General features: G+C 48.8%; 54 protein-coding genes and 1 riboswitch (1 of these 55 only partly in view). Of the genes, 43 read left to right on the top strand and 11 right to left on the bottom strand.

Going from position 1 to position 57,671, the window contains the following annotated elements:
• A partial coding sequence (locus tag J7E85_RS28310) for a hypothetical protein (protein WP_215163260.1) occupies positions 1–3,449 on the bottom strand: 3,449 nt, incomplete at its 3' end.
• A gap of 650 nt (positions 3,450–4,099) precedes the next feature.
• Between J7E85_RS28310 and J7E85_RS28315 the strand changes: the two genes are divergently transcribed.
• The 7 genes from J7E85_RS28315 to J7E85_RS28345 all read left to right on the top strand — a co-directional run bounded on the left by J7E85_RS28315 (position 4,100) and on the right by J7E85_RS28345 (position 10,384).
• Positions 4,100–5,605 (top strand): HD-GYP domain-containing protein, encoded by a 1,506-nt coding sequence (locus J7E85_RS28315; protein WP_215163261.1) that lies wholly within the window; start codon positions 4,100–4,102, stop codon positions 5,603–5,605.
• Positions 5,606–5,935: 330 nt separating this feature from the next.
• On the top strand, positions 5,936–6,139 hold the full coding sequence (locus tag J7E85_RS28320; RefSeq protein WP_009593042.1) for a CsbD family protein: 204 nt from the start codon (positions 5,936–5,938) through the stop codon (positions 6,137–6,139).
• A gap of 32 nt (positions 6,140–6,171) precedes the next feature.
• Complete coding sequence (locus J7E85_RS28325) at positions 6,172–6,447, top strand: hypothetical protein (RefSeq protein ID WP_215163262.1); 276 nt, start codon at positions 6,172–6,174, stop codon at positions 6,445–6,447.
• 146 nt (positions 6,448–6,593) lie between these two features.
• Positions 6,594–7,880 carry an MFS transporter gene (locus tag J7E85_RS28330; RefSeq protein ID WP_215163263.1) on the top strand — a complete coding sequence of 429 codons (1,287 nt, stop codon included), beginning with the start codon at positions 6,594–6,596 and terminating at the stop codon, positions 7,878–7,880.
• 74 nt (positions 7,881–7,954) lie between these two features.
• Positions 7,955–8,623: an NAD(P)H-binding protein gene (locus J7E85_RS28335; protein ID WP_215163264.1), complete on the top strand. Its 669-nt coding sequence runs from the start codon at positions 7,955–7,957 to the stop codon at positions 8,621–8,623.
• 68 nt (positions 8,624–8,691) lie between these two features.
• A complete protein-coding gene (locus J7E85_RS28340) occupies positions 8,692–9,072 on the top strand; it encodes a RidA family protein (RefSeq protein ID WP_076326022.1) in 381 nt (126 codons plus the stop codon).
• Positions 9,073–9,358: 286 nt separating this feature from the next.
• Entirely contained in the window at positions 9,359–10,384 is a 1,026-nt protein-coding gene (locus J7E85_RS28345) for a serine hydrolase domain-containing protein (protein ID WP_251036106.1), read from the top strand.
• Positions 10,385–10,492: 108 nt separating this feature from the next.
• Here J7E85_RS28345 and J7E85_RS28350 read toward each other — a convergent pair whose 3' ends face one another.
• The 3 genes from J7E85_RS28350 to J7E85_RS28360 form a co-directional block, all read right to left on the bottom strand.
• Positions 10,493–11,257, bottom strand: coding sequence for a tryptophan-rich sensory protein (locus tag J7E85_RS28350; protein WP_215163265.1), 765 nt, complete (start codon positions 11,255–11,257; stop codon positions 10,493–10,495).
• A gap of 97 nt (positions 11,258–11,354) precedes the next feature.
• The gene (locus tag J7E85_RS28355; protein ID WP_215163266.1) at positions 11,355–12,971 is read right to left on the bottom strand and encodes a response regulator; all 1,617 of its coding nucleotides are present in this window, start codon (positions 12,969–12,971) and stop codon (positions 11,355–11,357) included.
• Position 12,972: 1 nt separating this feature from the next.
• Positions 12,973–14,757 carry a cache domain-containing sensor histidine kinase gene (locus J7E85_RS28360; RefSeq protein WP_215163267.1) on the bottom strand — a complete coding sequence of 595 codons (1,785 nt, stop codon included), beginning with the start codon at positions 14,755–14,757 and terminating at the stop codon, positions 12,973–12,975.
• A 154-nt stretch (positions 14,758–14,911) separates the two neighbouring features.
• Between J7E85_RS28360 and J7E85_RS28365 the strand changes: the two genes are divergently transcribed.
• The 3 genes from J7E85_RS28365 (at position 14,912) to J7E85_RS28375 (ending at position 18,059) form a co-directional block, all read left to right on the top strand.
• Positions 14,912–15,793 carry a carbohydrate ABC transporter permease gene (locus J7E85_RS28365; RefSeq protein WP_071222084.1) on the top strand — a complete coding sequence of 294 codons (882 nt, stop codon included), beginning with the start codon at positions 14,912–14,914 and terminating at the stop codon, positions 15,791–15,793.
• Complete coding sequence (locus tag J7E85_RS28370) at positions 15,793–16,629, top strand: carbohydrate ABC transporter permease (RefSeq protein ID WP_215163268.1); 837 nt, start codon at positions 15,793–15,795, stop codon at positions 16,627–16,629. The genes J7E85_RS28365 and J7E85_RS28370 overlap by 1 nt, the downstream gene beginning before the upstream one ends.
• A 140-nt stretch (positions 16,630–16,769) precedes the next feature.
• On the top strand, positions 16,770–18,059 hold the full coding sequence (locus J7E85_RS28375) for an ABC transporter substrate-binding protein (protein WP_215163269.1): 1,290 nt from the start codon (positions 16,770–16,772) through the stop codon (positions 18,057–18,059).
• 269 nt (positions 18,060–18,328) lie between these two features.
• On the opposite strand, the gene J7E85_RS28380 is transcribed toward J7E85_RS28375, so the two are convergent.
• A complete protein-coding gene (locus tag J7E85_RS28380; RefSeq protein ID WP_215163270.1) occupies positions 18,329–18,541 on the bottom strand; it encodes a PLDc N-terminal domain-containing protein in 213 nt (70 codons plus the stop codon).
• A 312-nt stretch (positions 18,542–18,853) separates the two neighbouring features.
• On the opposite strand from J7E85_RS28380, the gene J7E85_RS28385 reads away from it, so the two are divergent.
• From J7E85_RS28385 to J7E85_RS28395, 3 genes are all read left to right on the top strand, one after another.
• Positions 18,854–21,955, top strand: coding sequence for a DEAD/DEAH box helicase (locus tag J7E85_RS28385; protein WP_215163271.1), 3,102 nt, complete (start codon positions 18,854–18,856; stop codon positions 21,953–21,955).
• 69 nt (positions 21,956–22,024) lie between these two features.
• Complete coding sequence (locus J7E85_RS28390; protein ID WP_215163272.1) at positions 22,025–22,762, top strand: hypothetical protein; 738 nt, start codon at positions 22,025–22,027, stop codon at positions 22,760–22,762.
• Positions 22,763–22,950: 188 nt separating this feature from the next.
• Positions 22,951–23,829, top strand: a complete 879-nt coding sequence (locus tag J7E85_RS28395; protein WP_215163273.1) for a M15 family metallopeptidase — start codon at positions 22,951–22,953, stop codon at positions 23,827–23,829.
• 282 nt (positions 23,830–24,111) lie between these two features.
• Here the strand turns inward: J7E85_RS28395 and J7E85_RS28400 are convergent, their stop codons facing one another.
• Positions 24,112–24,480, bottom strand: coding sequence for a hypothetical protein (locus J7E85_RS28400; RefSeq protein ID WP_215163274.1), 369 nt, complete (start codon positions 24,478–24,480; stop codon positions 24,112–24,114).
• Between the two features lie 379 nt (positions 24,481–24,859).
• On the opposite strand from J7E85_RS28400, the gene J7E85_RS28405 reads away from it, so the two are divergent.
• The 7 genes from J7E85_RS28405 to J7E85_RS28435 all read left to right on the top strand — a co-directional run bounded on the left by J7E85_RS28405 (position 24,860) and on the right by J7E85_RS28435 (position 31,055).
• Positions 24,860–25,684 carry a zinc ribbon domain-containing protein gene (locus J7E85_RS28405; RefSeq protein ID WP_215163275.1) on the top strand — a complete coding sequence of 275 codons (825 nt, stop codon included), beginning with the start codon at positions 24,860–24,862 and terminating at the stop codon, positions 25,682–25,684.
• A gap of 98 nt (positions 25,685–25,782) precedes the next feature.
• A complete protein-coding gene (locus J7E85_RS28410; protein ID WP_215163276.1) occupies positions 25,783–26,682 on the top strand; it encodes a TrmB family transcriptional regulator in 900 nt (299 codons plus the stop codon).
• 238 nt (positions 26,683–26,920) lie between these two features.
• The gene (locus tag J7E85_RS28415) at positions 26,921–27,226 is read left to right on the top strand and encodes a hypothetical protein (protein ID WP_179090732.1); all 306 of its coding nucleotides are present in this window, start codon (positions 26,921–26,923) and stop codon (positions 27,224–27,226) included.
• 128 nt (positions 27,227–27,354) lie between these two features.
• A complete protein-coding gene (locus tag J7E85_RS28420) occupies positions 27,355–28,452 on the top strand; it encodes a metallophosphoesterase (protein ID WP_215163341.1) in 1,098 nt (365 codons plus the stop codon).
• A gap of 29 nt (positions 28,453–28,481) precedes the next feature.
• On the top strand, positions 28,482–28,661 hold the full coding sequence (locus tag J7E85_RS28425; RefSeq protein ID WP_215163277.1) for a hypothetical protein: 180 nt from the start codon (positions 28,482–28,484) through the stop codon (positions 28,659–28,661).
• A gap of 172 nt (positions 28,662–28,833) precedes the next feature.
• A riboswitch (purine riboswitch) is annotated at positions 28,834–28,934 on the top strand.
• A gap of 149 nt (positions 28,935–29,083) precedes the next feature.
• Positions 29,084–29,653, top strand: a complete 570-nt coding sequence (locus J7E85_RS28430) for a xanthine phosphoribosyltransferase (protein ID WP_096777095.1) — start codon at positions 29,084–29,086, stop codon at positions 29,651–29,653.
• 40 nt (positions 29,654–29,693) lie between these two features.
• Complete coding sequence (locus tag J7E85_RS28435) at positions 29,694–31,055, top strand: nucleobase:cation symporter-2 family protein (protein ID WP_215163278.1); 1,362 nt, start codon at positions 29,694–29,696, stop codon at positions 31,053–31,055.
• 130 nt (positions 31,056–31,185) lie between these two features.
• Here J7E85_RS28435 and J7E85_RS28440 read toward each other — a convergent pair whose 3' ends face one another.
• The 4 genes from J7E85_RS28440 to J7E85_RS28455 all read right to left on the bottom strand — a co-directional run bounded on the left by J7E85_RS28440 (position 31,186) and on the right by J7E85_RS28455 (position 35,134).
• On the bottom strand, positions 31,186–31,524 hold the full coding sequence (locus J7E85_RS28440; RefSeq protein WP_076326004.1) for a DUF4870 domain-containing protein: 339 nt from the start codon (positions 31,522–31,524) through the stop codon (positions 31,186–31,188).
• Positions 31,525–31,623: 99 nt separating this feature from the next.
• On the bottom strand, positions 31,624–33,585 hold the full coding sequence (locus J7E85_RS28445) for an electron transport protein (RefSeq protein ID WP_215163279.1): 1,962 nt from the start codon (positions 33,583–33,585) through the stop codon (positions 31,624–31,626).
• 63 nt (positions 33,586–33,648) lie between these two features.
• Complete coding sequence (locus tag J7E85_RS28450) at positions 33,649–33,927, bottom strand: transposase (RefSeq protein WP_076326002.1); 279 nt, start codon at positions 33,925–33,927, stop codon at positions 33,649–33,651.
• Positions 33,928–34,087: 160 nt separating this feature from the next.
• The gene (locus tag J7E85_RS28455) at positions 34,088–35,134 is read right to left on the bottom strand and encodes a serine hydrolase domain-containing protein (protein WP_215163342.1); all 1,047 of its coding nucleotides are present in this window, start codon (positions 35,132–35,134) and stop codon (positions 34,088–34,090) included.
• Between the two features lie 387 nt (positions 35,135–35,521).
• Between J7E85_RS28455 and J7E85_RS28460 the strand changes: the two genes are divergently transcribed.
• The 8 genes from J7E85_RS28460 (at position 35,522) to J7E85_RS28495 (ending at position 42,591) form a co-directional block, all read left to right on the top strand.
• Positions 35,522–35,710, top strand: a complete 189-nt coding sequence (locus tag J7E85_RS28460; protein ID WP_006208082.1) for a hypothetical protein — start codon at positions 35,522–35,524, stop codon at positions 35,708–35,710.
• Positions 35,711–35,980: 270 nt separating this feature from the next.
• Positions 35,981–36,730, top strand: a complete 750-nt coding sequence (gene map / locus J7E85_RS28465) for a type I methionyl aminopeptidase (protein ID WP_215163280.1) — start codon at positions 35,981–35,983, stop codon at positions 36,728–36,730.
• Positions 36,731–37,164: 434 nt separating this feature from the next.
• Complete coding sequence (coxB, locus tag J7E85_RS28470; RefSeq protein WP_215163281.1) at positions 37,165–38,214, top strand: cytochrome c oxidase subunit II; 1,050 nt, start codon at positions 37,165–37,167, stop codon at positions 38,212–38,214.
• Positions 38,215–38,300: 86 nt separating this feature from the next.
• The gene (gene ctaD, locus J7E85_RS28475; protein ID WP_379414455.1) at positions 38,301–40,148 is read left to right on the top strand and encodes a cytochrome c oxidase subunit I; all 1,848 of its coding nucleotides are present in this window, start codon (positions 38,301–38,303) and stop codon (positions 40,146–40,148) included.
• Positions 40,145–40,765: a cytochrome (ubi)quinol oxidase subunit III gene (locus J7E85_RS28480; RefSeq protein ID WP_009590523.1), complete on the top strand. Its 621-nt coding sequence runs from the start codon at positions 40,145–40,147 to the stop codon at positions 40,763–40,765. Before ctaD ends, J7E85_RS28480 begins: the two co-directional genes overlap by 4 nt.
• Before the next feature lie 3 nt (positions 40,766–40,768).
• Positions 40,769–41,092, top strand: a complete 324-nt coding sequence (locus tag J7E85_RS28485; RefSeq protein WP_071222061.1) for a cytochrome C oxidase subunit IV family protein — start codon at positions 40,769–40,771, stop codon at positions 41,090–41,092.
• Positions 41,093–41,193: 101 nt separating this feature from the next.
• A complete protein-coding gene (gene ctaG, locus J7E85_RS28490; RefSeq protein WP_076325997.1) occupies positions 41,194–42,102 on the top strand; it encodes a cytochrome c oxidase assembly factor CtaG in 909 nt (302 codons plus the stop codon).
• A 24-nt stretch (positions 42,103–42,126) separates the two neighbouring features.
• A complete protein-coding gene (locus J7E85_RS28495) occupies positions 42,127–42,591 on the top strand; it encodes a DUF420 domain-containing protein (RefSeq protein ID WP_215163283.1) in 465 nt (154 codons plus the stop codon).
• Positions 42,592–42,857: 266 nt separating this feature from the next.
• Here the strand turns inward: J7E85_RS28495 and J7E85_RS28500 are convergent, their stop codons facing one another.
• A complete protein-coding gene (locus tag J7E85_RS28500) occupies positions 42,858–43,205 on the bottom strand; it encodes a hypothetical protein (RefSeq protein ID WP_215163284.1) in 348 nt (115 codons plus the stop codon).
• Positions 43,206–43,424: 219 nt separating this feature from the next.
• Here J7E85_RS28500 and J7E85_RS28505 point away from each other — a divergent pair, with 219 nt between their 5' ends.
• The 15 genes from J7E85_RS28505 to J7E85_RS28575 all read left to right on the top strand — a co-directional run.
• A complete protein-coding gene (locus J7E85_RS28505) occupies positions 43,425–44,150 on the top strand; it encodes a hypothetical protein (protein WP_215163285.1) in 726 nt (241 codons plus the stop codon).
• Positions 44,151–44,223: 73 nt separating this feature from the next.
• Positions 44,224–44,625, top strand: a complete 402-nt coding sequence (locus tag J7E85_RS28510) for a GntR family transcriptional regulator (protein WP_098741842.1) — start codon at positions 44,224–44,226, stop codon at positions 44,623–44,625.
• Between the two features lie 6 nt (positions 44,626–44,631).
• Positions 44,632–45,534: an ABC transporter ATP-binding protein gene (locus J7E85_RS28515; RefSeq protein WP_215163286.1), complete on the top strand. Its 903-nt coding sequence runs from the start codon at positions 44,632–44,634 to the stop codon at positions 45,532–45,534.
• A gap of 22 nt (positions 45,535–45,556) precedes the next feature.
• Positions 45,557–46,459 carry an ABC transporter ATP-binding protein gene (locus J7E85_RS28520; RefSeq protein WP_215163287.1) on the top strand — a complete coding sequence of 301 codons (903 nt, stop codon included), beginning with the start codon at positions 45,557–45,559 and terminating at the stop codon, positions 46,457–46,459.
• Positions 46,452–47,756, top strand: coding sequence for an ABC transporter permease (locus J7E85_RS28525; protein ID WP_215163288.1), 1,305 nt, complete (start codon positions 46,452–46,454; stop codon positions 47,754–47,756). Before J7E85_RS28520 ends, J7E85_RS28525 begins: the two co-directional genes overlap by 8 nt.
• Before the next feature lie 374 nt (positions 47,757–48,130).
• Complete coding sequence (locus J7E85_RS28530; RefSeq protein ID WP_215163289.1) at positions 48,131–48,880, top strand: N-acetylmuramoyl-L-alanine amidase family protein; 750 nt, start codon at positions 48,131–48,133, stop codon at positions 48,878–48,880.
• 16 nt (positions 48,881–48,896) lie between these two features.
• Complete coding sequence (locus J7E85_RS28535) at positions 48,897–49,715, top strand: polysaccharide deacetylase family protein (protein WP_215163290.1); 819 nt, start codon at positions 48,897–48,899, stop codon at positions 49,713–49,715.
• Positions 49,716–49,840: 125 nt separating this feature from the next.
• Complete coding sequence (locus J7E85_RS28540) at positions 49,841–50,497, top strand: response regulator transcription factor (protein WP_215163291.1); 657 nt, start codon at positions 49,841–49,843, stop codon at positions 50,495–50,497.
• Positions 50,498–50,502: 5 nt separating this feature from the next.
• Positions 50,503–51,942: a sensor histidine kinase gene (locus J7E85_RS28545; RefSeq protein ID WP_215163292.1), complete on the top strand. Its 1,440-nt coding sequence runs from the start codon at positions 50,503–50,505 to the stop codon at positions 51,940–51,942.
• Entirely contained in the window at positions 51,939–52,724 is a 786-nt protein-coding gene (locus J7E85_RS28550) for a hypothetical protein (RefSeq protein ID WP_215163293.1), read from the top strand. Before J7E85_RS28545 ends, J7E85_RS28550 begins: the two co-directional genes overlap by 4 nt.
• A 226-nt stretch (positions 52,725–52,950) precedes the next feature.
• Positions 52,951–54,342, top strand: coding sequence for an ABC transporter substrate-binding protein (locus J7E85_RS28555; RefSeq protein ID WP_215163294.1), 1,392 nt, complete (start codon positions 52,951–52,953; stop codon positions 54,340–54,342).
• 193 nt (positions 54,343–54,535) lie between these two features.
• Positions 54,536–55,402 carry a carbohydrate ABC transporter permease gene (locus J7E85_RS28560; protein ID WP_215163345.1) on the top strand — a complete coding sequence of 289 codons (867 nt, stop codon included), beginning with the start codon at positions 54,536–54,538 and terminating at the stop codon, positions 55,400–55,402.
• Between the two features lie 50 nt (positions 55,403–55,452).
• A complete protein-coding gene (locus J7E85_RS28565; RefSeq protein ID WP_215163346.1) occupies positions 55,453–56,289 on the top strand; it encodes a carbohydrate ABC transporter permease in 837 nt (278 codons plus the stop codon).
• Between the two features lie 20 nt (positions 56,290–56,309).
• Positions 56,310–57,452: an efflux RND transporter periplasmic adaptor subunit gene (locus J7E85_RS28570; RefSeq protein ID WP_215163295.1), complete on the top strand. Its 1,143-nt coding sequence runs from the start codon at positions 56,310–56,312 to the stop codon at positions 57,450–57,452.
• 25 nt (positions 57,453–57,477) lie between these two features.
• A protein-coding gene (locus J7E85_RS28575; protein WP_251036109.1) for a hypothetical protein crosses the window boundary here: on the top strand, positions 57,478–57,671 show its beginning. The gene runs 2,002 nt beyond the window's last position; the window shows 194 of its 2,196 coding nt (coding positions 1–194); it begins with the start codon at positions 57,478–57,480; the stop codon falls past the right edge of the window.

Raw genomic sequence — 57,671 nt, forward strand, 5'->3', positions numbered from 1 at the left:
ATGGTGCCCTTGGCGATTTGGCTTCCGGTTACAGAGCCCTCAGCGAGAGCAAAGTTATCAAAAGCGCCCGGTCCAAGGTGCTTGCTCTCGATGGAGCCTTCGGCAATCAGAGAACCGTTCAAAGACCCATCAGCCACGTTTGCGCCCGTGATGGTACCTTCAGCAATTTGGCTTCCGGTTACAGAGCCCTCAGCGAGGTTGAAGTTATCAAAAGCGTCGGGTCCAAGGTGCTTGCTCTCGATGGAGCCCTCTGCAATCTGCAAACCATTCAAAGAAGCCGCCGCAATGTTCGCTCCCGTGATGGTTTCCTTGGCGATTTGGCTTCCCGTAACAGAGCCATTAGCCAGATTGAAGTTATCAAAAGCGTCGGGTCCAAGGTGTTTGCTCTCGATGGAGCCCTCGGCAATCTTGGAGCCGTTCAAAGAACCCGCCGCAATGTTCGAACCGGTGATCGTTCCATGGGCAATTTTAGCCCCCGTAACCCCATGATCCTGAATAAGCTCCGTTGTAATCGCGCCGGCTTCAATATGCTCCGTGCTGATGCTCTTCGTCTGCAAGTGATGGGGAAGAACTGCGCCTTCTGCCAATTGCCTTGATTTAACTGACCCGGGTTGCAATTGATCAACCCCGACACTATCCGGCTGCAAGTGGACATGGCCGACGGACTGATCCGCCAGATGGGCCATGTTGACGGAGTAAGGGGCAAGATGGTGACTCTGAATAGAGAATAACTCTATATGCTTGGAGGCCACAGCCCCTTCGCTGAGATGGTCGCCATGGATCGATTCTCCGGCAATATGCTCGGAAAGAACGGCATCGCTTGCGATGTGCGATGATTCAATGCTGTCGATCTGGATATGCTTTGCGTTGATCGAGCCTGGTGCAATATGCCGATCGGTTACGGCAATATTCTCAATGTGCTGTGATTTGACCGCCTCCTCACCAAGATGGTCCGAAAGGACGCTCGCTTCTTGCAGATGCACTGCCGAGATGGAGAGCGGTTTGATTTTTTCTCCGCTTACGGCGTTTGTTTTCAATGCCGTCCCCGATACGGATGAAGGCGTGAGGTGATCTTCCGTAATCGATTGCGATTCAAGCTTTGCTCCTGGAATGCTGCCGTCTGCAAACAACATGTCGGCCGAACGGCTTTCGTCAGCCAAATGGTTTAGCGTAATGGACTTCTTTTTCAAATGATAGCCGTGGATCGCTTCTTGCGTAATATGTTTGCCCAAGATGGATTCCAGTCCTAGATGCACTCCCTCAACCGCCTGCTGGGCAATTTTGTCCGAGGTAACGGCCCCATTCTGAATGGTTTCCTTGGCTACGGAATGGGCTGACAGGTGAGTGGACCGTACGGCTTGTGATGCTATTTTGTCAGCAGTTACACTACCCTCTGCAAGTTTGGACGACGTAACGGAAAGATCCACCAGCTTGTCGGTTGACACGCTTTCCGGTGACAGTTTTAAGGACGTTACAGTATGGTCTGCCAGATGCCGAGGTGCAATAACCCCATCGCCGATGGACGATTCGACAATGCTGCCTTCCGCAATTTTATCGCTTGTTACCGCTCCGCGTCCGAGCGCTTCTGTCCCTACGCTCTCGGTCTGCAAGTGGCAGCTGGCAACCGAGCCGTTGGTTAAATGCGAAGCTTGGATCGCTCCGTCTTGTATGGCATGTGCTCCGACGCTGTCCGCAGCAAGATGCTGCTGTAGAATGGATTGGCTTGCGATATTGCTGGAAGTTACGCCACTCTGCCTGATGATGCTGCCACCAACCGAGCCTAAAGCCAGCTTACTGCTCGTTACGCTTTCGGGTGCGAGCTGTTCTTCCCCAACCGATTCTCGTTGAAGATGCTGTCTCGCGATGGAACGGTCCGCCATGTGCTGCTCTCCAATCGATCTGGAATGGATTGCCGCCCCGAGCACGCTTTCAGGAGCAAAGTGCTGTGGCAGGATGCTGCCAATTGCGATATGTTTTGCTTTCACTGCATCTTGAGAGAGGTGCCGGGCTTGAATTGCTTCCGAAGCGATTTGGGACGATTCCACGGCCCCTTTAACCAGATGGCGCGTTTGTACGGCTTCATTGGCAATCTTACTCGGGAGAACACTCTGATCAGCGATTTTTGAGGCCGTAACAGCCTGCTCGACCAGTTTGGCTGTATGGACCGACTGATCGGCAAGTTTGGAGCTCGTTATGCTGGAATCGCTCAGGTGACGGGTGGACACGGCACAGATGTCAATCTGATCGGGACCGACGGAACCAGGCTGAATCTGATCAGGTCCTATCGCCCCGTCTTCCAAATGGCGGGCGCCCAGCGATCCATTCTGAATATGGTCAGCTCCAATGCCTCTAACAGCAATTTGGTCAGTGCCGATGCTGCCCTTGGCAATATGCTCTGATGTCACGGCCCTGCTGGCGAGATGGTCGCTGTTAATGGCTTTCTGCTGTATATGGGAGCCGTCCACGGCACCATCGGCTATTTTGTTTCCGGTGACGGCGCCATCGCGAATTTTGGATGATGTGACGGCATTATCGGCAAGCTTGGAGGTGTGAACTGCATCATTGCAAATATGCCGGGTTTCTACGGCACTTGATGCGATTTTCTCTCCAATAACGGATTGGTCGTCCAGCAGCTCTGTTGATACGAGCAACTGCTCGAGATGCCTTGCAGTAATAGCGCCGTCGGCTATTTTCTTCCCTTCGACGGCATGGTCCGCCAACTTTTGGGTGGTTATGCTCCCATCCTTGATTTTGCTTGCGTTAACCGAGCCGTCCCTGAATTTACGCGTCGATAAGGTTCCATCCATGAGATGCTCGCCTGTGACTGACAATGGAGCAATCTTGCTGGAGGTCACTGCTTCGTCTGCAATGTGAAGGCTTGAAACGCTGTAGTCTTGCAACGCTTCGGGACCGATCGATCCTCGAGCCAGCTTGGAAGCCGTAATAGACTTGGAGGCGATCCGGTTCTCGGTTATGGCATATTCACCTATATCCTCTGTAAATATAAATGCTCCCTTAATTTCGGGCATTTCCTTTTCAAGAATCAACTGCTCCGGCTCGATTTCCGAATCCGGAAGGGATGGGGGATCGGAAGGCAATGTCAGGTTGTCAGAAGACAACGTCAGGTTCTCAGAAGACAACGCCAAGGAGTCAGTAGGTATCGTGAAGGTGTCAGAAACTGCAGGATCTTCCGTTTGTATGGCAAAAGTTTCGCCAGATACCACTGGAGCAGTGACTTCTTCTCTTTCTTGCTGCCTTAATTCGATAATGCCAATGAGATCCTCTTCCGGATCCGCGAGGGGTAATGTTGAAAGAATGTGGGCATCTTTTTCTTTTTCTTTTTCGGGACTGCGTCCATTACCGCGTAACAGGTCGAGTTCCCTGGTACTAGGGTCAACTCTGAAGGGTTGGTTAGAAGATGTTGACGAGTTTTTTTTCTTTTTCTTCAAAACTGCACGCTCCTTCCGAATACTGATCGTCTCCGGTATCATATGCAGCCGTTTAGGCGGCTGTCACTGGTCTTTTGGGATTCGACACACGAAAGGGCAGCGTAACATGGAAAAGGACCCGGCCAAAGGCCGAGTCCTTGATTGAACGCTAAAAAGCACATATAAAATTTAACCCCTGACGGCCGATAACGGCTGTACAGTCGGTTCCGTATTTGAAGTATTTTCAAGAATCTTTGCTTCTAAAACGACAAAAGCCCTGCCTCTCTTTCGTCCTTGCGGCTCCGATGACCGCGCCAGTGTGAATCAGAAATCCGTTCCATAAAACTCATACTCTAGGGTCATAAAATAGGAATTTGCACTTCAACAGAGATGTAAATAACCATGTTTCGAGGAACTAACGGGGTTAAACTTCATGTAACAATTACTTATTATAGCACAGGTGCTCGCAATAAGCAAAGATATTCAAATGTTTATTAGAATGTCATGTAAAAACGCTTGATTTTTTACTGAAATCCAACGATATTCATATTAACAGTTTTTTCTTGCAAATTCTGCTGCTGAACTCTTAAAATTGTAGCATCATGTCGAATACGTTCGGATCTCATATGCCTTGCCGATGTGTATCATCTGTTAATGAAAGAAGGCGTTCCATGCAACTGTATAAGTCTTTTCTTAAACAGCTAATCCGGAACTATATGATCGGGTCCATTGCAGCTGTGCTTGTTGTGGGTGGCGTATTAATGGTAACAACTCTGGAAATTCCTTTTGAGGAAGGCGCGCGTCTTGTGGTCATATTGGCCATTTCGTTCATGGTGATGATTGCGTCGGAGCTGACCGTCTTTCTTCGGTATTTACGACCGATTCACGCGGGGTTTGATGAAGGCCATACGGATTTGGAAACGTTGGAAAAAGCATACTTGAGTATACACCGCATGCCGCGTATGGTGGTATACCGCATATTCGGACCTCATCTGCTTGGTTTGTCGCTTCCGGCCATTCTGCTTACGGTCTGGATGATGGAGCAGGAAAAACTGAATTTTCCGCCGTTCTATATATGGCTGGCTTGCCTTGGGGCGGTCCTGCTAGCCAGCTGTCATGCCATGATCGAATTCTTCCTGACGATCGCTGCTATCCGTCCGCTGATCAAGGAGATTCGGCGGCAGGCGTTGTCGCGTTATGGCGTGGATTTTTCCCTTGAGGGCCATGTATTCATGGCGATTCGGACGAAGTTTCTGCTGAGCACGATGCTGATCGGCACCTTTCCGCTGTTTCTGTTCAGTCTAGCGGTGCAGATCCGTCTGGAGGGACTCAGTCAGATCATAGCTCAGCAGTACTGGGGTTGGGCGGGATTTATATTGCTTCTGGGTGTCGGTTTTGCTTATATCGGCGCTTGGCTCTTGACCCAGGATTTACAGCGGCCGATCCGGCAGCTGTACCGGGCGATGAATGAGATTAAGGAAGGACGTCTGATCCAGACCTCCAATCTCTATTCCGATGAATTTTCCAATTTGATCGCGGGGTTCAATATGATGGTTCGCGGTCTGCAGGTGCGGGAGGAGCGGAACCGCAAGCTGCTGGACAGTTACTTTGCTGCCCTGGCAGCGGCGCTGGATGCCAGAGATCCTTACACAGCAGGACATTCGCTTCGGGTGGCGGAATACTCGGTGTTAATCGGCCAGCTGGCGGGACTTAGCGCAGTGCAGGTTGATCTTTTGCATAAGACGGCATTGCTGCATGATATCGGCAAAATTGGGGTGCGGGACAACATTTTGCTGAAGGAAGGAAAGCTGACGGCAGAGGAGTTCGATCAGGTAAAGGCCCACCCGGCTCAAGGAGAGAACATTCTGCTGCAGATCGAGCCTGCCGATGCGATGGCGCCTTATCTGGAGGGAGTGCGATCCCATCATGAGCGTTATGACGGGGGCGGATATCCTGATGGGTTGAAGGGGAAGGAAATCCCGCTGTTTGGCCGGATTATTGCTGTGGCCGATGCCTATGATGCCATGACGTCGGATCGGCCCTACCGCAGCGGCATGAAATCCGTTGATGCCTTGAACATATTGGAAGCCGGCAGGGGAACCCAGTGGGATCCCGATTATGCGGGCATGTTCGTTAAATATATGAAAGCGGAGAAGAAGGTCATTACGATCCGCTAGAGGTGACAAGCAGGGAAATCGCAACTGGTTCTGTGGAATAGGAATAAGAAAGAGACCGTACCTGTGCAGGTAAACGGTCTCTTTTTTGTGTGACTGTCGTTAACATATCACTGGACCCCAGGGCAGCAGACAAGTGTTGCGATTTCCATGCTGCTTCTGCCAGTTGGCTAGAGATGAATGAAATATGGATATCATATCATCTGTTGAGTCGTATACCGTCTCATCGTGATGACATCGTTTGCCAGGATTCAGAGAAACTTCTAAGGGGTATACAGAAGTACAGGCAATTCTACATTTCATCATTCATTACTCTAAGAGGAGCTGATATTTATGGATAGCAACGTATTTAAAGGGAAATGGAAACAGATGAAGGGTGAAGCGAAGAAGCAATGGGGCAAATTGACGGATGACGATCTTGATGTGATCGACGGCGAGAAAGATAAATTGGTTGGCAAGCTGCAGGAACGCTACGGACATACGAAGGATGCGGCGGAGCGTGAATATACGGATTGGAGTGCAAGATACCGCGACTAGTCCATAAGACGATAAGGGAGGCAGAACGAATCATGTTGGAATCCCGGGTTGTGACCGGCAAGGTGATCGATATTCGTGACGGCAAGGTGTTTACCTTACACGGAGACATGGTCAGCACCTATCATTTGGGATACTATGAGATGATGAATGAGGAAGTTCTCCCTGTCATGGACAGTCAGCAGGCGGCAGCGCCCACCGCGGGCCTCATGGCGGAGGAAACTGCCGAATCCTCCGGCTGGCTCCGCAGGGAGTGGAAACCGCTGACCAGCTTCATAACCGCTTGGAGAAAGAGTGCAAATCGAGCCTGATTTGCGCTCTTTTTTTGTCTCTTTAAGTTTGGATGTTCAGGTTATGCGCCATGAGAAATTCATGTGAGTTTTATATTTAAAAAGTCATATTGACTTGGGTCCGATGCGGTGTAGAATGAGGTCAAAAGGAAGTATGATCAGCCCATTTGAAGTCATCGAAGGAGTGTATCACCATCAAGGCTGTCCAGGTTATTCACAAGCCGCACAAACAGGTTTCGCACCAGCGTAAACATTTGATGACGGCCACATGGGAAGGGGTGCCGGCTGTCATCTTGCAGACACTGTTGGGCGGTCCCTTCTTGACAGGGTACTTATTGTACTTAGGTGCGGAATCCAGTGAGGTTGGGTTTGTTCTGGCTGTCACTACGCTGTTCAACGTGCTTCAGATTCTGGTTGCGTACCTGATCCAGCGCCTGCAATACCGCAAGAAGGCGATGATTATCTTCACCTTTATGCACCGCATTTTGTGGGGGGCTACGGGGATCATCCCGTTTATCTTCCCGGAACGATGTTGGATTCCGGTGTTTATGATCCTCTATATGGCCGCCTTTATTGCCAATACCGTATCCGGTATGCTCTGGACCTCGCTGATCAGCGATATGGTGCCGTCCAAGGTCCGGGGACGTTATTTTGGCATACGTAATACCATCTTGAATGCGCTCGGCGCCTTGACCCTGTTTGTTGGCGGGATCATCCTGGACCGTGTTCCCGGCGGTGGAGGCTTCCTTATTCTGTTCATCATTTCTTGGATCGCCATTGCTGCGAACTTATCCTTATTCTTTTTGTACCCTGACCCTCCCTTCGAGCACTCGAGCGAGCGTCAGTTTAAGGCGATGATCCGAAAGCCGCTGTCGGATACCACGTTTATCAAATCTACACTGTTTCTGGCGGGCTGGCTCTTTCTGCAAACGCTGATTGTTCCGCTCTACTCGTATGCCATGCTGGACGTCTTGCATATCTCGTATTCGGTCGTATCCATTATGACCGTTGCACAGACCGTGATCATGATGATCGGTTTCTACGTATGGGGGAATTTGAATGCGCGCTACCGCAACAGAACCTTGCTCTATTGGACATTGCCGCTGATTGCGGGGTCATGCTTGACATGGGGCTTGCTGTCCGTCCTGCCCGTGATTCCGGTGCTGCTGCTGTCTCATATGCTGCTTGGTGCTGGCGTAGGTGGCTTTAACCAGCTTGCCTTTAACTTTATGATCGGGGATACGCCGAAAAGCGAACGCCCAATGTTTATCGCCGTATACTCTGCCATCACGGGTTTCACCTCTTTTCTGGGTCCCGTGCTGGGCGGGCTCATATTCAAAGGGATCGCAGATGCACCGGACTGGGTAGCCCGATATGGCTTCCAAACCACAGTGGGCATCCTGATGGTGCTCATCGCTTTGACGGTGGGGCGGAGAGTGCTTCGTGCTGCTTAGAAGAGCAGCAGGCTGCCGAGGCCTTTCATGTCATTCATATTTCATATCATGAATTGAGGGAGGTGTGAGGTGGAATGGTTGCACTCGTAGTCGGGGCTACAGGGCTTGTGGGTCGTATGGTAATTGAAGAACTGCTGGGCCGTGAGGAGGTTGAGGAGGTCCGCGTGCTGGTACGAAGACTTCCTGATGTTGCGCATCCCAAGCTGTTGCCCATCCTGGTGGAATGGGATCAGCTGGATCGATACAGCGAAGCTTTTTCCGGCGTCCATAGCGTGTACTGCTGCCTGGGAACAACGATCAAAAAGGCCGGTTCCCAGCAGCAGTTTCGTAAAGTGGATGTGGATTATGTCATCAAAACAGCAGAGTTGGCTAAGCGGCACGGGGTAAGACAATTTATGGCGGTCAGCTCCGCAGGTGCCAATCCGAAGGTGCGTAATTTCTATCTTCGGACCAAGGGAGAGGTTGAAGAAAAGCTGGCCGGGATCGGTTTTCGGGGGCTGCATCTGTTCAGACCGTCATTATTGCTGGGCGAGCGGTCAGAGCGGCGGTTTGGAGAGCGGGTGGCATCGGTTCTCATGACTTCCCTCGACTTTGCATTCAAAGGTCCGAAGCTGGCCCCATACCGGGCTATACCAGCACGGAAAGTAGCCAAGTCGATGGTGAATATCGGCTTAACGGATATGAAAGGCCACCATGTGTATACCAATGAAGTCATCCATGTTCTCGGCGAGGCAGCAGATTAAATTTGCCAGAGTACCTGTGGCAGATTACAATGTACACATATAGGAATACATAGAAAGGGTGACAAAACATGAGTAAACATATCATATCGACCAACAAAGCCCCAGGAGCTATCGGACCATACAGCCAAGCTGTAGAAATCAACGGATTTGTGTATACTTCAGGCCAACTGGGATTGAATCCGGAAACAGGGGAATTCGGTGAAGGGGTTCAGGAGCAAGCGAAGCTGTCGCTCAGCAACGTAAAGGCGATCCTTGAAGCAGCCGGGACAAGCCTCGACCACGTGGTGAAAACCACCGTATTCTTGAAGGATATGAACGATTTCGCAGCGGTGAACGAAGTGTACGGCAGCTTCTTCTCCGAGCCATACCCGGCACGCAGCGCCGTTGAGGTTGCTCGTTTGCCGAAGGACGGACTGGTTGAGATTGAAGTCATCGCCGTTAAGCAATAAGCGATAATATCACATGTAAAAGGGAGCTTTGCCTGCATTGGCAAAGCTCCTTTTCTAAGAGATAAGAAAGTATAAACATCCGAGGCTCAGCATCCTTATCTCGCAAGAAAAACTTCCGCTAAATGCGGTCTGTCTTCTGAGAAAGTACGTCGATAGACGTTTTTCTTATGTTTTATGGAGAGTGCAGCATTGAATGATGCGAACTTACGTTCTATAATACACTGAGAAGCAAGTATATAGGTCAAACTAATAATAGGGAGGGGATACCTTGGGGATGGAGCCTAATATGAATAAGAATATTCGAGAATGGATGGAGCAATATCAGGTATCCGGTTTAAGCATGGCACGGATTGCTGAAGGTCATATTCGGGTGGCAGAAAGCTACGGCACTTTGGAAGCTGGAACCGGCAACATGGTAACCGGACATTCAATATTTAACGCTTGTTCGATCAGTAAATTCGTTACCTCGATGCTCGTTATGAAGCTGGTTGGTCAAGGGCTGCTGGATTTGGATGAAGATGTTAATGTTAAACTTACCACCTGGAAAGTTCCAGAGAACGAATTCACCCGGCATAGCAAAGTGACCCTTCGAACATTATTGTGCCATCAGTCGGGAATCAGGGATCCTGAAGGCAGCTTTGGCGAATGGGACTCCGCGCATGGTTTCCCCTCTATGGTAGAACTGTTGGAGGGAAGGACGCCATATTGCAATGAAGCGATTCGTGTCACATATGAGCCCGGGAGTGAATTTGTATACTCGGATGCCGGTTTTTGCATCATTCAACTGCTGATCGAAGACGTGTCTGGTAAGCCATTTCAGGTGCTGATGAAGGAGCAGGTATTTGAACCGTTAAATATGAAGGGCAGTATACTGAATCCGACCATTTCCCAATCCATAAGCGGACAGTTATCATGTGGCCATCACAAGAACGGGGAGTTAGTTCAGGGCAAATATCCGATGTACCCCTACGCGGCAGCATCCGGTTTATGGACCACACCATCCGATCTAGCCATCTTGGCGATCGAATTCATGGATTCTTTAAATGGCAGAAGCGGAATAGGATTATCTGAGGACAGAGCGAAGGAATGGATTACTCCTCAATGCAGCAAGGAATGGACCGGGCTGGGTGTTTTTTTGGGTGAGTCTGATCAAGAGGTTGAGGTTTCATCACTCGGATGGGGCGTGGGATTTCAATGCATGTTGACCATGCGGCCGTATTCAGGGAAGGGGATCATAATCATGACAAATACAGATCTGGGCGTTCATCAATCCAAGGGGATTATAGGAGATATTCTGAGATCAATGGAATAGAACCCTTGCAACCCCCTGGATTAGATCAACAACAGCCTTTACGTTTGATCGAGTAGGAAGCGAATCGTAAGCAAGAAACTTCTCTTTTGCGTAAGATCTAGACTCGGTTTAATACCGGGATCTTCTCCGATTGCGCGTAAAGAAGAGCCATATGGCATATACAAGCAGGACGATAGAGAGCACAAAGGCGGTCATTAAGATGCTGTCGGTCTCCCGATGCTCGGCCGCGATGGCGATGTAAGCCCAGGTAAAGACCAGCGGCACGATGCTGTCCCGGTAACGCTGGCCGATCAGTATGGCGAGTAAAGCACCGATGCAGAGCAGCACAATCCCCAAAGTGGTTTCGCGCAGGCCGAACAGGCTCCAGTCATTCTTCTGAAACACGATCCCGACATTGACGATAAAGGCAGGGCACACCCAGCCCAGATAGAGGCTAAACGGCAATTTCAGACAGAACTTCTCGCCTGACGTCGGATAGTCGATCGTATGCGTGCGGACATATAGAACCCACAGGGTTAACAGCAGTAAGAACATCATCACGACAGACCATTCAATATAAAGATAGTGCCACAATACAAGCCACGCCATATTGAATACGCAGCTGAGTATAAACCATGGCCCGATGGATCGTACGGAATCGCGGTTTCCGGTATCACGACGCAGCTGGTAGATGACAAAAAAGAACAGCAGCACATAGATGACGGACCATATAGAAAAGGCATATCCTGCGGGAGTGATCGCTGCATAATACATATCCGATATCTCCCCGGTTGTTCTGCCGGCAAGCGGCAGCATGCCTGATAACACATTCACGGCGATTACCCCGGCGAATAACAGCAGATTCCACCAGCGGTACGGGTTGTTGCGGTACATACAATCTCCTCCTGATATCAGTCTGGAATATATAGAATATACCCAAAAGAATGAATATCGAGCCAGCAGCTAAAAGAAAGAGGCACTAGCCCTTCACTTAACTCATATGTTTCTTGCGGTATTCGTTGGGCGTGAAACCCTCCATCTTCTTGAACACTTTGCTGAAATACTTCTCATCCTGGTAACCGACCATCTCCGCGATTTGGGCGATCCGGATCTGGGGATTGAGCAGCAGCGTTTTAGCTTTGTCGATTCGAATCCGCCCGAGAAAATCCGATAGCGTCACGCCGAATTCCTGCTTGAATTTGCGCGAAATGTACTCCCTGCTAAGAAAGAACTTCCCCGCAATTTGCTGAAGGGAAATCTCCTCATGATAGTGCTGCTCCAAATAGTGGGCAATGTCATGAATGATATGATTGTCCTTGGAATGAATCTGAGTAAGGACACGGGATGCCGCATAAAGCCTTCCGCTGATCTGTTCGCGCCAGCGATCCCAGCAGATCATGCCCTCCTCGCTGTAAGGAAGCGGGGAGGGAAGGTCTTGCGAGATTTCAGCGTCTTCGACGGGTTCTTGCGTGCTGTTTACCTCATTTTCCGTCCAGTGATACTGGATCCAGTCCCATTCCGAATTCCACCTGGCCAGATGTTCCGGCGATACGAGATCCCTCTCGCGAACATCCTGCAGCCACTCTTCCGTGGCGGTCTCGATGCGTTCCTTGCTCCCGCTGAGTGCAGCCAGCTTGAATTTCTCCTCGTAGGAGGAGAGCCGCAGGGTGCGCGAGCCTTCGCTTTCAACAGCACGTTCGCGATGGATGCGGCATTTGCCGGTTAATAAATTGCGGCTGTACAAGGCTTGGGCGGCATTTAGATAAGCCTTCGGCAGATCGTCGGGAAAGGCGCCTGCTTTGGCGGCACCGAAATGGCTCCGCCTGCGAAGGGTGGAGAAGAACCCGTCATTTATTCGATCCAGTACGTCGGTAAAGGGAAGCCGCGGATTCCAACAGAGAATAATGATTTCCCCGGGTTTGTCGATATGTCGAAAGGCAACCCCCTGTTTCATCAACAGCTCATTGCAAATATTAATGAGCGTGAAGGATAGCAGATGGCGCCTGTTGCGGAATTTGGACAACAAAGCTTCGTCAAATTGATCATCGCGTAGCACCGCAACATTATAGATCATGCTGGTTACTGGCAGCGTCATCCGGTTCCGCAATTGAGAAACCACGCTGTCCTTGTTGCCATAGCCGTTAACTAGATCCGAGAGCAGGCGGTCCATATAGAAAGGGGTCATCTGATTCATTTCGATATTCTGATTGGTAATCTGCTGCCGCTTCTCTTCCTCGAGCTGCCAGGTTTGAACCGCTTTGGTCAACGCCTCGTTCAAGCTGTCCGGTTCAACGGGCTTGAGAATATAGTCAATGCCTCCGGAACGGATTGTATGACGTACATATTCAAAATCATCATATCCGCTAATGACGAGTACTTTAATATCCGGTTTTGTGGTATGCAGCCAGGTGAGCAGCTCCAATCCGCTTTTGCGGGGCATTCGCATGTCGGTCATGACAATTTGCGGTTTGTTCTCCTCGATTAAGCGCACTGCTTCCTCACCGTCAGCGGCCTGATCGATTTCCGTTATGCCATGCCGCTCCCAGTCTGCCAGAAGCCCTATAGCCTCCCGCACATGCTGTTCGTCATCTACGATTAATACTCTCATTCTACTGTTCACTCTCCCATGTGTTGATATCGAGCGTGACCCTGACGCCGTGTGGCACTACATTCTCTATCGTTAATCCGGCCTTGTTGTCGGAGTATAAGTTCAAACGCATCAATACGTTTAAGAGCCCAATCGAATCATTGCCGGTATCGTTTCGGTCAGGGTGGCCGTAAGCGGTCGCAAGCTTGCTGCGAATCGAAGCGAGCTCGGACTCTTCGATGGATGACCCGTTATTTTCAACGACGACGATCAAGCGGCGATCTTCCGAGATGCGGGTGGATATGGATATATGTCCGACGCAAGCGTGTGTATTCATGCCATGCTTGAAATAATTCTCAACAATCGGCTGCAGGATCATTTTCGGAACCGGAGCCGTAAGGCTTTCCGGATCCAAGTCCCATGTGATGTCCAGCTGGTCCCGGAACCGCTGCTTCTGCAGCTCAAGGTACAGCCGCACATGGTTGATCTCATCCTGCAGCGTTACTTTGCCCTCACTGTTTCGCATATTGTAGCGCATCATATTCGCCAGCGAAGAGAGCAGGGAATAGATTCGCGGCACATTGTGCTGCAGGGCCAAGGTACCGATCGACTGGAGCGAATTGTATAGGAAATGCGGATCGATCTGAGCCTGGAGTGCCTTCAGCTGATTGGTCTTATTGGCGATTTCCAGACGGTACTCACGCAGGATCAGGTTGTTGATGGTGTCCATCATGGTTCGGAAGCGGCGGGAGAGAATCCCGATCTCATCCGGGCTTGTAACCTCAATATCCACGTCAAGCCGCCCGGTTTTCACCTGATTCATATAGCTTGTGAGTTGTTTAATGGGTTTTGTAATCCGAATGGATATCCATAGCGTGCCGAATATGACAATGAACAGTGCTAATATCGCAATAATCGCGTTAATGCTCGTTAGTTCTGTCGAATGTTTGTACAGCGTTTGATGCGGGATTTGTTTGACAAGCGTCCAGGGAGCGTAAGGCAAATCAAGCTTCTCGTAGACGATCATCGCGTCTTTGCCATCGTAATATCCATTATCCGCTTGAGCGATTTCGCCTATAAGCACAGGGTCGTCTAGACGTTGTCCTCTCTGCTGCGAATCCGGACCGTAAATGATGCTCCCCTTGTCATCAATCAAGTATAGCTGTTCTTCCCCTTTAGCATACAGCTGATCGCAAATAGCCAAAATACTGTCAAGTTTCACATCGATGGCCATAAGGGCATATTGGTCGGGTGACGGTACGTTGGTGATGGATCGATAGAAGGTGAAAACTTCAAAATTCAGAATGTCCGCAGGCCGCGGAGGGAACCCGTAACTGTGCACCTGATGGACAAGCTCGATGGCCGTATTGCCCGGGCCGAACTCTTCTATTTTGCGATAGGGGGCCTGCCGGAATTCCCTGCGGGGCAGATTGCTGGATACTTGGGTGGACTGTCCTGTCAAATTATTGTGCAGATAGATTTGATGCACGTCCTGCGTGCCTGTTTGGATGGCCTGCAAGGTCGTATACAGCTCGGCTACAACCCGGTGATTATCGGGATCGAGAGCAAGATTGCGCAGAAAATGGGGATCGGAATATACGGACAGGGAGGCGCGGTCGATGCCGTGCAAATAGTTCATCAGATTGGTCGCTCCTTGATAAATCAACCGTATATTTTCATTCACCGTCTGCTCCTTCACGGACTCGCGGGTATGCGTAAACGTGATCAATAGCGAGAGCAGGAGCGGAATGGTTGTAACAGCGAGCATAAACGTGATCAGCCGGGTCTGGATGCTGCGGTATTTCATGAAGGATCACCCCCTGAATTATCGAATGGACATAAGCGCGTATGGTCAATATTTTACACCTAACGGTTCATGATTCTCCGTGTTTATTGTTTACAGGTTACCGCATAATGGCTGTACATCATACAACAACTTAACGAAAAGGGGAGATCAAGGGATGAATCGAAAAAAATCTTCGGCGCTGCTGCAGCAGTTTCTTTTCGTGGGACCTTCCACTATTTTTTTCATCCTGATCATGATCATTCCGTTCCTTCTGGGTCTTTATTATTCCTTCACGAACTGGAATGGCGTGTCAAGCAAAATCGACTTTGTCGGCTTTGATAATTTTGTTACCATCTTTACCAATGATGATAAATTCCGTGATGCCTTCTGGTTCACAACCCGGTTTACGGTGCTTGGCGTCATCCTGACGAATCTGCTCGGATTTTTACTGGCATACTTCCTGACCAAGCCGCTTAAGACGCGAAACGTGCTGCGGACGATCTTTTTCATGCCAAACGTGATCGGCGGCTTGCTGCTCGGTTTCATCTGGCAGTTTATCTTTGTCAAAGGGTTTGCAGCGATCGGCAATGCCACGAACCTGGGATTCTTTAATCTGCCGTGGCTCGGCACCAAAGGGACTGCCTTCTGGGCAATTGTAATCGTTTTCGTCTGGCAGACGGCCGGTTACCTGATGGTTATCTACATCTCCTCACTCAACAACGTGCCGAAGGATATTCTGGAGGCTGCCGAAATTGACGGCGCGAGCAGAGGGCAGGTACTACGGTCCATTATTATTCCGCTTGTCATGCCGGCGGTTACGGTATGTTTGTTCCTGGCGATATCCTGGTCCTTCAAAATGTTCGACTTGAACCTCTCCCTGACCAAAGGCGGGCCGTTCGGCTCCACGGAGTCGGTGGCCATGAATATTTACAACGAGGCTTATACGAATAATCGTCTCGGACTCGGAACGGCGAAGGCAGTCATCTTCTTCATCGTGGTTGCTATCATAACAAGTCTGCAGGTTCGATTCACGAAGAGCAAGGAGGTTGAGGCGTAATGGAGACCACGAGAAAATACCGGCTGAACACCATGGCCACTGAGATCATCATGATCATCGTAGCCTTGCTCTTCCTGGTCCCGTTCTACTTCCTGTTCGTGAACTCCGTCAAAACCTTCGGCGAGCTGTTGACGGATTCGGCCGGGCTTCCGACCGCCTTTGAATGGAGTAACTACTCTCGGGCGTGGGACATTACCAACTTTCCGCAGGCGTTCTGGAATTCGCTGGTCGTTACGGTGGCAAGCAATCTGCTGCTGGCGCTGTTAAGTGCCATGACCGCTTACCAGATGGTTCGCCGGAACACGCGTTTTAACCAGATCATGTTTGCACTGTTTGTAGCGGCGATGGTCATTCCGTTCCAATCGATCATGATTCCGCTCGTGAAAGTGACGGCAACGCTTGGGATTAACAACAGCTTGTATGGACTTATTATTTGCTACCTGGGCTTCGGAGTTCCGCTGAGCGTATTCCTGTTCCATGGGTTCGTGAAATCGATCCCGATGGAGATCGAAGAAGCCGCAACCGTGGATGGATCCAGCGGATACGGCGTCTTCTTCCGGGTGGTATTCCCGCTGATGAAGCCGATGTTCGTTACAGTCATCATCCTGAACACCTTGTGGATCTGGAATGACTATCTGCTTCCATCCTTGATCCTGCAGTCCGCAGAGCTTCGGACCATACCAATTGCTACTTTTGCCTTTTTTGGGCAGTATACGAAGCAGTGGGATTTGGCTCTTCCGGCGCTGGTGCTGGGGATCATGCCGGTCATTATTTTCTTCCTGGCCATGCAGAAATACATCATTGAGGGCATTACGCAAGGAGCGGTGAAGGGATAGTTGTCAATCGGTCAATTCCTTCCCCCTCAAAGATCAATATAATACCTGATTTAACGAAAAAAGGTTGATTATACTGAAAAAGTAAACGCTATCAACGAATGCAACACACGATGTTATAGAAGAAAAAGGGAGGATTCACAATGAAGAAATACGGTAAGCTGCTCCTGGTCATGGTTCTGGCTTTCTCCACGCTGCTTGCGGCCTGCGGCGGCAAGAATGAGGACAATCAAGGCGCTGAAGGTGGTGCCGAAGGCGGAACGAAAACGATTAAGATTTTCCAATTTAAAGTCGAAATTGCCGAGGCTTTGAATCAACTGAAAGCCGAATACGAAAAAGAGCATCCCGGCATTAAGCTGGACATTCAAACCGTTGGCGGCGGCTCCGACTATGGCGCAGCGCTGAAAGCGAAGTTCGCTTCCGGCGATGAGCCGGACATTTTCAACGTTGGCGGATATCGCGATCTCGAAACGTGGTTCGAGAATGTCGAGGATCTCTCGGATCAGCCATGGGTGAAGGACGTGGTCGACGTTGCCAAAGAGCCTATGACCAAAGACGGTAAACTGTACGGACAACCGATGACGATCGAGGGTTATGGATTCATTTATAATAAAGACTTGTTTGAGAAAGCAGGTATTACCGAGCTTCCTAAGACGCTTACGGAGCTTGAGGATGCGGCCAAAAAACTGCAAGCGGCTGGCATTACGCCATTCGTTAATGGATACCAAGAGACTTGGATTTTGGCTAACCACTTGCTGAACATTCCATTCGCCCATCAGGAGGATTCGGGTGCATTCGTCAAAGGCATGAATGAAGGTACGGAGAAACTGGTAGGCAACGCGAAATTCGACGAATGGATGAGACTGTTCGACCTTACTGTTCAGTATGGTCAGAAGAACCCGCTGACGACAGATTACAACACGGAAATCACGACCTTTGCCAGCGGTGAAGCAGCCATGACCCAGAACGGGAACTGGACGCAAGTGCAAATCGACGGCATCAATCCGGATCTGAACATTGGCCTTCTGCCAATGCCGATCAATGACAATGCCGAAGAGAATGACAAGCTTCCGATCGGTGTGCCAAACAACTGGGTCGTGAATAACAAATCCAAGGTGAAGGATGAAGCCAAGGAATTCTTGAACTGGCTCGTTACTTCGGAGACCGGTAAACGTTATATTACAGAAGAGTTTAAGTTCATCCCGGCACTGACCAGCATCGAGGCGAATAGCGAGACGCTTGGCGATCTGGGTAACGATGTCGTGAAATACAGTAAAGAAAACAAAGCGCTCAGCTGGGAGTTCAACAAATTCCCTGATGGCGGTATGAATGAATTCGGCAGCCAGATGCAGGGTTATGTGGCTGGCAATGTGGACAAGAACCAATTGTTCGAAGGCATTCAGAAATCATGGGAAAGCTTGAAGGCAAAGTAATCACGAAGGTGGCGCCTATCATCCTATACCAGCGAAATCCTCAATTGACGTGAATAGGGACTGTCTCAAAGGTATATCGTCTTTTTGAAAACAGCCCCGATGTCATTCATGCATCATAAAAGGTCGAAGACAGACTCATTTAGAGCGCTGGTCTTCGACCTTTTTGTTGTTGGTTGCCTCACGCTTCAGCTCTGAGGACACCGTCTTTATAGTTGATAAGCATGAACCCCGTGGCTAAGGGGAGCGGAAGAATCGGATCATGATCATTACTAATAATTATTTCGGATCAGCAAATAAATAATGAGACCGACAACAGGGAAGAACAACAAGCCCAGCACAACCAGAATCGCAAATTCGGGGCTGCGGCCTTTTCGCCGGGCGTCATTATAACCCCATACGCAGACGGCAATGTGAAGAAAGAAGAAGAATAATCCCAGTAATAACGTCACAATTCCCAAAATACCAAAGCCAACAAAACTCATAATAAAATACCCTCCCGAACTCTAAATGTATGATCTACATACGGTCGATCAGCAGAAGGGTCGCAAAAAAACAAAAAGATTTGGAATTTTTCTGTTGGGGGTAACCGGAGATTGCATAAGAATAGGGATATTTTATTAACCTATATAGGAGAGTTCTGCAATACATAGATCACAACGAAATAGTAAATACATGGTATGATAAAGGTTGACGTTATTTTGGCGTGGGAACGATTTCGCATCGTTTTGAAATGTTGAAGCTATCGTATAAGATAGTAATAATATCTATAAAGCAGGAAAAGACGGGAGACAACGATGAATCAACCGCTCTATGGCGTATGGCTAGGTGACGTATTCTTTTGTTTTTCCGGTGAGGTTTCGGAACCGAGAGTGGATGCTTGGAGCCGCGTGGTCCGTACCTTTCGCAGACCGGATGGAACCCGTCCCTTCGCTAACGCTTCCCTCCGGCTTGCCGAGCTCAGATATCCGGCCAAAGTCCTCGGATCGAAAAGCACACGGCGTCCGGAACGGAAGACACTTGGCGGACGGACGATGGAAGGGCTTGCGCTGACACCGGGAGACGCATTTCAATTGCTGATCTCACTGGATTCTGAGTATTATCAGACTCAGGGACTAAACGTCGGTGAGGAAATGGAATATTGGGTACAAGTGAGCAGATTTGCATTGGAGCTGCTCCTGCAAGGGAAGTTTGCACCGGGGACGGCCGAGGTGCCTTCCGTAGGCAGGCGCCGGACAACGATGCAAAATATAAAAGCGGTATGGAAGCCGCAGCTGTCTGCCGAGGATGCAGCACGCTTTCTGCAGCTGGCAGCGAATATCCCGCCCATTGCGATTGGGACGCCCGCAGCTCTTGCCGGATTCGATCCTTCAACCCGTGAGGAAGCAGGGGCTATTGTGCTGTATTCATTTCTGTGCGGCGTGATCGACAGCCAAGCCCGGGCAGCTGTCCGTGAATCGGAGGATAAGCTTCGGACCTACCTGGCGAATTACCGGCGGGGACAATCTCCACTGGCCGAGCTGTGGTGGAACAGCCTGTTGACCGTCAGTCGGGATATTCCCATTCAAGGGACGGCTGAGGAAGTCAGCGAGCTGGAGGAAGCTGTTGAACGTGTTGGAGGGACGACGTTTCCTTATGCCAGCGGGGAGGATCAGCCTCACGAGAACGGAACTGTTGGACTTGGGCTGCGGCTTGAGCCGCCTCTGGACGAGAACCAGAAGGACTGGAAGGTGTCCTTCTGGGTACGAAGCCAGGAGGACGAAGGCTTATCAATGCCAGTCCGCAGCATTTGGGGAAATCCGGAATCCGATCAGCTGATCCGTGGACGGATGTATTCTAGGATTCAACTGCAGCTGTTAATGAAGCTGGGTGAAGCGGTAGAACTGGCACCGGAGCTGGCCGCAGGCTTGTACGGGCGTGCTCCCGAGAGCGTGACGCTATCGCTTGACCGCTTGTCCACGTTTATGAAGGAATCAGTTCCGAAATTAACGGCGAGCGGCGTCACGGTTCAAATGCCTTCACGATGGAGCAGGGAAGGGCGCCGCCGCGTCGGCTTATCTCTCAAAATGATGCCGGATGCAAGACCATCCGGTGAAGCGCATCCGCTGCCGGTGTTAGGCATGGAGCATCTGGTCAGCTTTCAGATCTCTGCAGCGATGGGAGGCCAATCCCTGACGCGCGAAGAGTTAAAGTTTCTGGCCGAACAGAATCTGCCCTATGTCCAGTTCCGCGGGGAATGGGTTGAGGTGGATCTGAAGGAGATCAACCAAGTGCTGCGGTTCATGAAGCGCCATGAGCAGGGCGAGATGGAGCTTGCGGAATGGATGCACCTTAGTGCTGATATGGATGGAGAACGCCTGTGGAAGGGTCTCTTTATCGAAGAAGTGGAGACAACGGGTCTGCTATCTTCCTTACTGGATGGCGAAACGGCCCGCAAGCTGCCGTCCCGCCCAATTCCTTCCTCCCTTCACGGCGAACTGAGACCGTATCAGGAACGGGGGTATCAGTGGCTTAGTGTGATGCGCGATTTGGGATTTGGTGTTTGCCTTGCCGACGATATGGGACTTGGAAAAACAGTACAGGTCATCACTTGTCTGCTGGAGCGTCTCAATACGGAATCCGCTGGCGGTCCGGTGCTGATCATTTGCCCGACTTCGCTTCTGGGTAACTGGCAGCGGGAAATTCAGCGATTTGCACCAGATCTGACCTTACATGTGCACCATGGGGTTCGACGTCTGCGTGGAGAAGACTTCCTGCAGGAAGCGGCCACTCATGATATCGTGTTAACCACCTATCACTTGGCGGGAAGAGACAGCGGTGATTTATCTGCGATCCAGTGGTCGAGTGTGGTGCTCGATGAAGCACAATATATTAAGAATTACCGTACGAAGCAGGCGCAGAGCGTCATGAAATTATCTGCGCCTCACCGTATTGCCATGACCGGAACACCGGTGGAGAACCGTTTGGCGGAGCTGTGGTCGATCTTTCATTTTCTCAATCCGGGATATCTCGGCTCCTTTAACACCTTCCGTCAGCGCTATGCGCCGGGAGAGGGGCAGCAGGAGAGATTCCGTGAGCTTCATAAGCTGGTATCTCCATTCATGCTGCGCAGACTTAAGAGCGATCCGGATATCCGCAAGGATCTGCCGGAGAAGCTTGAATTGAAATCGTATTGCCCGCTGACTGAGGTTCAAGGTGCGATGTACCAAGCGGTTGTCGATGAGATGATGGGACAGATCGAGAGCCGGTCGGGCATGGCCCGTAAGGGACTCGTGCTTTCGTCCCTCACCAAGCTGAAGCAAATATGCGATCATCCGCAGCTGCTTCGACGTGACGAAGGACGCGCGGTGCGTGCGGAGTCCTCGGGCAAAATGGAGCGCATGCTTGAAATTCTCGATAGCATCGCAGATGTCGGAGAATCGGCGTTGATCTTTACCCAGTATGTGGGCATGGGTGAACTGCTGGTAAGCATGCTTGGACGTAAATACGGGAAGGAGCCGTATTTCCTTCACGGAGGGGTGCCTAAACGGGAACGGGATGAGATGGTACGGGCATTCCAGGCTGGCGAGGGACCCGAGTTCTTTGTTCTATCGTTAAAAGCCGGGGGCGTAGGCCTGAATTTGACCCGCGCGAACCATGTGCTTCACTATGACCGGTGGTGGAACCCGGCGGTCGAGAATCAGGCGACGGATCGTGTATTTCGGATCGGGCAGCATCGTAACGTTCAGGTGCACAAGCTGATTTCTCAGGGAACGCTGGAGGAGCGGATTGACGAGCTGATCGAACAGAAGAAGGCGTTATCCGAGCAGGTTGTCGGATCAGGCGAAACATGGCTGACGGAAATGTCAGACGGTGAGCTCCGCCAGCTGATTGAGCTGCAGGAGCAAGATTGGATGTAACCGGATTGCGTACGGAGCATGGAGCAGCCGAAAAGACATACAAAAATGGACGCCAAGGAGGTGTAGGCTATGGAATCTGCGGAATCGGCCGAACGAATCAGGCTGGAGATCGAACCCGGATGGTTAAAGGGGAAAGTGAATGGAGCCGATGAATCATCGGGGACGTATGAGGTCAGCGTTCAGGTGAAGACGCTGAACCCTGCTGCCCGTGAGGCGGTGCTGGCTTATCTGGAGGAAGACCCGCAGGCGCTGTACCGCCTGCTTGCAGGTCAGGAGGCCCCTTGGCTGGGCGAGCTGGCGTCATCGCCCCTGCAGGGCGAAGAGCAGGCCGCCGATGCCCGCTGCACCTGCGGCCAAAGGGCCTGCGGGCATGCCGCAGCCTTGCTGGCTGCCGCGGCCCTGCGGCTTGCGGCAGAGCCGCTCCAGCAGCTGACGCTGCTGGAGCTGACGCGGGAAGCGCTGCTGGCTGGCGTCTTCGACGCCTGGGCCAAAGCAGCCCCGTCGCCAGCAGGCGGCTCTGCCGCAGAGCAGGCCACCCGCGCGAAGGAGAAGGGACCGTCCGGTCCTTCTCCGGGCGAATGGGTGGCCGAAGCGGCGGCCGAGGGCCGATTGCACCGGCCCGGCCCGCAGCTTAGCGAGCTGGCGGTGCAGCTGTCACCGCCGCCTCCGGCAGATCAGCTAGGCCCAGTCGGCGACTGGACAAGCTTACTGCCTGGCGTTCGCGGCGCTCCCAAAGCGCTCAGCGTGATTGCCCGCGGAGCGGCCAAGCAAGCCGAGCAGAAGCGCCGCAGTTTGAAGTCGCCGTAAGATTGGAAATCCATCACAGAATTGCAATGAATTTGATAGAAGCGGCGCCATAAATCGAGGGAAACGGCCGGATATTTGACGTAAACGGAGATTATCCGGCAGGATTCGACAGCCGCTCGTTTGTCCTGCTTATTCTGAATAAGGTACAATGGGTGCAGGACAAACCGTGGGAAAGGAAGAAGCAATAGATGAATGCATTTTCGGGAAAACGAACACGATTTACAAGCGTAATGCTGTCATCCTTGATGTTAGCAGGGGTCATTCTGGCAGGATGTCAATCGAATGATACCGGTTCCGGTAAGGAACAGGGTCAGGAATTGCAGTCGCCGGCTGAAGGCCAGGAAGGAAACACACTTCCTGAGGGTGGCGCGGGTAATGGAGAGGCAGGGGCTGAGAATCAGCCGGCGGATCCGGTTATGGCGAAGCGCAGCGAGAATGCACTTCAAGCCACGATCCAGGAGAGCGGCGGCAAGCAGATCGTAACCAACGCGGAGGCTATGACGGTGGTTGTAAATAAGCAGCGCAGCTTGCCTGATGGTTATGAACCAAGTGATCTCGTGGAGCCGAATGTCCCATTTTCTTTTGATGAGCCGCATGAAAAACGGCATCTGAGAAAAGAAGCGGCGGACGCGCTCGAGGAATTGTTCGATGCGGCCAAAGCGGATGGCATCGAGCTGCGCGCCGTATCGGGATATCGTTCTTATGCCCGTCAGAAAAGTATATATGAGAATAATGTTCGTACCAAAGGGGAAGCCGAGGCTAATCGTGTAAGCGCGGTGCCGGGTACGAGTGAGCATCAGACAGGCCTTACGATTGACGTGTCCAGCCCAAGCGCAGGTAATGCATTGGAGGAAACGTTCGGTCATACGGCGGAAGGGCAGTGGCTAGCGCAACATGCGTCGGAATTCGGCTTCATCATTCGATATCCTGAAGGGGCTGAGGATATTACCGGTTATGTATATGAGCCATGGCATATCCGTTATGTAGGCAAGGATCTGGCGCCGGATATTGCCGACAGCGGTATGACGCTGGAAGAATACCTCGATGAGGCGAACATTAAACTGTAAGCTGTGCTAATAGTCGTAGGATAAACGGGACTTTTTATCCTTGTACACCGGCTTGCGAATCTATAAAGTAGAACAGGACCTGCGCAAGGCCGGGCGATGTTCTTGTTATACTAATGAATCCCGGGGCGGCTTGGCTCCGGGATTCATTCGTATTTTAAGAGATAAGAAAGCATCAACTTCAGAGGTTTACCATCCTGATCTCGCAAGAAAAACTTCCGCTAAATGCGGTCTGTCTTCTGAGAAGGTACGTCGATATACGTTTTTCTTTCGGACTGATAGTCTTTACTTATTTAATGGCGAGTCCTCATAACCGGGATCATCGTAGCCGGTGTCGGTCAGCTTGCCGAGGATGTTCATGTCCTCAATGGTTTTGCGGGTGCGTTCATCTCCATGTTCATGGAGAAAGTGGTAGAGGTTTATCGTTCGTTCATCGTATTGCTCGGCAGCATCGTCATGATCTGCCGACTTATAAGGGACGAATGTGCGTTTAAACGCATACCGATCGCTGCTGCTGACTTCATAGAGCAGTCCCCTCAGCTTTGAGACCTCTTCATCATCCATATATACGACATATTCATTCGTATCGTTCGGTACATCCTGGATCAGATTGTGATTGACTGAAACATAATACGTCTTTTTATCGTTTGTCATATTAAATCCCTCCAGACTTCGGCAGCTAAGGGCTGCACGGAATAGGACGCGGCTGCAAGCCGACAGTATAACGGCATTGTACTGTCCAGTTTTCTAATCATATACACGTTCGGGACCTGGATGAATCAGCAGCGGGGTTGGAAGGGGCTTCCTTTTTCACATGGGGCAAGGAATTTGGTATGATAGAATCACCATGGCGGCAGTATACTGGACGATGAGGAGCATATCATCACAATGAGTAGTATGCGAAACGGTAAAAAAACATGGGATAGCCGGTTTATGGCTAGCTAAAAATCGTTAATAACCTTAATGAAGAGATATGACAATGCGCCGGCGACTCGCTGGTGAATCGGGATATGAGAAAGAGGAGGATTCATAAATGAATATTTTACAAAAGCTCAAGGATGGAGCCAACCGCGCAACGGAAAAGGCTCAGCACGTGGTGGAAGTGAATAAGCTCAACAGCCAAATCTCCGAAATCGAACAGCAGAAGAACTCATATTACTTGCAGATGGGTAAAGTGTTCTATGAGGGCTACCGTCAGCAGGACATGACGATGGCTGAAAAAGAAATGGTCGAGCTTGCGCAAACCTGCGATGGATTGCAGGAGCAAATCGAAGCAATTCGGAACCGCATTGCGGTCCTCAAGAATGAGCGGGTCTGTGAATGCGGGCGGGTGGTCGCACTGGATGCAAATTTCTGTCCGTACTGTGGGAATAAGCTTGATAATTTAATTCACCCTGAGAAGTCAACAGCGGAAGAACCAAGGGAGCCTGAGCGTAAGATCATGTTTGATAAACATGAATATGCGGCAGCTGAAGAACAGCAACAAGAGCAGGACGAATTGCATACCTATGATTACCGTTCGAATCCGGATCCATATGAGCCGGATATGTATGAACCGGAGCCGGAGCGGCAGCACGAGGAAATGGAGCTGTCTGAACCGGAGGTTGATCCGGAACAGCTTCGTATCGAGCAGGATGAGCAGGAGAAGGAGCGCCGTCACTGGGAAGAACTCGAGCGGGAGAGGGAGAGGCAGCTGGAACTGGACCGCCGCATTCGTTTCTGGCAGGAGAATAACCAAAGTCAGGACTATGTTGGTGATGATGAGGCGACGCGCGATATGGTGAAGTGCCAGATTTGCAGTGTCGACCTGCCTAAAGGCTCGAAATGGTGTCCGCGCTGTGGAGCTGAACAGATTTAAGATATAGGGATTCGGACGATCATGCCCTTAACGCGAGTGTTAATATGACAGTATGAATGATAGAGCAAGCGTTCGAGCATCTTGGGAGGACTAATATTATGGAACAATTGCTGCATCATTTGCGGAATTTGGGATTTACGGAGATTGAATCGAAAATTATGGTGGACCTTGCCGAGTATGGGCCGGCGGGTGGTTATGAGGTAGCTAAACGACTTGGAGCTTCGCGCTCTAATGTCTATGCAGCTATGCAGCGTTTGGAGCGGCAAGGGGCACTTGAGCGAATGGACGGGGAACCCGTCCGTTACCGTTCGTTGAAACCGGAGGAACTGACGCGGATGATATCCGGCCGTGTGGAGGCATCACTCGCTTTTGTTGAGAAGAGCTTGCCGCGAGGAAGCGGTACCGCTGCGCCCTTCCTTAGTATGGAAGGAGATCAGGCGGTGCTTGATGTGCTCGTCCGGGAATTGAAGCGAGCGAAACATGAGATCGTGGTTGACGTCTGGCGTGAAGAGGCATCGCTTCTGCGTGAACCGCTGGCTGAAGCGGAGGCTAGGGGAGTCAAGGTGCTGTGGGCTTGTGACGGCCCGGACCAGGGACTCTCAAGGACGCTGGCGTGGCCTGGGTGGAACGGCCTTGCGGAGCGCAGAGGAGGCGGCCGGAAATTCTCCTTTGTTGTGGACCGGCAGTGGTGCATATTAGGGATGCGCGGCGGGGAATATGATACAGGAGCGGTCATCACGGAGCATCCGGTACTGGCGGAGCTCCTGCTGCATCATTTCACTCAGGAGATGGTATTGTTCCAGCTTGAGCAGGACATGGGTGAGCAGCTGGAGGCGCGTTATGGAGAGCACTTTGGTCTGATCCAGAGCCTGTATCTTAATGCGGAAGCCGATGCTGAAGCTCAGGAAGACCAGGCTGCGGAACCGAAATCCAAACTAGCGGAGTATGAAGCTGATCCTGACTCAATGGACGGGGATACCAGTCGAAATACGGCCTAGGGTTTCGGCTCAGCTCATGGGAGGCTCTTCTAGAAGTGACTTTTGTCACAGTTAGACATTATGGTTCATCGTACAATGTAATAAACATATAGATAAGGAACGCCGGGATATATCTTGGCGTTTATTTGCTTAAGATCCAGCAACAGGCGGGAATGAAGGTTTGTAGCTGGGAGGAGAGCTTGAATGAGGCGGTTTTTAATCGCAAGCATGACAACCAAGAGAAGGGGGATGAATGAGCATGGAATGCATCGTTCATTTTACAGTGGGACATAAGGAAGAACCTAAAAAGCTTCGGGGATTGATTTTTGTGGATAAAGGAGAGAATCCTACAGGTCAGCAGCTGCTCGATATGTTTCATGAAATGGAGTATAAGGTGGTACCTGACCCGCATGATGAACTTCTTTTTAAACCGGAGAATCCTACGGAAAGTTATACTTATATACGTGTGAACGAACTCGATATGGGTCAAGAAAAATATACGGAAGACCGCAATCTGAAATCGCTGCTGAACGAGCTGCTGCCTAAACAACGCACGGGCTTGTAACGGCTTCCTGGAGACATGGAGACATCATGATATTTGCGAAGAAATGAATAACCCCATCTTCCTTCCGTAACGTCCGCTGGGATTCGCAAAATCCGCTTGTTATAATGGATGTACGGAAGGGGATGGAGATGTTTATTTTTGCAGGAATCGTCGCATTATTGATTTACGGCTCGTTGGTTTATTATATTGGTCGAAGCATTTGGAGCTGGATGAAACCGGGTCCATCCCTTGTGCTCAAATGGACATACATAGTCGTGCTGACGGTGGTATCAACATCGTTTATTTCAGGGCGGTTCTTCGGTAATCTCACCGTGCTGAGTGTGATAGGATCGTATTGGATGGCTATTTTCTATGTCCTGATCATCCTTCTCCCGTTGATGCATATCATGTTGTGGCTGCTGAGATTGACGGCATTGCGAAGAGATGGCCTGGAGAAGGCGGCGGGTTCTATCGTGTTGGTGTTCATGGTGATTGTGATCGGTTTCGGCTCATTTAATGCTTATAGTCCAACGGTTCGGGCTTATGATATTCACGTGGACAAGAACGCCGGCACACTTGAGCAGCTGAATATCGTTATGGCATCCGATATGCACTTCGGCGTCTTGTCAGGTAAAGCCCATGCTGCGCGCATGGTGAAAGAGATCAATGACTTAAAGCCGGATCTGGTATTGTTTCCAGGCGATATCATCGATGACGATCTGGATGCTTATTTACGCCAGGGGATCGATCAAATTCTGACCGGTATCCAGGCAACGTATGGTGTGTATGCCTCACTGGGCAATCATGACCGATTCGAAGGAGAAATTCCGGAACTGATCGCGGCTCTTGAGCATAGCGGCATGACCGTGCTGTATGATGAGAAATTGACGGTGGAGGGCCTGACGCTGGTTGGCAGACGGGATAAACAGGATCTGGAGCGGACCGAATTGTCCACGATCATGGATGGGACCGATCTATCCCAGCCGATCCTTCTGCTTGATCATCAGCCGAATGCGCTGGAGGAAGCACAGCAGCAGGGTATAGACCTTATCGTTTCTGGGCATACGCACCGTGGGCAGGTATTTCCGGCTCATCTAATTACGGAGGCCATGTTCGAGAATGATTGGGGATATCTGCAAAAAGGCCAGATGCATTCCATCGTGTCCTCGGGCTACGGCTTCTGGGGACCGCCGATTCGTCTGGGTTCCCGCTCCGAGATTGTTCAAATCCATGTTACATTTCAATAGATGATATTAAGGGTTGAGGGGTATACCGATTGAACGCAGGTTTAACCGCTGGTGACATGGAACTGGAAGGGAATGGGAACGATATCTTATTCCCCTGGCAGCAAGCTCATGGTGGGACTTATACGCTCCGTATCCAGCAGGTTGATGTAAACGGCGATGTATCGGTGCCCATCGGTGATCCTATGGAATCGATTATTGAGGTTTTGTAGCGGATTTAGTGCCTCTGCAGGCTGTCCCATGAAACTTATGGGGTGGCTTTTTTTTCTTTAATTGACCGGCAGTTTATTATTTCCGTAAATTTTCACTTTATTTTTTCATAGGGAATGCGTTATACTTCATTCATTCGGAAATATAACATTTACACGTAAGCATTCTAAGGAATTTGGATATTATACATTTTCTCGTATAGGTGCAGGAATTGGCCTGCATGTTTCTACCCGATCACCGGAAATGATTGGACTACGGGTTATAGCAGCAGCAGCGGACAAGCCAGGTCAATTCCATTTGACCTCAGGTGGCTCACGGTGCGTTTTTGTTGCTTATGCCCATTTGTTTCTTTCCCGGCGATTCGGTGAAAGGAGGAAGTGGGCTTTTTTTGCTTGGAATGTAAACAAATTTAAGGGGGAGCATCATGCAATTACTGCAGAACAAAGTGAAAGAGGAAGGCATTGTATTAAGCGGACAGGTACTTAAGGTGGATTCATTCCTGAACCACCAGATGGACCCGGTATTGATGAAAGAGGTGGGAAAGGAATTTACGCGATTATTTAAGGAAGCGAACGTGACTCGTGTATTGACCATTGAATCCTCCGGCATCGCGCCCGGCATTATGACCGCCCTTGAGATGGAAGTGCCTCTCATCTTTGCACGGAAGCAGAAGTCGCTGACCCTCCGTGAGGATATATTCGTGGAGAAGGTGTATTCTTTCACCAAGCAAGAGACGAACGAAATTACGGTCGCGAAGAAATTCATCAAACCTGGCGATAAAGTGCTGATCGTGGATGACTTCCTTGCCAACGGCGAGGCGGCGTTCGGGCTTGCCCGAATCGTAGAGCAGGCGGGTGCCGAGGTGGTAGGCATCGGGATCGTCATTGAAAAGGCATTTCAACCAGGAGGACGATTGTTAGCCGAAGCGGGCTACCGAGTAGAATCGCTCGTACGGATTGCATCACTTGATGATGGCGTAGTGACATTCGCATAGACCGAAAGCTAACAATTTAATTGGGGGGAATCAAGAAGCCATGGAACAACAGAAACAAGCGGTGCAAGAACCGATTTTTGATAAAAATCGGAGTCCGGGCAAAACCTTTTCATTGGGTTTACAGCATGTATTGGCAATGTACGCAGGGGCTATCATCGTACCGCTTATCGTTGGCGGACAGCTCGGCTTAACGACGGAGCAACTGACGTATCTCATCGCCATCGACCTGCTTGCCTGCGGGGTTGCAACCTTGCTGCAGGTATTCGGCAACAAGTACTTCGGTATCGGTCTTCCGGTCATGCTCGGCTGCGCATTCCAGGCCGTAGGTCCGATGATCATTATCGGACAGAAGCACGGGATGTCGGCAATTTATGGAGCGATTATCGCTTCCGGTTTATTTGTCATTCTGTTCTCCGGTTTATTCGGTAAGCTGATTAAGGTATTCCCGCCTGTTGTGACAGGCTCTGTTGTTACAATTATTGGTTTGACGCTGATTCCCGTAGCTTTGAATGACCTTGGCGGCGGTCAAGGCAGCGAGGATTTTGGCAGTGCGCTCAACATTTCCCTTGGCTTCGGCGTTCTTGCCTTCATTATTATCATGAATCGGTTTGCCAAAGGTTTCTTGCGTTCGATATCGGTTCTTCTGGGGCTTATTCTAGGCACCGTGGTAGCCGCATTCTACGGTGGAGTGGATTTAACCCCGCTGCGCGAAGCCGGCTGGTTCCGTGCTCCGCAGCCTTTCTTCTTTGGTACGCCGGAGTTTAAGATCGTTCCCATCATGACAATGATTCTGGTGGCGATTGTCAGTGTTGCCGAATCGACAGGCGTATTTATGGCACTTGGCAAAATCGTGGATCGTGACATTACCTCCAAGGATCTGTCCCGTGGCTACCGTGCGGAGGGTCTTGCGATTGTGGTAGGCGGTATTTTCAATTCGTTCCCTTATACCACATACTCTCAAAACGTGGGTCTGATTCAGATGAGCCGTGTGAAGACGCGTGACGTGATCGTTGTGGCTGGCGGCCTGCTGGTCTTGATCGGATTTGTTCCAAAGATTGCCGCCATGACACAGCTTGTACCAACATCGGTTCTGGGTGGAGCCATGGTAGCCCTGTTCGGGATGGTTGTATCTTCCGGTATTCGGATGTTAGGCGATCAAGTAGACCTTAACCGACACGAGAACCTGTTCATTATCGCATGTTCTGTCGGCATGGGCCTTGGTGTGACAACCGTACCGGGTCTGTTCGCGAGTCTGCCTGACAACCTGCGTATTCTTGCCGATAACGGCATTGTGGCGGGCAGCTTGACAGCGATTGTGCTGAACCTGATCTTCAATGGTTTGAGAAATACCAAGCCCACTTCCACAGAGCAAGGTGATTCAGCAGAAGGGCACGCTGCATAACAAATGTCCCTAAAAGCAACCGGATGAACTCCGGCTGCTTTTTTTGATCCGGTCCCGTTAATTCGAATCCCAACAAAAAGGCTACCTCCATAGAGTGGAGGTAGCCGTTTTTACGTGAGGTACAAAAGCTTTAAACGCGCTGCATTTGTTTCTCTGCAATATTGCCGATCCAGGGCAGCTTGAACCATTTTCCCTGAATGGCGTTGGCCATAAGCACCAGCCACATCAAGACGCCGACCAGCGCCAGGAGGGCGGAGGCCAGAAGGCCGATGATAGGCACCGCGCTCGACAGTAGGTGAGCGACGGCCAGGATGCCGAAGGCCAGCAAGGACTGCAGAGCATGGAATATGACGTAGCGGCTTCTTTTTTCTAATGAAAGAAACAGAATTCCTCCGACCATGGGAAAAAGATAGCACAGCGTAGCCGCCAGATTCTCGGGAAGTCCTGTGGACGATTTGAAAGGGGACATCTCATCAACTCCTTGTCTTAGACCGGTTCTGGGGTAGGGCAAGCTTTATACCTTACCTTATGAGCCGATGGGACAAAGTATGATGGTTAAATCCCGAACTTATTTCATTTTTAATTGCAGCAGATACTTCACGAGAGCATCCTGCTGCTCTTGCGTGAAACCGCTGCTTTCGTCCACCCAATACTCATGTCCCTGACCGGTGACATGGGTGTCTCTCAGCCTTGAGTCCTTACGGTTAGCCTCGATGACCTGCACTCTCAGCTTGCGGTCAATCAGGGCTTTCAGGCTGTTGTATGGGTCTGGGTGAATCCCTTTCATAAGCGTCTGCGATACGCCGGTTTGCGTCAGCTTAGGCCCGACCGCTACACCGCCGTCGTGCAAATACGGTGCGGACCAGCGAAGACCAATCAGCCCCTTGACCTTGTAACCGCCGCCCAACTGTTTATGGCCGAAGCCCAGCTCGATCTGCTCGGGGTCGATATCGTCCAGTGGGATTTTGGTTACCTTGGCATCCGGAGGGATCGGCACTGGAGTGTCAGGTGGATAGAACTCTGCTTCGCCAAAAGCATTCTGCGTACGATGGAAAGCCTTGGCCCTTGCAGGCTCAGTGCCAATTTCAGCCGCGCGCATAACGCGATTATTCGTAAAGAAGTCGCCAGCGTGACAAGTGATGCATTGTGCTTTTTTGAACACTTCCGCTCCGAGGTTGATCGTCTTGGCATCCGAGATTTCCTTGGGATCCGTTTCAGGCGGACGGATGGTATTTTGATAGGCGGACATGGCGTTAACCTGCTCCCCGGCTTTGAATCCCGGCGAACTGATGTACAGCCCGTTCGGGGCGATGGCTGAAACTTTCGGGAAATTCGGAATCTTAACAACCTCATTCACACCAGGGGTTCCGGGATTGGGATCCAGCCGGTTGAAGAATTCGGTTGGCTTCAGCCCGCTGCTTGGATCATAGCGAAACTTGCGATGGGCTGCATTTTGCAGAATGGTGCCCACATAAATCTCTTTGTCGATCCCCCATAACGGTTCGCTAACCTCGGTTTGACTCAAGGTATCCGTATTCTGGGCGTTAACATTGTTGCTGAAGGTGCTAAGTCCCTTGAAGGGACCCGCGGTAGCGAAGCCGCTCCAGCTGTATGGATGATCACCCTTCGTAAACATATCAGGAATTTGGGTCACGTCGCTCACCAAATCCACGGTTGTATCGAATGTGCCGGGCATCCATTTGACCAGATTTTCGTCAACGGCTTTCTCAAGCAGGGCGGGATCCGGTAGTGCTTCAGTTTTTCCTTTAGAGTTTACAACCGTACGCTGCTCGTTCTTGACATAATCCACCAGGCTCGTGATGTCGGTATGGGTAAAATACGCCGCACTATTCGGGGCCAGTGCCAGCATTAAGCCGAGGTTCAAATCGGAATTGGGGGCACCTTCCACAACCATTCCCGTTTCCCGGTTTACGGTCGCATGGCAGGCCATGCAGCTAACGCCGATGCGGGCTTTGCCTTCGGCATATTTAATCGTAACGCCAATGGGAGAATAGGCGCCTTTGGCTACGTCAAAGCCGGTATCAATCTTATCTCCCTTGCGGAAGGATTTGTCGCCGATTGTAACATCCTGATCGAGTTCAACGCGTAAATTGGTTGTTCCGCGTCCCTTCAGCTCGGCGATAGCTTTTGCCACGTTCTTCAGCTTCATCGGACCATCGACGATCCCCAAGATATCCGTTAAAAAAACCTCATTGCCAAAGGACTCCTCATACAGTGTACGGCGCCCTAAGGCAAGCAGCTCTTTCGTCACCTCAACGGCGCCATGGGCGGCTGTTAATCTGGGGTCCTGATCCTTCAGGGCGGTACCGGGAACCGTAAGCGTCTTGCCCCAGATATCATACTGGCGAATGAAACCCGTTTGCTGGGCTTGGAGCTGCGTGGTATTCTCAAGCTTATGTGCTGGCGGTATATAGGCGTATTCCGGCTCCACGATAGAAGCTGCAAGCCATATGGCTCCTACAATGGCGATCGGGATCAGCCATAGCAGAAGCCGCTTCGATTTTCGCATGTCATATCACCCTTTTATGCGCAGGTCTGATGAATCATCTCTCACTGCCGATATACAAGGGTTTTAATCTACTTCCACATCATGGCGCAGCGGAGATTCGGCATTCACCTGTTTATCAGGCCCTTTTTCCTTCGGAACCAGACGCTCATCTGTCATGCCTCGATGGTGGTTTTCAAAATCATACTCCGCCAGCCGCCACTCCGTGGAGCCCTTCTGCGGATCGAACGGAAATTCCTCGCCGCGTTTCAAATATTCCTCCCGTCCCCATTCATTTGTGTAGGTTCCGTCTACTTCAACCTCTTCTCGCGAAATAGGGTGGAGATCCTTGTCTTTACCGGACATGTCGCATGCTCCTCTCAGGCTTGATTTTAGAAATGATTCATATCGCATAAAGTAACCAGAAAGAGGAGGTACTATCCGCTGAAATTTGCATGAAAGGTCAGATTCTTGGCTTGCCAACGAATCGAACGCTTCTTGCATAGAGTCCGACGCTGGCGATTTGTCAGCTATTTGGCGAAGACGTTGCGGATTTTGATTTTAGAGCATCGAGAATATAGCGCTCCAGCAGAAACCGCGGGTTCTTCCAGCGGCTGACCTTGCTGTCGGCCGTAAATACGGCGACTGTATCCAATTGGGGGAAAAGGTAGATTTGCTGTCCTCCATGGCCGTGTGCAAGCGCAAAGGGAGTTCGGTTCTGAACCCCGGTCCACCACTGGAATCCGTAATCGCCAAACGCGGGATAGCCCTCAACCTGTGGAGCCAGTGCTTGCTTAAGCCATGATTCCGGGATGAGCGTGGTGCCTTGCCAACGTCCCCCATTCAGGCAGCAAAGACCGAATTTGGCCATGTCGCGTGAGGTGAGATAGAGGCCGATGTGCCCCATACTGTGGCCCTCGGGGCTTGGAGACCAGGCGGTATGACGAATGCCGAGCGGCTCGAATACATGTTGTCTGGCATAGGCGTAAGCATCCATTCCCGTAGCCTCGCTAATGGCGACGGAGAGCAGATGGGAATCCGTGCTCCGGTATTGAAAGAGGCCCATTTCCTGTTCAATGACAGGGAGGGATAGCGCGAAGCTCGTCCATTTTCGGTTGCGGTGGAACCGGTGAATGAGCGGTTCCCCGAGCTTTTTACCGGTTTGCCACGCAAAGCCTGAGGTCATCGTCAGCAGATGATGAAGGGAAACCTTTTGCAATAGGGGATGGGCTCGTTCGGGAACATATCGCTGGAAGATGTCAATTACGGAGGAATTCAGGTCAGGTAATTCGCCGCGTGAGTGGGCGATGCCGCATAATACCGACGTAAAACTCTTGGTAGCGGACCTGAGATCATTCAGCGAGGTAATGCCATGACCGTTGTAATAGCGTTCGTAGATGAGTTTGCCGGCATGGAGCAGAAGAAAGCTGCGCATTTTCGGGTATTGTTTCTGAATAATCTGATCGACCTGATCGAGCACATCGCGCTGAAGGCCTTCGTCTTCAGGCTCCGCGACAGGAATAGGCGAGCTTATATCAACAGAGGAGTGGAGAAAAGACTGGGTATTCGACATCATATTTAAAGGCCTCCTTGTATCTTAAATATGTTATTCTGAGTATCAATTTGTGATATTCGCTGATTTCTAGAGTTGGCGGAAAGCTCGATTGAATGTATCTTAACCAATTCCCGGCACAAAGAATGACCTGATGAAAAAACATAGGACAAAAAAACATTTTTTGGGAAAGATGAAACAAACAGAAGAATATGATATAATATATTAATGATTCAGTTGCATTCTGTTAGGGTATGTATAGTGTCAGGTGCATTGGTAAGTTGCTGAATATCAACCTAATCATCACCGTAAGAACTGCAATATGGCTTCAACTTAATGAGGTAGATCTTTTCGGCATTCTCTTTAAACGGAGTAATTTTATTCCACACGTTTTGGGAGGGATCCATCATGGCAACGAAAGGTCACAATGAGGTTAAGGAAAGTCTGCGGGAAATGACACGAATTTTCCGGCCTAAAGATCCGAAAAAATTTGTAAAGGAGTATGTCCGGAAGTACCATATTATGGGGGGCTATGAAGAAGAGCTTACTCTTGTTGTTGAGCATGAACTTGGCAAGCTGAATTCCTCCGTTTCGTAACCTGTAATAGCACCTGGTCTATAGAAATATCACCAACACGCATCGCATCTTTACCTTGTTAATGACTAATGACATGAACCATTTAGAGTCTATGGTTAAACCGTTTTTGGGACCAATGTCCCGAAAGCGGTTTTTTTGCGTTTGTCAGTCCCCGTTTAGTCAACAGGCTCATACTTCCTCGGAAAGTCCATTTTCTAGGGGTATTTTGCAACTTTCCCAACATATATTGTTAGCAATCGATCCGATTAGGATATAAGGGAGTGGACAGATGTGAGGATACAGCTGAGACGGAAGGAAGAGATCGGACATATCCGCGAGGCGGGACGCATATTGGCTGCGTGTCACCGTGAAATAGCGAAAGTCATTAAACCGGGGATCACAACGAGCGAGATCGATGCCAGGGTCGAGAAATTTCTGGAGAAGAACGGAGCCTTTCCCCAGCAAAAAGGATATAAAGGATTTCCATACGCCACTTGTGCATCTGTAAATGATGTGGTGTGTCACGGATTTCCCGACCAGAGGCCGCTAAAAGCGGGGGATGTCGTGACCATAGATATGGTTGTGAACAAAAACGGATGGCTGGCGGACTCCGGCTGGACCTATGCCGTAGATAAGGTTTCCCCAGAAGTAAAGCAGCTGATGAAACATACGCATGAAGCGCTGTTTAAAGGGATCGAGGCGGTCCGGGACGGGGCAACTTTGGGTGACGTTGGCTATGCGATTGAGCAGATTGCTGAAAGGGAAGGCTACGGGATTGTCAAATCGCTTGTCGGCCATGGCATCGGCCGGGCCATTCACGAGCCGCCCGATGTGCCGAACTATGGAATTCCGGGAAGGGGATTGAAACTCAAACAAGGAATGGTGATTACCATCGAGCCGGTGTTCACCCTGGGACCTTCGGGTGCCGTGTTCTGGGGGGATGACGGCTGGACCATATCCAGTGCGGATGGATCGGTAGGCGTACAGTATGAGCATACCATTGCGGTTACTCGTGAAGGTGCTGTTATTCTGACGGATTAAGATCGCGAAAAATATACCATAATAATAGAAGGTATTCTTCGCGATGTTGCCTAGGCTTGCGGAGAACGCCTCCTTTATCATGGGAGCTCAGATGAACGGGGAGTGGCTGCAAACAGATTCAAAATGGCGGAAATGACTGTATATATAGCTATGAAGGCTGTCGCTGACGGGTTGCAGAGGATGTCGAATGATAGGTCGTCGGGTGGGAGATACCGCTTGAAAGCGATTGCAAAATCAGTAACGGCGCGACTTTGACGACTTTTCGAACAATTTGTGAACTCCCTGTGAATGATTGACAAAAGCAACCCATGAACTTATATTTAATAAGTGATTGCTTTAATTGACAGGATTACTTCATCCGTGATTGTGCAGGTAGATTACCGCTGTTTGCGCCGGATGGTAGTCTACGAAAATCGGAAAAGTGGGGTAGATCAATGATGAAACGGTGGCAGGCTGTAAAGCGTCTTCTTCCTTTGATGGCCATGTTTGCTTTGGTGTTATCCGGCTGCGGCCGAGAGGATTTGTCGGTCTTAAGACCACAAGGTCCGGTAGCACAAGGTCAACTGGATTTAATTAAGCTCTCCATTTCGATTATGACCGTCGTAATGGTTGTGGTATTTGGAATTGCCGCATACGTGCTTGTTAAATTCCGTAGAAAAAAGGGACAAGATGAAATTCCTGAGCAAGTAGAAGGTAACCATAAGTTGGAGATTATTTGGACGGCGATTCCGCTGCTCTTGGTTCTCGTGCTTGCAGTTCCTACTATTCAAAAGGTATTTGCTTACGGAGAGAACGACTGGAACAATCCAGAAGCAGTTAAGGTGGAAGTTACTTCTCATCAGTTCTGGTGGGAGTTCAATTATCCAGACTACGGCGTAAGAACCGCTCAAGAGCTGGTTATTCCTGTAGGCAAGAAAATTGCGTTCCAATTAAAAACGAATGATGTGCTTCACTCCTTCTGGGTACCATCGCTCGGCGGTAAGATGGATACAAACACAGAAGGCAGCGTTAACTACATGACTCTGGTTGCTGACAAAGCGGATACATACATTGGTAAATGCGCAGAGTTGTGCGGTCCTTCTCACGGCTTCATGGAATTCCGGGTGAAAGCGGTTGACGATGCGGCATTTGACAAATGGGTAGCGGCATTTAAAGAACCTGCAGTGCTTCCTGCGGATGCGGCACTCGCCGAGAAATTCAAGACCAACTGCCTTTCTTGCCACGCTGTGGGCGACCAAGGCGGAGCGATGGGTCCTAACCTGACCGGCATTGGATCACGTGAGACGATTGCGAGTATCTTGCTGAACGACATAAGCGGCAAACCAGGCACAAAGCCGACGAAAGACAACCTGGTGGAATGGCTGATGGAGCCTCAGGCTGTAAAACCTGGCAACACGATGCCTAATCCGAAGGATCTCGGCTTCAGTGATGAAGAAATCGAGCAGATCGCCGATTACTTGGCCAATTATAAGTTGGATAATTAATACAGCAGCAAGAACTTTAAAAGGGGGTACAAACCTTGGCTCACGCTCATGCACAAAGCCATAGCGTCAAACGCTACACGGGGTTAATGGATTGGCTTACAACCGTTGACCACAAGAAAATCGGTATATTATACCTGATAGCGGGCGGCTTATTCTTCGGGATTGGCGGTATTGAAGCGATTCTGATTCGCTTGCAGCTGATCAAGCCGATGAACGATCTAGTATCAGCTCAGGTATTTAACGAATTGATTACCATGCACGGAACGACGATGATCTTCCTTGGCGTAATGCCAGTTATCTTTGCCGTGATGAATGCGGTCATTCCGCTTCAGATCGGTGCACGTGACGTCGCGTTTCCATTTTTGAACTCGCTCGGATTCTGGACATTTTTGTTCGGTGGAATTTTGCTTAACCTTAGCTGGATTATGGGCGGAGCCCCTGATGCGGGCTGGACATCCTATACGCCGCTATCCACAACGGACTATTCATCTACACATGGTGTAGACTTCTATACGATAGGTCTTCAGATTGCAGGTCTGGGTACGTTGATCGGTGGTATCAACTTCCTGGCTACCATCATAACGATGCGTGCACCTGGAATGTCATTCATGAGAATGCCAATGTTTACATGGACGGCTTTCATTACATCGGCCATGATCCTGTTCGCATTCCCTGCAGTTACGGTAGGTCTCGTATTGCTCAGCTTTGACCGTTTGCTCGGTGCCAATTTCTTTGATGTTGCGGCTGGCGGTAGCCCCGTGTTGTGGCAACATATTTTCTGGATCTTCGGTCACCCTGAAGTTTACATTCTGATTTTGCCGGCATTCGGTATTATCTCAGAAGTTATTCCGACATTCTCCCGTAAACGTTTGTTCGGATATAGCTCCATGGTATTTGCAACCATCCTGATCGCCTTCTTGGGCTTCATGGTTTGGGCTCACCATATGTTTACGACAGGTCTTGGACCTGTAGCGAATGCGCTCTTCTCCATCGCAACGATGCTGATCGCCGTTCCTACCGGTATCAAAATCTTTAACTGGCTGTTTACGATGTGGGGCGGTCAAATCCGCTTTACCAGTGCAAACCTGTTCGCGATCGGTTTCGTACCGACGTTCGTTATGGGTGGGGTTACCGGCGTCATGCTGGCATCTGCTCCTGCAGACTTCCAGTACCATGATACGTATTTCGTTGTAGCTCACTTCCACTACGTTATCGTTGGTGGTCTGGTATTCGGTTTGTTTGCCGGACTCCACTACTGGTGGCCAAAAATGTTCGGTCGCGTACTGAACGAAACGCTTGGCAAATGGACGTTCTGGTTGTTCGCAATCGGCTTCCATTTGACATTCTTCGTACAGCATTTCCTTGGACTGCTAGGTATGCAGCGGCGGATTGTCTCATACTTGCCGAACCAGAATTTTGACGAACTTAACTTTATAAGTACCATCGGCGCAATCTTGATGGGTATCGGCGTTTTGGCTTTCCTGGCAAACGTTGTTGCCACTTCGAGAAAACCGGTTGGTGCTCCGAACGATCCATGGGAAGATGGCCGTACGCTCGAGTGGAGTATTCCTTCTCCACCGCCAGAGTACAACTTCAAGCAAATTCCGCTTGTTCGCGGCATTGACGCTTATTGGAAAGAGAAGATGGCAGGCAATAAAGAGATGACACCATCCGAACCGGTTGGTCCGATTCACATGCCTTCGCCAAGTATTCTACCGTTTGTAATGTCACTGGGTCTGTTTATCGCGGGTCTTGGTTTCATGTTTAGCACGGAGGACTTCTCGAATTCGTTCATGAGCTTAATCTTCAATAAATATATTGTTCTGATTGTTGGTCTTCTGATTACGTTCGCGGCTATGATCGCTCGTTCCCTGTACGATGATCATGGATATCACATCGAAGTTGAAGAACTGGAAGGGGAGGGGAAAGCATGAGTCACGCTGAACATGTAAACGGCGAACTTCCTCACGAGCCGGAGAAGGCAACACTCGAAGGCCGTAATAAGGTTCTTGGTTTCTGGCTCTTCCTCGGTGGAGAGGCCGTGCTCTTCGGTACGTTGTTTGCAACGTTCCTGGCGCTTCGCGGCCAGAACAACGAAGGCCCAACCGCAGCCGAGCTGTTCTCTCTGCCAATTACGGCAGCAGCAACGCTGATATTGCTTGTGAGTTCCTTGACCAGCGTGTTCGCCATTCAGGCGCTTCACCGTCACAATATCGAGAAGCTGAAGTTGTGGCTGATCGTAACCGTTGTTCTGGGTCTTGGGTTCCTTGGCCTTGAGATTTATGAGTTCTATGAATATGTTGTGCATGAATCGTTTAACATGAAGACGAGTGCATTCTCGTCTGCATTCTATACGCTGGTTGGCTTCCACGGTGCCCACGTTGCTTTCGGGGTTGTGTGGATCAGTCTGTTGATCGCTCAGCTGTACAGAAAAGGGTTAACCGTGGTTACAGCACCTAAGGTATATGTTTCTGCCATGTACTGGCACTTTATCGACGTTGTATGGGTGTTCATCTTCTCGGTCGTATACCTTCTTGGAAAGGTGGGCTAAGGAATGACTGCGAATCAACAATCTAATGAGGGGCCTACAGTTAAACACCGCCATCGTGTGGAAGGCCCTGAGAAACACATTGTTGTCTTTATTTTCTCCATTGTCCTGACTGCGATTGCTTTTGCGGCTGTCGCAGCCGGTGGCATCAACACAGCATTTACGATCATCATTTTGCTGGTTATGGCTGTGTTGCAGGTGTTCGTACAAATGGGTTACTGGATGCACTTGAAGGACAAAGGGCATCTAATGCCAATCCTGTTTATGATTGGCGGCTTCTTCGTAGCTAGTACCTGTATTGTCATGGCACTGTTCTGGGTTTGGTGGTAGAATGAAAAAGAGGTGGGCTACTTTCAGCCCCCTCTTTTTTTAAATCGTAGGTAGGTGTCACAATTTGGACAGAATTTAACCCGTTATGGGGAGGTTTTTGCATGCTGGGCTTAGAATATTTTAGTTTTGCAGATAAATGGAGTCCCTTGTTCCTAGCATTTATGCTGCTCGTAACAGCAGGTTACTTCCTGTTGACCGGGCCGCTGAGCAATCGGTTCGAAGGGAGTGCTCCGGTTTCCGCAGGGAGGAGAACACTGTTTGTAGGCGGTATGCTTGCGTTCTATCTTGCACAGGGTGGACCCATTGAACTGCTGGGGCATACGATGTTCTCGTTTCACATGGTCAGTATGGCAATGTCCTATTTAATGGCGATGCCGCTCTTGATTCTGGGTATTCCTGTTTGGATGTGGCGTGCCTTCGATAAGGTCAATCCGTTTAAGAATCTCGGTTTCCTTGCACGTCCGATTGTTGCCGCGGTTCTGTTTAACGGCTTATTTTCTTTTTATCACATCCCGGTTATCCATGATTTTGTTATGTTGAATTTCTGGGTGCACCGTTTGTACTATTCAATCCTGTTTATCGCCTCGCTGCTGATGTGGTGGGCCATTATTAACCCGATCCCGGAGAAGGACAAGTCCTCAGGGCTTTTGAAAATGGGGTATATTTTTCTCAATATGGTCTTGCTGACACCGGCATGTGCGCTCATTATTTTCTCGAGCGAGCCGATGTACGCAACTTATAGCGATCCGGTGGTATGGGCAAAGGCGATGGGGTACTGCGTAGCTGGCGATACCTCGGCGTTGCTTAGTAAATTCGGCGGACCTGAGTTCTTTGGTTATCTAGAGCCTGCAATTGACCAGCGAGTGGGCGGGATCATCATGAAGTTTTTCCAAGAGATTATTTTTGCTTCGATGCTGGCCTATGTGTTCTTTCATTGGTACAAACGAGAAAATCAGGAAGACGATCCTTTGCCTGGCGAGATTCCTCCCGGCAAGCTCAATCAGGCGTAACAGGATTATTGAAGGGGGATCCATATGGATTGGTTTTTTATATTTCCCACGGTCAGTACAACGTTTATTGTCATCAGCGCCGTGCTGGTAGCGATTGGCTGGGGTCTTATTATTAAGGGGAAGCGCGAAGCCCACAAGAAAGTGATGATCTGGGCGGCCGTCGCGGCTGTCATCTTCTTTATCATCTATTCCTCGCGCACCGTATTCATCGGCAACACGTCATGGGGTGGTCCCGATGATCTAAAGCCGTATTATCAGGTATTCCTGGTCTTCCACATTGTACTGGCTACCGTAGCAGCGGTCTTTGGGATCACGACATTGACCCTCGGCTTTAAGGAGAAGTATTCCAAGCACCGCAAGTGGGGCAGAGTTACGTCGATCATCTGGTTCTTTACCGCCATTACCGGCGTAGCCGTGTATACCTTGCTGTACCTGTTATATCCGGGCGGGCATACTCTGCCTGTATGGAAAGTGATATTTGGAATGTAAGCGTGGGAGAACACCCGTCAGAGAGATCTGGCGGGTGTTTTTTAATTGGCAGGGCGGCTTATTCAAGGACGGTGAGGGATGTGGTGGGGAGTGTATCCGTTCCGGTCGCTGTTGAAACCAGGAAACTTGGGAATAGATGAGGTGGTTGTTTCCCGGTTTCAAAGGCGATCGCCAGGTCTCCTCCACGGCTACACTCCCCTTGAGCAGGGAAGCCCTTGAGTGAGCCGCAGCCCGGGTGAACACCCGAAGGTAGCTCTGACGGCTGTTTAGAGTGTGTGGGCAGAGGTGGGGGAGTGTATCCGTTCCGGTCGCTGTTGAAACCAGGAAACTTGGGAATAGATGAGGTGGTTGTTTCCCGGTTTCAAAGGCGAACGCCAGGTCTCCTCCACGGCTACACTCCCCTTGAGCAGGGAAGCCCTTGAGTGAGCCGCAGCGTCCGGGTGAACACCCGAAGGTAGCTCTGACGGCTGTTTAGAGTGTGTGGGCAGAGGTGGGGGAGAGTATCCGTTCCGGTCGCTGCCCTCAACCAGGAAACTGGATGAGATGAGGTGGATGTTTCCCGGTTTCAAAGGCGAACGCCAGGTCTCCTCCACGGCTACACTCCCCTTGTGCATGGAAGCTCTTGAATGAGCCGCAGCAGGGGAGGTGACACCCGGCAGGAAACCTCTGCCAGGTGTTTTTTTACAACTTCTATTGACACTGTTTATATACACACTATATACTGTGTATAAAGATATACACAGTGAGCACAGTAATCACACTAAGCACAGTGAAACTTAGACTGCGATGATAAAACGAAATGAATATATGAAGGAATGAAAGGATGAGACGCATTGCAACAGGTTTTCCATAATGCGATGAAGATCGTGAAGAAAGACTTCGCAAGCGATAAGTTCCAACTCATATGGACGATACTGTTCATGCTGTACATGGGGCTTTCCACGAGTTTCGTCATAAACGTTCAGTTTGAGCATCTAGAGGAATACAACAACCCATTTGTCGATTTTATCATGGTGCTTTTTGCTCCTTTTGTAGGTTTTGTATTTAACAGAAGGTCCTTCAAATATTTGAGCGAGGATTCATACACCCGAATGCTGTACTTTTACCGGAGCATACCGGTGCCGGCTTCCGCGATTTTTGTTAGTCGGATCATAAATAGCCTGATCGCTTTTGCCATCAACAGCATCGTGTTTTATGGATTCATCTACGCAATGGGGAATCACCTAAGAAGTGCGATGGCTATTCCCGAATATATCGCCTTTATGCTGACGTGGGTCGGTGTCGGATTTTTATTAACGGGGCCTTATATTTACTGGGAAAACATGTGCAGCGGCAAGGTGTATCTCAGGAACACCGCTCTTCTGAATCCGCTCATTGCCGGATCAGTAGCCGTACTAAGCCTTCTGGGATACAGCATATTCGAATTCGTAGCGGATGCCGCCATGAAATGGGGACTGCTATCCCCGGTGATGTGGGGCTCGTTGATTGCGGGATTGGCGTCTATGATGCTTATGAGCAAATTAACATACATTCGGCAGCAGACCCGGGATTTATCATGAAGAATATGAAGATGAATCCGTATGGCATGCGATGGCACGGGTTTATGTTCTTAGAAAAGCGAGGTGGTAAAAGGTGCGACTTCTGATACAGATAAATGAAAATAGCGCGGAGCCTTTATATCACCAGATTGAAACACAGCTGCGCTCGCTCATTATTAGCGGTCAGATCGAGGAGGGAACGCTATTGCCATCCATTAGGGAATTTGCCGGGAATCTGAAGTGTAGCGTTATTACGGTGCGCAGGGTGTATCAGGATCTTGAGAATGAAGGGTTGCTGCGAACGAGACAAGGTACGGGAACTTTTGTTGCTGGTGTCGGCGACCAGGCCCGAGAACAATATAAACGCGATGCGGTTATAGAGGCATTAAGGATTGCTGTAGATAAAGGGCTTGCCGTTCAATTCAATGAAGATGAGATGAAAGAGATGTTCATGGAAGTTGTCCGCGAAAAATATGACACAAAAGGAGGTCGCTAACATTCCATGGAACCGCATGTTATTGAGTTTCGTAATGTCATTAAACGACGGAAAACGAAAACCATCGGTCCGATACAATTATCGATCCCTCAAGGATATATTGTTGCTCTGGTGGGGCCTAATGGCTCGGGGAAAAGCACCTTGCTGAACATGATGATGCAGACCGTGTTTCCGGACGAAGGGGAGATTACTTGGTTCGGCGAGTCTTACCGGGGAGAGCTTCCCGTCTCCATCCGTAAACAAATGGGCTTCGTACCTGAACAGCTGAGCGTAGAGGAACAGAATATGTCGGTGGATGAAGCGGCCAGCTTTCGCGCATCCTGGTATGACACTTGGGACGGTTATTTTTTCGATGAGCTGTTATCCCGGTTCGATGTCCCGCGGGGCGTAAAACTTCGCAAGATGTCCAAAGGGGAACGACGCAAATTTGAGATTGCCGCTGCACTTGCGCCAAGGCCTAAGTTCTTGCTGCTGGATGAACCTTCTTCCGGTCTTGATCCTTTCGCTTGGAAGCTGATGATCGATCAGCTGCACAAAGTGATGAAGTCCATGGACACAACAATCGTGCTCTCAACCCATGTGGTGGATGAAATTCGCCGTCTGGCGGACTACGTCATTCTAATCCATCATGGGAAGCTGCTGGGCATGGTGGAGAAGGACTCGCTGCTGGATAACTGGAAGGAGTGCTGGATTCAAGAGGATGCCTCCATTGTCGAGGAGCTGCCGGGTATTCTGAGTTTCAAACAAGAGACAGCGACTACGATTTCTTTTATAACGACGGAATGCTTGGAAGTGGAGAAGATCCTGCAGTCTGCAGGCATACCGTTTATTCAGACCCGTTCCCTGGAGCTGGATGAAGTGCTTCGATTATGGATTGACGGAAACATTCCTGCCAATGTGCAGAACTAGGATAGAGAGGGGTTTATACGATATGCAACGATTGCAATTAGACAATGTAGTAAAGATTTATGCGGACAAAACGGCGGTAAACCAGATTTCGCTTCAGGTTGAGGAAGGTGAAATCTACGGACTGCTGGGTGCGAACGGCGCCGGCAAAACAACCACCATGCGAATGGTGCTTGGATTGATCTACCCGGATGACGGAACCATTCTGTATAACGGAAAGCCGTATAACAAGGAACTGCGTCACATTATGGGTTACTTGCCGGAGGAGCGCGGGTTATACCCGAAAGTGAAAGTCAGTGAGCAGATTTCCTACTTGGCACAGCTGCGGGGCATGTCCGCGAAAGACGCGGATAAGAGTTTGAAATATTGGCTGGAACGGTTTGAAGTACCGGACTATTACGATAAGAAGATTGAGGAACTGTCCAAGGGTAACCAGCAAAAAATGGGCTTTATCGCAGCGGTTGTTCATGACCCGCAAATTCTGATTCTGGACGAAGCCTTCAGCGGACTGGATCCGGTGAACGTCGAACTTCTGAAATCAACAGTAAAAGAACTCCGCGACAAGGGCACAAGCATTCTGTTCTCCACCCACCGGATGGAACATGTTGAGGAGTTGTGTAAGAACATTACCATTCTGCATCGCTCCAATACGGTAGTGAAGGGGAATCTGAAGGATATCAAATCCAAGTATCCTCGTGAAGAAGTGGTGCTCGGCACGTCCGGTGAAGTCGGGGGTCTTGGAGCCCTGCCTGGCGTAACGGCTGTGGAGCGAACAGAAGACGGCTACTCCGTCCGGATCAGCCAGGTTGAGGCAGCGCAAAGCATTTTGAATACAGCCATGTCGCAAAGCACGATCCATCGGTTTGAAGTGAAGGAGCCGACACTCAATCAAATCTTCATAAAGGCGGTAGGTGAATCCAATGAATAATATGTGGACCGTTATCCGATTTACGTTCATGAATAAAATAAGAACAAAGTCCTTTCTCGTTTCAACCTTGATTTTTGCACTCATTATTACGATCGGGATCAATCTTCCTTTTCTGATCCAAATGTTTACGGGAGATAAAGCAGGCTCTGAAGAAACCACCCGCATCGGTCTGGTATACGGACAGGAGCAGACGCTCGCTGAACAACTCGAGACTACCTGGAGTAACCTGCCGACAACCTCCTATGAATTGGTAAAATACGAAACGGCTGATGAAGGTGCTCTGAATAAAGATATTAAAGATGGCGTAATCGAAGGTTATCTGAAATTCGAAGCGCAAGAAGGCAATACGTTCCCGGCCGTGGTCTACAGCTCTGAAGATGAGGCTATGAGCCCGGAACTGCAATCCAATCTGCAAGCAGCTCTGCAAGTGGCAAAGACACGCAGCATTGTAGACGGACTTGATTTGTCCGATGCGCAGATTAATGAACTGAATCAACCGGTTCAAATTGACGCTCGGAGTATCGATCCTACAGAAACAGGTAACGCTGACGGAGCTTCCGGAGAGAAGGAAGGAGCTTCCGAGGTTATTAACTACATTGTCGTGTATGCACTGATTATTCTCTTCTTCTTCACTTTGATGGGGACAGGTAACATGATCGCTTCGGAAGTAACAACAGAGAAGAGCTCCCGCATTATGGAGATTTTGATTACAAGCGTATCTCCGCTGAGCCAAATGTTTGGTAAGGTTATCGGCATGTTCCTGTTGGGACTGTCCCAGATCGCGGCATTTGGAGTTGTAGTTGTTGTGAACTTGATACTGCCGCACAATATAGATACATTGAAGGACATGAATCTCGACCTGACAGCCATAGACCCGATGCTGCTGGTGTTCGGTTTAATCTTCTACATCCTTGGCTATTTCTTGTATGCGATGCTCTACGCGGCTATCGGTTCGATTGTCAGCCGTACCGAGGATTTGGGGCAGGCGGTCATGCCGATTACGATGCTGTCCCTGGTGGCATTCTATATCGCCATCTTTAGCCTAAGCGCTCCGAATTCGATGCTGATGAAGGTATCCACCTACATTCCGTTCATCTCGCCGACCACGATTCTGGTTCGTATCGGCCTTGGCAGTATCCCATTCTGGGAGATCCTGCTTTCGCTGGCGATCCTGATCGTATCCATCCTCGTTTTCGGTTGGCTGGCTGCGAAAATCTATCGTACCGGTGTCCTGATGTACGGCAAGCGCCCTACATTCAAGGAGCTTAGAAAAGCGATGAAGGCTTATAAGATGTAAGCATAGATAGTACAAATATGTTTATGTGTGGTGTCACTATGAATATATAACTGCATTCATTGTTAATGGTTAATATGTAAGGGAAAACGGAGAGGTGACTCTCCGTTTTTTTTTGATTTTTATATGTATTTTCCAAGTCATACTTAACAGCCATTGTTCGCAGCCTATGAATTTCCTATGTTACGACGTACAATGGGTATTTAACGTCTAGCATCCATAGGGCTCGGCTGTATATATTTTTGTGTGCTGTCAGTTGAAATCAGATTTTACAACTTCTATACAAGATGATCTAACTTATCATATATCGACTTGCTACACTTGTTGAGTCATTGAAGATATCAGCATGTACCGATTAATCGGAGTAAGGAGATCGTATGAAAAGGAAAAACAGAAAACAGCGTCAACGCCGCCAAGCGATATTGGTGGTCATTGTTGTTGCTTTGATAGGAATGATTTGGTCGATCTATGAGCAATTTTCACCCTCGGTTTCCGCGGAGCTAAAAGTTGCACTGTTCCCAAAAACGGCAGTGCCACAAGAAATATCCCAACGCTACAAAATCGTGATCGATCCAGGGCATGGAGGCAAGGATCCTGGTGCGGAAGGAGTCAGCGGAAACCATGAGAGAGCGTACACACTAGCGCTGTCACAGAAGGTATTCGATCTGCTCCAGCAAGAGCCAATGTTCGAGGCGTACATGACACGTACGGACGATACTTTTGTCGATCTAGAGGATCGTAACCAATTCGCAAACGATCTTGATGTGGATGCATTGGTCTCCATTCATGGGAACACCTATGCAGATCCCGATGTATCTGGCACCGAAACATATTATTACGCGGACGATAGTATTCCGTTTGCACGCGAGGTGCACGAGCACTTGGTGGAGGCTACTGGATTCAGGGATCGCGGCGTGAGAAAGGAAAGTTGGAAGGTACTGACGGGAAGCAACAATCTCGCGATTCTGTTGGAGGTAGGGTTCCTCACCAACCCGAGCGATGAAATGGAGATGCTCAGCGAGAGTCATCAGGATCGAACCGCTCAGGGCATAGTGGAAGGGATCAAAGATTATTTTACGGATAGAGAAGATTGGAAAGGGGTTCGTGACACAACTGAAAATTCATAGAAGGGCTAGATAAATAATGAGAATATCACGAAATGATAATAAAAAAAACAGGGTAATTAAGGCGAGAAGAAGATTAGTCGTTGTTCTAGCAGCTAGTTTCCTAATGATCTTTTTAATAGGGAAACTCACTGCTGCTCCTGAAGAAGATGTCGTAGCCAAAGAAAATATCGTACAAAGTACCGAACAACCAGCCAAACAAAAAAGGACAGATGGAAAGTCTGGGGAAAAAGTTGTTTATTTAACATTTGATGATGGTCCTACTACGTTAACGGATCAATTCTTAGATTTATTAAAAGAACAAGATATACAAGCCACCTTTTTTATGCAAGGGACGAATTTACAAAAAACCGATTTACAGGAAAGTGTCAAACGAGCCACAGAAGAAGGCCATTATGTTGGAGCTCATAGTATATCGCATGATTACAAAAAGTTATACCATAACGGACAGTTTGTATCAGAGATGAAAGAAACACTGTCTCTAATTGAAGATATTACAGGTACAAATCCTAAGTTGGTTCGTCCACCTTATGGATCAGCACCAGGATTGGAAAGTGAACAGGTTCGTAATCAAGTTGTGAAATCTGGAATTAAGGTCTGGGATTGGACCATTGATTCTAAAGACTGGGATTTAAAAGATAATCCAAGCCAAATTGTAGAAAACATTAAAAGGAAAACTAGAATTGACAGAGAAGTGATTCTCATGCATGAAAAACCACAAACCTTACAAGCGCTTCCCGAAATCATTGCATTCTATAAGGAAAAAGGATATGAGTTTGCTGTATATAAGGACGCGGACCATTTTTCGCTTAACTTCCAAAATGACAAACGTTTGTAAAAGATATTTGGCTCAACGCCAAAGTTAAGTGCTTGAAGCGTAGGACTCGGTTGCAATTTTAATGCGGCTTCGTTTATCGTAGCATTATGAACGTGACTATAATTTGTGTTAGGGGATTCAGACGTATGGGCAAAAAGATTTTGATTGTTGAGGACGACGTTCATATATCCAAAATCATTAAAATGAATCTCAATATCGTGAGCTACGAGACGATGGAGGTTTACGATGGCGAAGCTGCGCTTGAGCTGGTGCAACGGGAAAAGTTCGATCTGATTTTGCTGGATGTCATGATTCCGAAGCTGGACGGTTTTGAGCTTATGAAGCGCATTAAGCCGTACAATATTCCGGTTATTTTTTTGACGGCGAAAAACTCGGTTTATGATAAAGTGGACGGGTTGAAGCTGGGGGCTGATGATTACATGGTCAAGCCTTTCGAAGCGATTGAGCTGCTGGCCCGTATAGAGACGGTACTGCGAAGATATGAAAAGGAAGAACAGGTAATGGCATTCCAGAACCTTATCGTCGATCTGGACAAACGGGAAGTAACCAAACAGGGGAAAGTTGTAGAGCTAACGCCCAAAGAATATGATTTGCTGGTTGTTCTGCTGAAAAACAAGAACATCGCATTATCCAGAGAGCAGTTCCTCGATAAAGTATGGGGCGGCGATTATTATGGCGAAACAAGAACGGTTGATATGCATATTAAATCACTGCGCAAAAAACTAGAGCTGCAGAATCACATCAAGACCATTTATAAACTCGGCTATCGGCTGGAGGATTGAGAGGAATGAAATTTTGGCAAAAAATTTATGTCTTCTCGATTCTAGTCTTCGTCATTATCTTTAACGCAGCCTCCATTATGGTTATCGAGCGCAGCCATAATAGGATGCTTGAGCAGGAGATCAATAGCGCGTTAAGCCAAAATATGAGTATTCAATCCAGTGTTAACGCGATTGTGCCGATCCTTCGCATCTATGATTCGATTGATTACGAGAAAACCGTATTAACGAGAATCGGTAATGAATTTGTGGGTACCAATCATGAACAGCGTGTGTATTTGGATATCAGAAATCAGAAAAATCGGGTAGTCTTCAGTAATACCGATTTCTCAATACCGACACAACGTGAGGAACTGGGCAAGCTGGGCACGGATGAAATCCATTATGTTTTACGGGATATCGGTGAGCGAACGATCCTGTTCACGTCAAGTATGGTGGATGTTAACCGTACAAGCTATCTATTTACTTATATGGTAGATGTCACCTCGTTATATCAGGACCGTGTAGATCAGTATCGGTTCTTTGTGCAAGTGGATGTGGTGGCTTGTTTCCTCTATATGTTGATCATGTTTTTTGTAAGCCGGGGACTGACGAGATCGATTGATCGGCTGGGTCGAACTGCTCAGGTTATCGCACAGGGGAATTTCTCCGAACGCGTCCAGTTAAAATCAAAAGACGAAATCGGGATGCTGGCCTACAATTTCAACAATATGGCCGCTGTTGTGGAGGACACCATCACAGAACTTGAGCGGAACAATCAAGAGAAACAACGGTTTATCAATAATTTCACACATGAATTAAATACGCCGCTGACTTCGATTATCGCCTATGCGAATTTTATGAGAACAACCAAATATGATGAGGAAACGTTTCTGGACGGTCTCAATGTGATTTATTCAGAAGGCAAGCGATTACAGATGTTGTCCATGAAGCTGATGAATTTGATTGTGTTGCAAGAGGATCAATTCGAAATGGAGCCGCACGATTTGGGAGCGATTATAGCTGAAATCAAGCCTGCGCTGGACATGATGGCCAAAGAAAAGCAGGTGACGATCGTCGCGAAGTGCGAGCCGGGCGAGCTGAGATTGGAGAAGGATTTGATCAAAGTTCTGATCTTCAATCTGGTGGACAATGCAATCAAAGCTTCGGATGAACAGCAGACCATTACGCTGCGCGTCGTATGGCACAACGGAGATTGTGTGCTTGAAGTGACGGATCAGGGCATTGGGATCGCTAAGGAACATCAGGATAAAATTTTTGAACCTTTTTACATGGTGGATAAATCGAGGACAAGAAACGGTAAAGGGGCAGGTCTCGGTCTTGCGTTATGTCAAAATGTCGCGAGTGTCCATAATGCCGTCATTCGGGTAACCAGCAATGAAAACCAGGGTACTACCGTAGAAGTCGTATTCTCGCTTACCCATCCGAAAGGTGGGATAAAGGAATGAACAAACTTATTTTAGTTATCATTTGTGTGTCGTTCATCATCCTGACGACAGGGTGCCAGAGCGTTTTCAATACGATTCCCAAAGATACCGTCATGGTTAAAAAAATAATCAGAGAGAACGAGAATATGGAGGAGGAATATGAGGGCGTTCTGTCCCAGGATGCGGTGAAGACACTTAGTCTTAATGCAGTAAATAAGTACTTCGATGAAAACTTGACGAAGGACGAGCTTCAATTTGAGTTAGCGGTTATTGACCAGAACAAGTTTAAAGTTATGCTAAATGAGGCGGAAAAGGGCCTCGTTGTTACACCAACAGGGGTTTCAGCAGCGGTTCCAGAACTAAAGGTGAACGATCAAATTGATTTTGCTTCGTATTCTAGCGGCGTATATTATACGACGCTGACCAAACCGACCGATCCTGATCAAGGCTATCAAATCGTGCTGAATGCGAGGGACGGCGATGTCATCAGAGCTGTCAGAAGGCGAGAAACGATGCAGGATCATGCCAAGTCTACGGTGGAAGACGATCGAATGGTAAAATATCATATGAACGAAGTTGAACCTCTCGCAACAGAGTTTATTCAGGATAAAGGGAGCTATCCGTTGTCCGATATAACGCTGAATGAGGACATGACGCGCTCGGGCGGTGTTGTGGAATTGTATTACATGAGCAAGGACAGGGAGAAGTTAAAATATAATGTTACAGTCGATTTGAAACGAAATGAAATTATCGGATTCAGTAAGGATGTCATGGCGCTGCTTAGTTACTATTCCAGGCTCTAAGCAGACCTGCCCGCCTAACCCAGTGCTGCAAGACCACACCAAACGCTTTTAGCGGCGATAAGCAAAGGACTGTCAGGGAATCATTTATCTCTGACGGTTCTTTTTTTTACTTTTACAACTTCATTACAAGTCGATCTAACTCCTCATATATCCCTGTACTACACTTAATGGAGTAACTTTCGCGGGATGATCGCGGAGAGATCGATTATGGGAAGGAAGAGAAACAATGAAAAAAGCGATGATAATTCTATTCACGTTCATCATGGTCATGGTCTCTGCTTGCAGTGCCCCTACTGGCGGCAATCAAGGGGGAGCACAGACGACAGATAAAACCAGCAGTAACAGTAATAATCAAGCTAAAGAAGATGAAGGAATGCCGGTTGATGAAACGAAGGACGGCAAGAAAACCGTTGTTGTCTCGCTGCTTGCAGCGGACGATTTCTTCCTGCAAGCGAAACAAAAATACGAAGCCCAGCATCCGAATACGACGATTGAGTTCAAAGAGTTTCCTGCTGAGGGGGCCATGCTGTCCCCGGCTGAAGTGGAAAGATATGCAAAACAGACCACTACGGAGGTTTTATCAGGTAAGGGAGCGGATTTATATGCTGTTTCAGTTGTTCCCCTGCCCATTGAGAAGTTTGTTAACAAAAAGGCTTTTGTTAATTTAGAAGAGCTAATTAAGAGGGATAACACTTTTGATCCCAGCCTGTACGAAATGAATATTATTGAAAATTCCCGAATGAATGACGGTATTTATACCCTTCCATTAGAGTTTCACTTAGAAGTTTTGTTTGGGGATGCTGCAAATATCGAGAATGCCGGTGTCACCATCGATGATAAGAAGTGGACATGGAGCGATTTTGCAGAAATAAGCAAAGAGTTGGCTAATAAGGGAGGGTATTCCGTCTCCATGGACAATTGGCCTCCGGAACAGCTGTTAAATAACCTTGTATCCGACAATTATGCCAAATTGGTCAATGGGCGGACCGCATCGTTTGACTCCGCGTTATTCATAGATTTGCTGAAGCAAGTGAAAGCATTGTATGACGACAATATTATCACGTCGGAAGTCATGGGCGGTTCGCAAAAAACTAATTTCTTACATTCTAGAATCCTCTCCCCTTCAGATTATCTTGTCCGTCTCAGTTTATATTATGATAACGCAAAAATCTATCAGAAGCCGCATTCAGCCGACCAACAATCAGGTGTATCCTTTAGCGTGACCAGAGAGCTAGCGATGAATGCAAATTCTACGGTCAAAGGGGAAGCGTGGAATTTCATGAAGTTCTTAATGTCGGAAGAGATGCAGTCCTACTCAAAGCTATCTTATATTTCTATAAATAAGGCGGTCAATGATAAAGCTATTAAAGATGTAGTGGAGAAAGGGATTAATGATCCTAAGGCTGGCAAGGTCATTAAAGCAACCGAAGAGAATCTTCAACCATTTAAGGAATTGGTATCGGAGGCTCGTTTAAGAAATTATGGATACGATGACGAACACAACATGTTTTCAAAGATCATCGCCGAGGAGGCCACAGCATTCTTCACGGGTCAGAAATCTGCCGAAGCCACTGCTGAGCTCATACAGAACCGGATCATGACCTATTTGAATGAATAAGTCCCACGCTTATTTCACTGGGCAAAATCGCCCGAAGAGGTGGCAGCGCTTATTCAAAACAGGGTGACCACTGTATTAAACGAATAGGAAAGCAAAGAGGGATGGGCCCTAAACAGTTGGTACAGGGTTCATTCTCTCTTTTTCGAAATGGTGAAGGAGGTCCAAGGTGAAAGGCAATCTATTCTGGAGAAAAATGAGGGGCAAGCTGCGTCAAGACTGGACTGTTGCAGCTCTGTTTCTGGCACCAAGTCTGATCGGTTTTTTAATCTTTTATCTCGTTCCGTTCGGCATGGGATTTCTCTATTCGTTTCAGGATAGTACGATCGATGGTTCATTTGTTGGATTGGATAATTACAATACATTGCTTGCAAGTTCTTCCTTCCGCAAGGCAGCGACGAATACGTTCCTGTTCACAAGTGTGAGTGTGCCCCTTATGATCTTGGTGTCATTGTTGCTTGCGCAGTTGTTAAATAAAAAGTTATTTTTTAGGAATTGGCTGCAAACGGCTTTTGTATTGCCACTTGTCGTACCCGTAGCATCAATCGTTATGATCTGGCAAATTGTATTTGACTGGAACGGCACCTTAAATGCATGGTTGCAGAACTTCAATGTGGAGCGGATCGATTGGATGAAATCGGAGTGGTCCATTGGTGTACTGGCCATCGTCTATACGTGGAAAAATATTGGCTACAACATCATATTGTTTCTAGCGGGGTTGCAGAGCATTCCCAAAGACTACTATGAAACCGCAGATATCGAAGGAGCGGGCAGATTTCATAAATGGTTCCATATTACCCTGGTTTATTTGACTCCAACGATGGTATTTGTTTTTCTGATGTCGATTATTAATTCATTCAAAGTATTCCGCGAAACATACCTGATTGCAGGTGATTATCCACATGACCGCATTTATATGTTGCAACATTATATGAACAACATGTTTCTTTCTCTCGATGTTCAGAAATTGACAGCTGCTGCTGTGTTAATGGTAGTTTGCATTCTTATTTTCGTCATAATGATGTTAGCTGTCGAACGTCGTTTTAGGAATTCCATGGAATAGGCAAGGTGGTTGGAAAATTGACTTTCATTCAAAAGCTTAGTCTATCGTTAATGATGGGTGTGCTGGCTTTGATGATGCTGTTACCGATTGTGATCACTGTCGTAAACTCATTCATGACGGAGGCCGAAATCGAATATAACTATCATCTCATTGGCCAATTGATCAATATTGAAGCAGGGGAAAAGGATGGATTTATTAATGTAAAGCTGCTTCCTGATTGGGTATCTTTCCGCCAATATGCGGAGGTACTGGTTCACAAACCTGTGTTTCTCCAAATGTTTTGGAATTCTGTGTTTATGGTCGTACCTATTATTGTTTTGCAAGTGCTGGTTGCGTCATTAGCCGCCTATGCGTTTGCAAAGCTGAGATTTCCGGGACGAGACAAGTTGTTCTTTCTATATGTTTTAACGATGCTTATGCCATTTCAGGTGACGCTCGTGCCCAATTATATCATTGCCGATAAGCTGGGGCTTATCAATACAACCTCAGCTATTATATTGCCGGGTATATTCAGTGCTTTCGGTGTATTTATGCTCAGACAGTTCGTGATGCATATTCCGAATTCTTATATCGAAGCGGCCAAAATCGATGGCGCGGGTCATTTGAGAATTTTTTATCAAATTATTGTCCCGCTTGTTCAGCCCGGTATGGCTGCGCTCGTCGTTTTACTATTCGTTGATAATTGGAATATGGTCGAGCAGCCGCTTATTTTTCTAGAGGATGCATTTAAGCAACCGCTGTCGCTGTATTTGTCGCACATTAATAATGATGCAAGGGGCGTCGCCTTTGCTGCATCCGTCTTATATATGACTCCGATGGTGCTGTTGTATTTGTACGCTGAGTCTTATTTTGTACAGGGCATTCAGCTATCAGGAGTTAAAGGTTAGTCTATTACGGGGGGATATGAATGGAAGTGCAACTTGCTAGTAAAACGATATCTGGACGCAAACGGAGGATTCGCATCTTCTTTGGCTTATTTGTGTTGCTACTCGTTGCATTGACGTTGTTTAGCAATACTCTTAAGGCGTTAACGCTCCCTAAGGTTGCAGTTACAACACCGGAAAGAGGGGAGTTAAATCATACTTTTCAAGGTATGGGAATTGTGAAGTGGCGAGAGACCGCAGCTTTATCGGGCGCTGTCGGAGGCAAAGTTGAGAAGGTCCATGCCAAGGAAGGCAAAACGGTTAAGAAAGGAGCGATCCTGGTTGTTTACAACCAACGGACGCTCCAGCGTCAGATCGAGGATGAAGAGACGCAATTAAGCCAGTTCATGCTTACGCTAAAGGAGCAGCAAGATAGTTATAAGGAAGCTTCACTAAGCGACGATGAGAAAACAATCGTAAAAGCTAAAAACGATATGAAGAGGACTCAAATGGATATCGATGTCCAAAGACGGAAAGTTCAGAGATCGCAGGAGGATTTGCAAGAAAACAGCACATTGATTGCACCTTTTGACGGGATCGTTACGAAGATTAATGCAGTGGAGGGGCTTGAGTCGAAAGGGGGAGAGTCCGATGTCATAATCGCCAATTCGAAACTCGGCTTTGAGTTTGAGTTTATTGCTCCAGCGACATTAATGGATAATCTGGAAAAAGGAGCAAAATTGAATGTTCGAATAGGTGGCAGTAATGCCAGACAAGTCGAGGGGAGCATTGAGGATATTAAAGATACCGAACAACCGCTTGGTGAACCGGAAAACGGCGGAAACACACCTGCTTACACAACACCTATGAAGCAACTGGTTATTGCTATTGAGGATAAGGAGCTAAAGGGCGGAGAGCCGGCAGAGACCCAGTTGATCAAAACGGTGAATGATTTGATCCTAGTACCGAATGAAGCTATCCACAAAGAAGGAGACCAATCGTACGTATTTGGTGTCGAGGAAAGAAACGGACCGCTAGGAAACAGCTTTGTTATTAAAAAAACCTATATTACGATCATGGACTCGAATGAAAACCAATCGGCAGTAGACGGTGTAATGGAGCATCAACCGATCATTGTTGAAAGCAGTGCTCCGCTGCAAGAAGGCGATAAGATTCGATTGCACTAAATTATTTTTATCGGGAGGTACATTGATGTACAGGCCAAAAAAGATATGTATGACCATGATGCTCAGCGCTGCGGTGTTGAGTCAATTCGTTGCCATGGATACATATGGGGCATCTGCAGCTAATGCGTCCGGTTCCAAATCTGCTGCAGCTGCTTCTATGTTCACACTGGATAAACTCGGTTCGGTCACATTGAAGCAAAACGTCAGTGTGAAGCTGAC

It is taken from the genome of Paenibacillus sp. ISL-20, assembly GCF_018613005.1.
Taxonomy (GTDB): Bacteria; Bacillota; Bacilli; order Paenibacillales; family Paenibacillaceae; genus Paenibacillus_AQ.

What these genes read in the sequence shown, in the direction of transcription:
- J7E85_RS28540 (WP_215163291.1), top strand. Translation starts at nt 49,841, where the DNA reads ATGGGCAAAAAGATTTTGATTGTTGAGGACGACGTTCATATATCCAAA.
- J7E85_RS28435 (WP_215163278.1), top strand. Translation starts at nt 29,694, where the DNA reads ATGGAACAACAGAAACAAGCGGTGCAAGAACCGATTTTTGATAAAAAT.
- J7E85_RS28420 (WP_215163341.1), top strand. Translation starts at nt 27,355, where the DNA reads ATGTTTATTTTTGCAGGAATCGTCGCATTATTGATTTACGGCTCGTTG.
- J7E85_RS28430 (WP_096777095.1), top strand. Translation starts at nt 29,084, where the DNA reads ATGCAATTACTGCAGAACAAAGTGAAAGAGGAAGGCATTGTATTAAGC.
- J7E85_RS28350 (WP_215163265.1), bottom strand. Translation starts at nt 11,257, where the DNA reads ATGTACCGCAACAACCCGTACCGCTGGTGGAATCTGCTGTTATTCGCC.
- J7E85_RS28380 (WP_215163270.1), bottom strand. Translation starts at nt 18,541, where the DNA reads ATGAGTTTTGTTGGCTTTGGTATTTTGGGAATTGTGACGTTATTACTG.
- J7E85_RS28445 (WP_215163279.1), bottom strand. Translation starts at nt 33,585, where the DNA reads ATGCGAAAATCGAAGCGGCTTCTGCTATGGCTGATCCCGATCGCCATT.
- J7E85_RS28570 (WP_215163295.1), top strand. Translation starts at nt 56,310, where the DNA reads ATGGAAGTGCAACTTGCTAGTAAAACGATATCTGGACGCAAACGGAGG.
- J7E85_RS28335 (WP_215163264.1), top strand. Translation starts at nt 7,955, where the DNA reads ATGGTTGCACTCGTAGTCGGGGCTACAGGGCTTGTGGGTCGTATGGTA.
- J7E85_RS28395 (WP_215163273.1), top strand. Translation starts at nt 22,951, where the DNA reads ATGAATGCATTTTCGGGAAAACGAACACGATTTACAAGCGTAATGCTG.
- J7E85_RS28480 (WP_009590523.1), top strand. Translation starts at nt 40,145, where the DNA reads ATGAGTCACGCTGAACATGTAAACGGCGAACTTCCTCACGAGCCGGAG.
- J7E85_RS28390 (WP_215163272.1), top strand. Translation starts at nt 22,025, where the DNA reads ATGGAATCTGCGGAATCGGCCGAACGAATCAGGCTGGAGATCGAACCC.
- J7E85_RS28410 (WP_215163276.1), top strand. Translation starts at nt 25,783, where the DNA reads ATGGAACAATTGCTGCATCATTTGCGGAATTTGGGATTTACGGAGATT.
- J7E85_RS28340 (WP_076326022.1), top strand. Translation starts at nt 8,692, where the DNA reads ATGAGTAAACATATCATATCGACCAACAAAGCCCCAGGAGCTATCGGA.
- J7E85_RS28550 (WP_215163293.1), top strand. Translation starts at nt 51,939, where the DNA reads ATGAACAAACTTATTTTAGTTATCATTTGTGTGTCGTTCATCATCCTG.
- J7E85_RS28495 (WP_215163283.1), top strand. Translation starts at nt 42,127, where the DNA reads ATGGATTGGTTTTTTATATTTCCCACGGTCAGTACAACGTTTATTGTC.
- J7E85_RS28405 (WP_215163275.1), top strand. Translation starts at nt 24,860, where the DNA reads ATGAATATTTTACAAAAGCTCAAGGATGGAGCCAACCGCGCAACGGAA.
- ctaD (WP_379414455.1), top strand. Translation starts at nt 38,301, where the DNA reads ATGGATTGGCTTACAACCGTTGACCACAAGAAAATCGGTATATTATAC.
- J7E85_RS28565 (WP_215163346.1), top strand. Translation starts at nt 55,453, where the DNA reads ATGATGGGTGTGCTGGCTTTGATGATGCTGTTACCGATTGTGATCACT.
- ctaG (WP_076325997.1), top strand. Translation starts at nt 41,194, where the DNA reads ATGCTGGGCTTAGAATATTTTAGTTTTGCAGATAAATGGAGTCCCTTG.
- J7E85_RS28545 (WP_215163292.1), top strand. Translation starts at nt 50,503, where the DNA reads ATGAAATTTTGGCAAAAAATTTATGTCTTCTCGATTCTAGTCTTCGTC.
- J7E85_RS28500 (WP_215163284.1), bottom strand. Translation starts at nt 43,205, where the DNA reads ATGCACAAGGGGAGTGTAGCCGTGGAGGAGACCTGGCGTTCGCCTTTG.
- J7E85_RS28560 (WP_215163345.1), top strand. Translation starts at nt 54,536, where the DNA reads ATGAGGGGCAAGCTGCGTCAAGACTGGACTGTTGCAGCTCTGTTTCTG.
- J7E85_RS28375 (WP_215163269.1), top strand. Translation starts at nt 16,770, where the DNA reads ATGAAGAAATACGGTAAGCTGCTCCTGGTCATGGTTCTGGCTTTCTCC.
- J7E85_RS28520 (WP_215163287.1), top strand. Translation starts at nt 45,557, where the DNA reads ATGCAACGATTGCAATTAGACAATGTAGTAAAGATTTATGCGGACAAA.
- J7E85_RS28450 (WP_076326002.1), bottom strand. Translation starts at nt 33,927, where the DNA reads ATGTCCGGTAAAGACAAGGATCTCCACCCTATTTCGCGAGAAGAGGTT.
- J7E85_RS28460 (WP_006208082.1), top strand. Translation starts at nt 35,522, where the DNA reads ATGGCAACGAAAGGTCACAATGAGGTTAAGGAAAGTCTGCGGGAAATG.
- J7E85_RS28320 (WP_009593042.1), top strand. Translation starts at nt 5,936, where the DNA reads ATGGATAGCAACGTATTTAAAGGGAAATGGAAACAGATGAAGGGTGAA.
- J7E85_RS28360 (WP_215163267.1), bottom strand. Translation starts at nt 14,757, where the DNA reads ATGAAATACCGCAGCATCCAGACCCGGCTGATCACGTTTATGCTCGCT.
- J7E85_RS28355 (WP_215163266.1), bottom strand. Translation starts at nt 12,971, where the DNA reads ATGAGAGTATTAATCGTAGATGACGAACAGCATGTGCGGGAGGCTATA.
- J7E85_RS28440 (WP_076326004.1), bottom strand. Translation starts at nt 31,524, where the DNA reads ATGTCCCCTTTCAAATCGTCCACAGGACTTCCCGAGAATCTGGCGGCT.
- J7E85_RS28535 (WP_215163290.1), top strand. Translation starts at nt 48,897, where the DNA reads ATGAGAATATCACGAAATGATAATAAAAAAAACAGGGTAATTAAGGCG.
- J7E85_RS28455 (WP_215163342.1), bottom strand. Translation starts at nt 35,134, where the DNA reads ATGTCGAATACCCAGTCTTTTCTCCACTCCTCTGTTGATATAAGCTCG.
- J7E85_RS28485 (WP_071222061.1), top strand. Translation starts at nt 40,769, where the DNA reads ATGACTGCGAATCAACAATCTAATGAGGGGCCTACAGTTAAACACCGC.
- J7E85_RS28555 (WP_215163294.1), top strand. Translation starts at nt 52,951, where the DNA reads ATGAAAAAAGCGATGATAATTCTATTCACGTTCATCATGGTCATGGTC.
- J7E85_RS28525 (WP_215163288.1), top strand. Translation starts at nt 46,452, where the DNA reads ATGAATAATATGTGGACCGTTATCCGATTTACGTTCATGAATAAAATA.
- J7E85_RS28385 (WP_215163271.1), top strand. Translation starts at nt 18,854, where the DNA reads ATGAATCAACCGCTCTATGGCGTATGGCTAGGTGACGTATTCTTTTGT.
- J7E85_RS28530 (WP_215163289.1), top strand. Translation starts at nt 48,131, where the DNA reads ATGAAAAGGAAAAACAGAAAACAGCGTCAACGCCGCCAAGCGATATTG.
- J7E85_RS28415 (WP_179090732.1), top strand. Translation starts at nt 26,921, where the DNA reads ATGGAATGCATCGTTCATTTTACAGTGGGACATAAGGAAGAACCTAAA.
- J7E85_RS28400 (WP_215163274.1), bottom strand. Translation starts at nt 24,480, where the DNA reads ATGACAAACGATAAAAAGACGTATTATGTTTCAGTCAATCACAATCTG.
- J7E85_RS28325 (WP_215163262.1), top strand. Translation starts at nt 6,172, where the DNA reads ATGTTGGAATCCCGGGTTGTGACCGGCAAGGTGATCGATATTCGTGAC.
- J7E85_RS28370 (WP_215163268.1), top strand. Translation starts at nt 15,793, where the DNA reads ATGGAGACCACGAGAAAATACCGGCTGAACACCATGGCCACTGAGATC.
- J7E85_RS28315 (WP_215163261.1), top strand. Translation starts at nt 4,100, where the DNA reads ATGCAACTGTATAAGTCTTTTCTTAAACAGCTAATCCGGAACTATATG.
- coxB (WP_215163281.1), top strand. Translation starts at nt 37,165, where the DNA reads ATGATGAAACGGTGGCAGGCTGTAAAGCGTCTTCTTCCTTTGATGGCC.
- J7E85_RS28345 (WP_251036106.1), top strand. Translation starts at nt 9,359, where the DNA reads ATGAATAAGAATATTCGAGAATGGATGGAGCAATATCAGGTATCCGGT.
- J7E85_RS28515 (WP_215163286.1), top strand. Translation starts at nt 44,632, where the DNA reads ATGGAACCGCATGTTATTGAGTTTCGTAATGTCATTAAACGACGGAAA.
- J7E85_RS28365 (WP_071222084.1), top strand. Translation starts at nt 14,912, where the DNA reads ATGAATCGAAAAAAATCTTCGGCGCTGCTGCAGCAGTTTCTTTTCGTG.